This is a genomic window from Pseudomonas sp. FW507-12TSA, from assembly GCF_058781435.1.
On sequence record NZ_JBYSWT010000040.1, the window covers coordinates 1 to 56785 of the forward strand.

Annotated in this window: 50 protein-coding genes (1 of these 50 cut by a window edge); 22 read left to right on the top strand and 28 right to left on the bottom strand. The window is 63.7% G+C overall.

What is annotated here, in order from left to right; genetic code table 11:
* Nucleotides 1-814: 814 nt before the first annotated feature.
* From AC3WK8_RS28435 to yaaA, 14 genes are all read right to left on the bottom strand, one after another.
* The gene (locus AC3WK8_RS28435; RefSeq protein ID WP_085596250.1) at nucleotides 815-1090 is read right to left on the bottom strand and encodes a short-chain dehydrogenase; all 276 of its coding nucleotides are present in this window, start codon (nucleotides 1088-1090) and stop codon (nucleotides 815-817) included.
* Nucleotides 1091-1610: 520 nt separating this feature from the next.
* The gene (locus AC3WK8_RS28440) at nucleotides 1611-3062 is read right to left on the bottom strand and encodes a mannose-1-phosphate guanylyltransferase/mannose-6-phosphate isomerase (RefSeq protein WP_103326468.1); all 1452 of its coding nucleotides are present in this window, start codon (nucleotides 3060-3062) and stop codon (nucleotides 1611-1613) included.
* Nucleotides 3063-3164: 102 nt separating this feature from the next.
* Nucleotides 3165-3821, bottom strand: coding sequence for an alginate O-acetyltransferase AlgF (locus AC3WK8_RS28445; protein ID WP_103326467.1), 657 nt, complete (start codon nucleotides 3819-3821; stop codon nucleotides 3165-3167).
* Between the two features lie 17 nt (nucleotides 3822-3838).
* Complete coding sequence (locus AC3WK8_RS28450; protein ID WP_103326466.1) at nucleotides 3839-5011, bottom strand: alginate O-acetyltransferase; 1173 nt, start codon at nucleotides 5009-5011, stop codon at nucleotides 3839-3841.
* An 11-nt stretch (nucleotides 5012-5022) separates the two neighbouring features.
* A complete protein-coding gene (locus AC3WK8_RS28455; RefSeq protein ID WP_103326465.1) occupies nucleotides 5023-6600 on the bottom strand; it encodes an MBOAT family O-acyltransferase in 1578 nt (525 codons plus the stop codon).
* Nucleotides 6601-6811: 211 nt separating this feature from the next.
* Complete coding sequence (locus AC3WK8_RS28460; RefSeq protein WP_103326464.1) at nucleotides 6812-7936, bottom strand: mannuronate-specific alginate lyase; 1125 nt, start codon at nucleotides 7934-7936, stop codon at nucleotides 6812-6814.
* An 8-nt stretch (nucleotides 7937-7944) separates the two neighbouring features.
* Nucleotides 7945-9393, bottom strand: a complete 1449-nt coding sequence (locus AC3WK8_RS28465) for an alginate O-acetyltransferase (protein ID WP_085596244.1) — start codon at nucleotides 9391-9393, stop codon at nucleotides 7945-7947.
* A gap of 11 nt (nucleotides 9394-9404) precedes the next feature.
* The gene (gene algG, locus AC3WK8_RS28470; RefSeq protein ID WP_103326463.1) at nucleotides 9405-10991 is read right to left on the bottom strand and encodes a mannuronan 5-epimerase AlgG; all 1587 of its coding nucleotides are present in this window, start codon (nucleotides 10989-10991) and stop codon (nucleotides 9405-9407) included.
* A gap of 26 nt (nucleotides 10992-11017) precedes the next feature.
* Nucleotides 11018-12475 (bottom strand): alginate export family protein, encoded by a 1458-nt coding sequence (locus AC3WK8_RS28475; protein WP_256592420.1) that lies wholly within the window; start codon nucleotides 12473-12475, stop codon nucleotides 11018-11020.
* Between the two features lie 74 nt (nucleotides 12476-12549).
* Entirely contained in the window at nucleotides 12550-13944 is a 1395-nt protein-coding gene (gene algK / locus AC3WK8_RS28480; protein ID WP_103326462.1) for an alginate biosynthesis TPR repeat lipoprotein AlgK, read from the bottom strand.
* A 2-nt stretch (nucleotides 13945-13946) separates the two neighbouring features.
* A complete protein-coding gene (locus AC3WK8_RS28485) occupies nucleotides 13947-15116 on the bottom strand; it encodes an alginate biosynthesis protein Alg44 (RefSeq protein ID WP_022642438.1) in 1170 nt (389 codons plus the stop codon).
* Nucleotides 15117-15151: 35 nt separating this feature from the next.
* On the bottom strand, nucleotides 15152-16633 hold the full coding sequence (gene alg8, locus AC3WK8_RS28490; protein WP_085596241.1) for a mannuronan synthase: 1482 nt from the start codon (nucleotides 16631-16633) through the stop codon (nucleotides 15152-15154).
* A 95-nt stretch (nucleotides 16634-16728) separates the two neighbouring features.
* Complete coding sequence (locus tag AC3WK8_RS28495; RefSeq protein ID WP_022642440.1) at nucleotides 16729-18045, bottom strand: nucleotide sugar dehydrogenase; 1317 nt, start codon at nucleotides 18043-18045, stop codon at nucleotides 16729-16731.
* A gap of 812 nt (nucleotides 18046-18857) precedes the next feature.
* On the bottom strand, nucleotides 18858-19637 hold the full coding sequence (yaaA, locus tag AC3WK8_RS28500; protein ID WP_085596240.1) for a peroxide stress protein YaaA: 780 nt from the start codon (nucleotides 19635-19637) through the stop codon (nucleotides 18858-18860).
* 276 nt (nucleotides 19638-19913) lie between these two features.
* On the opposite strand from yaaA, the gene AC3WK8_RS28505 reads away from it, so the two are divergent.
* The 3 genes from AC3WK8_RS28505 (at nucleotide 19914) to AC3WK8_RS28515 (ending at nucleotide 23812) form a co-directional block, all read left to right on the top strand.
* On the top strand, nucleotides 19914-21038 hold the full coding sequence (locus AC3WK8_RS28505; RefSeq protein WP_103326461.1) for a polysaccharide deacetylase family protein: 1125 nt from the start codon (nucleotides 19914-19916) through the stop codon (nucleotides 21036-21038).
* A 357-nt stretch (nucleotides 21039-21395) separates the two neighbouring features.
* Nucleotides 21396-22790: a PhoH family protein gene (locus AC3WK8_RS28510; RefSeq protein ID WP_022642443.1), complete on the top strand. Its 1395-nt coding sequence runs from the start codon at nucleotides 21396-21398 to the stop codon at nucleotides 22788-22790.
* 104 nt (nucleotides 22791-22894) lie between these two features.
* Nucleotides 22895-23812 (top strand): LysR family transcriptional regulator, encoded by a 918-nt coding sequence (locus AC3WK8_RS28515; RefSeq protein ID WP_103326460.1) that lies wholly within the window; start codon nucleotides 22895-22897, stop codon nucleotides 23810-23812.
* Nucleotides 23813-23818: 6 nt separating this feature from the next.
* Here AC3WK8_RS28515 and AC3WK8_RS28520 read toward each other — a convergent pair whose 3' ends face one another.
* On the bottom strand, nucleotides 23819-24265 hold the full coding sequence (locus AC3WK8_RS28520; protein ID WP_085596238.1) for a DMT family transporter: 447 nt from the start codon (nucleotides 24263-24265) through the stop codon (nucleotides 23819-23821).
* A gap of 188 nt (nucleotides 24266-24453) precedes the next feature.
* Between AC3WK8_RS28520 and moaC the strand changes: the two genes are divergently transcribed.
* The 4 genes from moaC (at nucleotide 24454) to AC3WK8_RS28540 (ending at nucleotide 26610) form a co-directional block, all read left to right on the top strand.
* Nucleotides 24454-24927, top strand: coding sequence for a cyclic pyranopterin monophosphate synthase MoaC (moaC, locus tag AC3WK8_RS28525; protein ID WP_022642446.1), 474 nt, complete (start codon nucleotides 24454-24456; stop codon nucleotides 24925-24927).
* Nucleotides 24924-25166, top strand: coding sequence for a MoaD/ThiS family protein (locus AC3WK8_RS28530; protein ID WP_103326459.1), 243 nt, complete (start codon nucleotides 24924-24926; stop codon nucleotides 25164-25166). The genes moaC and AC3WK8_RS28530 overlap by 4 nt, the downstream gene beginning before the upstream one ends.
* A gap of 1 nt (nucleotide 25167) precedes the next feature.
* Nucleotides 25168-25620, top strand: coding sequence for a molybdopterin synthase catalytic subunit MoaE (gene moaE, locus AC3WK8_RS28535; RefSeq protein ID WP_022642448.1), 453 nt, complete (start codon nucleotides 25168-25170; stop codon nucleotides 25618-25620).
* Nucleotides 25621-25833: 213 nt separating this feature from the next.
* Nucleotides 25834-26610, top strand: coding sequence for an ABC transporter substrate-binding protein (locus AC3WK8_RS28540; protein ID WP_103326458.1), 777 nt, complete (start codon nucleotides 25834-25836; stop codon nucleotides 26608-26610).
* A 52-nt stretch (nucleotides 26611-26662) separates the two neighbouring features.
* Here the strand turns inward: AC3WK8_RS28540 and AC3WK8_RS28545 are convergent, their stop codons facing one another.
* From AC3WK8_RS28545 to AC3WK8_RS28565, 5 genes are all read right to left on the bottom strand, one after another.
* Nucleotides 26663-27292, bottom strand: coding sequence for a helix-turn-helix transcriptional regulator (locus tag AC3WK8_RS28545; protein WP_085596235.1), 630 nt, complete (start codon nucleotides 27290-27292; stop codon nucleotides 26663-26665).
* A gap of 85 nt (nucleotides 27293-27377) precedes the next feature.
* Nucleotides 27378-28505, bottom strand: a complete 1128-nt coding sequence (locus tag AC3WK8_RS28550) for an NAD(P)/FAD-dependent oxidoreductase (RefSeq protein ID WP_103326457.1) — start codon at nucleotides 28503-28505, stop codon at nucleotides 27378-27380.
* 34 nt (nucleotides 28506-28539) lie between these two features.
* Nucleotides 28540-29493 (bottom strand): ornithine cyclodeaminase family protein, encoded by a 954-nt coding sequence (locus AC3WK8_RS28555; RefSeq protein ID WP_085596233.1) that lies wholly within the window; start codon nucleotides 29491-29493, stop codon nucleotides 28540-28542.
* 124 nt (nucleotides 29494-29617) lie between these two features.
* The gene (gene rhlB / locus AC3WK8_RS28560) at nucleotides 29618-31096 is read right to left on the bottom strand and encodes an ATP-dependent RNA helicase RhlB (RefSeq protein WP_103326456.1); all 1479 of its coding nucleotides are present in this window, start codon (nucleotides 31094-31096) and stop codon (nucleotides 29618-29620) included.
* Between the two features lie 96 nt (nucleotides 31097-31192).
* Nucleotides 31193-31849 carry an alpha/beta hydrolase gene (locus AC3WK8_RS28565; protein ID WP_103326455.1) on the bottom strand — a complete coding sequence of 219 codons (657 nt, stop codon included), beginning with the start codon at nucleotides 31847-31849 and terminating at the stop codon, nucleotides 31193-31195.
* A 262-nt stretch (nucleotides 31850-32111) separates the two neighbouring features.
* Between AC3WK8_RS28565 and AC3WK8_RS28570 the strand changes: the two genes are divergently transcribed.
* The 5 genes from AC3WK8_RS28570 (at nucleotide 32112) to AC3WK8_RS28590 (ending at nucleotide 36019) form a co-directional block, all read left to right on the top strand.
* The gene (locus tag AC3WK8_RS28570; protein WP_085596230.1) at nucleotides 32112-32771 is read left to right on the top strand and encodes a FadR/GntR family transcriptional regulator; all 660 of its coding nucleotides are present in this window, start codon (nucleotides 32112-32114) and stop codon (nucleotides 32769-32771) included.
* A gap of 14 nt (nucleotides 32772-32785) precedes the next feature.
* Nucleotides 32786-34054: a CynX/NimT family MFS transporter gene (locus AC3WK8_RS28575; RefSeq protein WP_103326454.1), complete on the top strand. Its 1269-nt coding sequence runs from the start codon at nucleotides 32786-32788 to the stop codon at nucleotides 34052-34054.
* Between the two features lie 98 nt (nucleotides 34055-34152).
* Nucleotides 34153-34623 carry a nuclear transport factor 2 family protein gene (locus AC3WK8_RS28580; protein ID WP_103326453.1) on the top strand — a complete coding sequence of 157 codons (471 nt, stop codon included), beginning with the start codon at nucleotides 34153-34155 and terminating at the stop codon, nucleotides 34621-34623.
* 43 nt (nucleotides 34624-34666) lie between these two features.
* Nucleotides 34667-34996: a GIY-YIG nuclease family protein gene (locus AC3WK8_RS28585; RefSeq protein WP_219738200.1), complete on the top strand. Its 330-nt coding sequence runs from the start codon at nucleotides 34667-34669 to the stop codon at nucleotides 34994-34996.
* 87 nt (nucleotides 34997-35083) lie between these two features.
* Nucleotides 35084-36019 (top strand): glutathione S-transferase family protein, encoded by a 936-nt coding sequence (locus AC3WK8_RS28590; RefSeq protein WP_085596227.1) that lies wholly within the window; start codon nucleotides 35084-35086, stop codon nucleotides 36017-36019.
* A 16-nt stretch (nucleotides 36020-36035) separates the two neighbouring features.
* On the opposite strand, the gene AC3WK8_RS28595 is transcribed toward AC3WK8_RS28590, so the two are convergent.
* Nucleotides 36036-36389 carry a glutaredoxin family protein gene (locus AC3WK8_RS28595; protein WP_068583499.1) on the bottom strand — a complete coding sequence of 118 codons (354 nt, stop codon included), beginning with the start codon at nucleotides 36387-36389 and terminating at the stop codon, nucleotides 36036-36038.
* Nucleotides 36389-37393 (bottom strand): nucleoid-associated protein YejK, encoded by a 1005-nt coding sequence (gene yejK, locus AC3WK8_RS28600; RefSeq protein ID WP_103326452.1) that lies wholly within the window; start codon nucleotides 37391-37393, stop codon nucleotides 36389-36391. Before yejK ends, AC3WK8_RS28595 begins: the two co-directional genes overlap by 1 nt.
* Nucleotides 37394-37788: 395 nt before the next feature.
* Between yejK and AC3WK8_RS28605 the strand changes: the two genes are divergently transcribed.
* On the top strand, nucleotides 37789-38070 hold the full coding sequence (locus tag AC3WK8_RS28605) for an HU family DNA-binding protein (RefSeq protein WP_022642462.1): 282 nt from the start codon (nucleotides 37789-37791) through the stop codon (nucleotides 38068-38070).
* A gap of 93 nt (nucleotides 38071-38163) precedes the next feature.
* Here AC3WK8_RS28605 and rlmF read toward each other — a convergent pair whose 3' ends face one another.
* The 5 genes from rlmF to AC3WK8_RS28630 all read right to left on the bottom strand — a co-directional run bounded on the left by rlmF (nucleotide 38164) and on the right by AC3WK8_RS28630 (nucleotide 44754).
* A complete protein-coding gene (gene rlmF / locus AC3WK8_RS28610; protein WP_103326451.1) occupies nucleotides 38164-39189 on the bottom strand; it encodes a 23S rRNA (adenine(1618)-N(6))-methyltransferase RlmF in 1026 nt (341 codons plus the stop codon).
* Between the two features lie 154 nt (nucleotides 39190-39343).
* On the bottom strand, nucleotides 39344-42190 hold the full coding sequence (locus AC3WK8_RS28615) for a valine--tRNA ligase (RefSeq protein ID WP_103326450.1): 2847 nt from the start codon (nucleotides 42188-42190) through the stop codon (nucleotides 39344-39346).
* Between the two features lie 119 nt (nucleotides 42191-42309).
* Nucleotides 42310-42768 (bottom strand): DNA polymerase III subunit chi, encoded by a 459-nt coding sequence (locus AC3WK8_RS28620; RefSeq protein ID WP_103326449.1) that lies wholly within the window; start codon nucleotides 42766-42768, stop codon nucleotides 42310-42312.
* A gap of 7 nt (nucleotides 42769-42775) precedes the next feature.
* Nucleotides 42776-43204, bottom strand: coding sequence for a DNA polymerase III subunit chi (locus tag AC3WK8_RS28625; protein WP_103326448.1), 429 nt, complete (start codon nucleotides 43202-43204; stop codon nucleotides 42776-42778).
* Between the two features lie 59 nt (nucleotides 43205-43263).
* Nucleotides 43264-44754: a leucyl aminopeptidase gene (locus AC3WK8_RS28630; RefSeq protein ID WP_103326447.1), complete on the bottom strand. Its 1491-nt coding sequence runs from the start codon at nucleotides 44752-44754 to the stop codon at nucleotides 43264-43266.
* Between the two features lie 306 nt (nucleotides 44755-45060).
* Between AC3WK8_RS28630 and lptF the strand changes: the two genes are divergently transcribed.
* The 8 genes from lptF (at nucleotide 45061) to pdxJ (ending at nucleotide 53501) form a co-directional block, all read left to right on the top strand.
* Nucleotides 45061-46179, top strand: a complete 1119-nt coding sequence (gene lptF / locus AC3WK8_RS28635) for an LPS export ABC transporter permease LptF (protein WP_085596221.1) — start codon at nucleotides 45061-45063, stop codon at nucleotides 46177-46179.
* The gene (lptG, locus tag AC3WK8_RS28640; RefSeq protein ID WP_085596220.1) at nucleotides 46172-47233 is read left to right on the top strand and encodes an LPS export ABC transporter permease LptG; all 1062 of its coding nucleotides are present in this window, start codon (nucleotides 46172-46174) and stop codon (nucleotides 47231-47233) included. Before lptF ends, lptG begins: the two co-directional genes overlap by 8 nt.
* A 166-nt stretch (nucleotides 47234-47399) precedes the next feature.
* Complete coding sequence (lepA, locus tag AC3WK8_RS28645; RefSeq protein ID WP_053134309.1) at nucleotides 47400-49199, top strand: translation elongation factor 4; 1800 nt, start codon at nucleotides 47400-47402, stop codon at nucleotides 49197-49199.
* A 5-nt stretch (nucleotides 49200-49204) separates the two neighbouring features.
* On the top strand, nucleotides 49205-50059 hold the full coding sequence (lepB, locus tag AC3WK8_RS28650) for a signal peptidase I (RefSeq protein ID WP_016967828.1): 855 nt from the start codon (nucleotides 49205-49207) through the stop codon (nucleotides 50057-50059).
* 205 nt (nucleotides 50060-50264) lie between these two features.
* Nucleotides 50265-50954 carry a ribonuclease III gene (gene rnc / locus AC3WK8_RS28655; RefSeq protein WP_031320944.1) on the top strand — a complete coding sequence of 230 codons (690 nt, stop codon included), beginning with the start codon at nucleotides 50265-50267 and terminating at the stop codon, nucleotides 50952-50954.
* Entirely contained in the window at nucleotides 50947-51849 is a 903-nt protein-coding gene (gene era / locus AC3WK8_RS28660; RefSeq protein ID WP_022642471.1) for a GTPase Era, read from the top strand. Before rnc ends, era begins: the two co-directional genes overlap by 8 nt.
* Nucleotides 51850-51959: 110 nt before the next feature.
* Nucleotides 51960-52649 (top strand): DNA repair protein RecO, encoded by a 690-nt coding sequence (gene recO / locus AC3WK8_RS28665; protein WP_103326446.1) that lies wholly within the window; start codon nucleotides 51960-51962, stop codon nucleotides 52647-52649.
* A 108-nt stretch (nucleotides 52650-52757) separates the two neighbouring features.
* A complete protein-coding gene (gene pdxJ, locus AC3WK8_RS28670) occupies nucleotides 52758-53501 on the top strand; it encodes a pyridoxine 5'-phosphate synthase (RefSeq protein WP_085596218.1) in 744 nt (247 codons plus the stop codon).
* Nucleotides 53502-53584: 83 nt separating this feature from the next.
* On the opposite strand, the gene mltF is transcribed toward pdxJ, so the two are convergent.
* Nucleotides 53585-55045 (bottom strand): membrane-bound lytic murein transglycosylase MltF, encoded by a 1461-nt coding sequence (gene mltF, locus AC3WK8_RS28675; protein WP_103326445.1) that lies wholly within the window; start codon nucleotides 55043-55045, stop codon nucleotides 53585-53587.
* Between the two features lie 286 nt (nucleotides 55046-55331).
* Between mltF and purL the strand changes: the two genes are divergently transcribed.
* Nucleotides 55332-56785: the start of a phosphoribosylformylglycinamidine synthase gene (gene purL, locus AC3WK8_RS28680; RefSeq protein WP_103326444.1), read on the top strand. It continues 2443 nt past the right edge of the window; only the first 1454 of its 3897 coding nucleotides appear in the window; its start codon is at nucleotides 55332-55334; its stop codon lies off the right edge, out of view.

Consider the following 56785-nt stretch of genomic DNA (forward strand, 5'->3'; position numbering starts at 1 on the left):
TCCTCGACTGCGTCGAGGGGCGCTGCGCGCCATTCCCCTGATAAGCACCTGCACTCGGCCTCCCCAGGGGGCGGGTGAATCAAGATCACCAGCGTACGGCGCGCCCTACCGGGCGGCGCATCGCGGGGTGGGGGGCAACCCGCTTCGTGTAGCCGCTGCCGGAGGCTGCGTACGGGTGCTGGTTCTTGAATTCGCTGAAGGTCCTTCGGCCCTTGTCGCAGCCTCGCGGGCTCGGCAGCAGCTACATGAGGTGATGTGCTTTCCAGGTCAATAAACTGCGACGCCTTTGTCGTTGCTCCGTGTCGAACCCGGACTGGCCTTTGAGCGTCGCTGCCCATTCAGCGACTGGGCTTGGTAACCCATTTCGATACAGGCGCAACAGCGCCACATTTCACTATTGCAGGCGCTTTTTTGTATCTGCACATTCGTGCAATGGCAGCTGTGCGTGGGAGGGCTCGTCCCTGCCGGGTTCCTGTATCTCCGGTTTACCAACCTGCGCGCAGCTGCCCCCCCTTCGCTTGGCAGCCCGTTTTGATACAGCTGCCGCAGCGCCCCCTTTCGCTATTGCAAGCTCGTTGTGCGCCTGTGTATTCGTGCAATGGCGGCTGTGCGTGGAAGGGCTTCAGCCCTGCCGGGTTCCTGTATCTCCGGTCGACCAATCCGCGCACGGCTGCCACCCACAACAGGGCTATGCATTTTCTGATGCAGAGGGGGACGGCAGTGATCAATGAGGTGGGGTTGGAGATGAAGGAGAGGGGATAGGCCTGCAGATCGTTCCCCCCGCATTTGAAGGAGGGAACGATCACGGGGCGTTTTAGTTCAGGTACTGACTGCCACGAATCCGTCGACCCAACACATCCAGCAGATCACAACCATCGCGCAGCAGAATGGCGCTGGCGTGGGCGATCTGTGTCAGGTCGGTGGCATCGGCATGGCGGCTGTCCATGTGCACGATGCTTTCCATCAGTTGAGTCACCGCGAGGATGCGGTAGGCGGCGCTGGCATGCAGTTCGTCCAAGGGCGCGCGGGTGTCGATAAACAGGGAGGGAGTGGAGGATTCGTTGCTGGTTAGCGCGATACGGTCCGTCATGGTGTGTTGCTCCGTGAGTTATCAAGAGCTGCCATCGGCTCGCCGTCAAACGAGTTGGGTGGCAACTGTACGCAGGTTGACGGACCGGTCTCACGTAACCCGGCGCACCCAAAGGTGCCCCACGCACAGTTGCCATAACGCAATGCTGCAGGCACAGGTGTGCCCGAGCGTAGAGATGAGGCAATGCACGTCGTGAGAGATGTTGCGGGCCGTCAAACCCGATCACGAATGAGTCGTGACAGGCGCGAGGATAGGGAGCGAGAAGAGGGCGGTCAACCCGATATGTGTAGCCTTGAACGACCTTTTGCATCCACAGGTGGCTGTTGATCTGGCTTGCCGCTTGAGGCTTGGCACTTGGCACTGCTTCTGAAAAAAATCCCCCTGTCCAACCGCCTGCGGATAGGGGACGCAGGCGACCGGAAGGGGGTTGAAAGGACTCGCTGACAACGACTATCTGCTTCTACTTGCAGCTTGTCGCTTGAAGCTTACGGCTGCTCTTGCTTGCAGCTTGCCGCTGCTCTTACTGAGCGATAGTTTTCACCGAAACACCACGTTCCACCGGAGTAGAGCGGCCGTAGATATCCTCGAACCGCTCAATATCGTCTTCACCCAAATAGCTGCCCGATTGCACTTCGATGATCTCCAGGGGGATCTTGCCGGGGTTGCGCAGGCGATGCACCGAGGCGATGGGGATGTAGGTGGACTGGTTCTCGGTGAGCAGGAACACGTTCTCGTCACAGGTGACTTCGGCGGTGCCGCTGACCACGATCCAGTGTTCGGCGCGGTGGTGGTGCATCTGCAGGGACAGGCACGCGCCCGGCTTGACCGAGATGTGCTTGACCTGGAAGCGCCCGCCCATGTCCACCGAGTCGTAGGAGCCCCACGGACGGTAGACCTCGCAGTGGTTCTGGGTTTCGCTGCGGCCTTGTTCGTTGAGGGTGTTGACCATCTGCTTCACGCCTTGGACCTTGTCCTTGTGGGCGATCATCATGGCGTCCTTGGTCTCGACCACGACGATGTTCTCCAGGCCGATCACCGACACCAGCTTGCCGTTGCCGTGGATCATGCAGTTCCTGCTGTCCTGGATCACCACATCGCCCTTGCTGACGTTGCCGTCGGCGTCCTTTTCATGCACGTCCCACAGCGACGACCAGCAGCCCACGTCGCTCCAGCCGGCACTGAGCGGCACCACGCAGGCGCGCTGGGTCTTTTCCATCACCGCGTAGTCGATGGAGTTGTCCGGGCAGCAGGCGAAGGTGGCTTCGTCGATCATCACGGTGTCCGGGTCCTGCTGGCTGCGCTCCAGGGTCAGCAGGCAGGTGTCGTAGATGTCCGGATCATGTTTTTTCAGCTCTTCGAGGAAGCGGCTGGCGCGGAACAGGAACATGCCGCTGTTCCAGAAGTAGCCTCCGGCCTGGACGAACTCGGTGGCGCGTTTTTCATCGGGTTTCTCGACAAAGTGCGAGACCCGGCTGACGCCCTCCGGCAGCAGCGCATCGTGGGTCGACTTGATGTAGCCGTAGCCGGTTTCCGGCTTGGTCGCCGGTACGCCGAACAGCACCATCTCGCCGCGCTCGGCGGCCACGGTGGCCAGGGCCAGGGCCCGCTGCAGGGCTTTCTGGTCGTCCATCACGTGGTCGGCCGGCAGTACCAGCATCAGCTCGTCGCGACCTTCGTTGACCAGCATCATCGCGGTCAGGGCCACGGCCGGCGCGGTGTTGCGGCCGAAGGGCTCCATCAGGATGCGCTGGGATTCGAGGCTGCGGTTGCTCAATTGCTCGTTGACGATGAAGCGGTGGTCCTTGTTGCAGACCACGATGGGGGTGTCCATGCCTTCGAACACCAGGCGCTCCAGGGTCTGCTGGAACAGCGTGTGTTCGCCGGTCAGGGCGAGGAATTGCTTGGGGAATTGCTTGCGCGAAAGCGGCCAAAGACGTGAGCCGCTACCACCTGACAAGATCACCGGAATCATGTTGTTACTCCTAATAAATGCAGTTGGGAGCCGCAAGCTGCAAGCGACAAGTTAAAAGCTCTTCACTTGCCGCTTGAGGCTTGTGGCTGATAGCTCGCGCGGTTAGCGCGTTGAGACTGGGCGTTTCACCCACACCGGCGACAGGTTGCTGCCGTTGCCGGTGACGTAGAGCACCGCCGCTTCGCCGCGCTCCAGGGCCACGGGCTTGAGGTCGCTGACCTTTTTCTGGCCGTCGTACAGGGCGAAGCTGACCTTCACCGGGTTGATTTCGCGTTCGCCGCGGCCCTTGGCGGCCACGGCCTGGACCACGTCGGTCTTGCCGTCGGCGGTCTTGAGCGTCAGGGCCTGGTCGCTGAGGTTCTGCACTCGCACCAGGGATTTCTGCTTGTTCTTGAACGGCGGCTCCTCGATCAGTTGCGGTTGGCCGCTGGCGTTGTTGACCAGGGTGTAATAGTGATCGGCGGCCAGTTTCACCGGCACGCTCTGGCTGCCCAGCTTGGCGGTGTAGTCGCCGCCGGGCATGAAGCTGAAGTCGCTGCTGGCCAGGGGCGCGACGTCGTTGACGTTGGTGCTGCCGATGGTGGCGCTGACTTCGCTGTTGCTGGCGTTGTAGATACGCACGAAGGTCGAGCCCTTGGGCGCGGTGGGGCCGTACAGCGCGGCGTCGCCCCCGGCGAAGGCGGGCACGGACAGGACGCTCATGCCGGCAGCCAGGGTGATGGCCTTGGCGAGACGACGCGGATTGATAGTGAAAGTCATGGGTGTCACCTCTCTTTTCAGTTGTGTGCCCGGTCGGGCGTCTCGGATTTGTTCAGTGCCACAGTTTGTTGGCGGGCACCGGTTTGCTTGAGCTCTGCGACCCACTGCGGGTCGGCGTCGCCAATTTCGTTGTTCACCGGCAGGTAGCGCTCAGGGAATTCCCAGATCAGCACCTGGGGCGGGTGGTTCTTGAAGTCGTCGCTTTTGAGGTAGCTGAGCATCGGCAGGATCGGGCCGTGGCCGTCCTCGGCGTAGCTCAGCACATCGCTGTGCAGGGCCTGCTTGAGGGCGCCGACGAAGTTCCAGTTGGGGTTGGCGCTGTAGCTGGTGCCCACCAGGGTCACGGGTACTTCGTGGTCGGCGAACAGGTTGTCTGCGGCGCCTGCCTGTTCCCCAGCGGCGTGGGTCTCGCGTTTTTGCAGGGGCTCCGGGGCTGGCATCAGGTTCTCGAACAACGGGTCCAGGGGCAGGAAACGCCGCAGGTCGCCCTTGTGCTTGACGGTCTCCTGGGCCTGGGTGACGAAGCGTTGTGGCTGGCCACTGAGCGGGGTCTTGGCGGCGATGGCCTGGGCCAGTTGGTGGGCGACGACTTCGGCGCCGGCCGGCGTCCAGTGGGTGTCGGTGCGCAAGAACACTTGCTGGCCCTGTTGCTTGGCCTGTTGCAGGGGCCCCAGTAGGTCGGGGGCGAGGATCTTGTCGGCGGCCACCCGGGCATGGAAGTCCTGGTAGAGGTTGGCGTGGATGCGCGCCGGGCGCACGGTGTCCAGGTGTTCCGGATACAACCGCACCTTGGCCGGGACGATCGCCATCACCAGTTTCACCCCGTGCTGCTTCAAGGTCTGGCGCACACCCTCGACCAGGGCGTAGTTGCCCTGCAGGTTGAGTTCCTCGTTGACCACCGGATGGAATTCTTCATCGCTGTACAGCCACTGGTCGCGGCCGAGGATCACCCCCGGACGACCCTCGTTGAACAGCTTGAAGTCCAGCGCGGCCCAGAGGTTGGTACCCAGGCGCTTGATCGGGAACTGGTCGTCGTAGTGGGTTTCCACCGCCTTGGTCCAGCGCCCGTCGAGCACGGTGGCGTCACTGTTGGTGCTGAAGCCAAAGAAGCTGCGCGCCGACCACAGACCCAGGACCAGCAGGGTCACCAGGAACAGTGCGACGTAGAACAGGCGTAATGAGCGGGTCATGGGCGGCCTCCTCAGAACTGGAAGTACAGGAACGGCGAAAAGCTTTGCGCCGAGAGTTTGAGAATCGAGGCGATGAACAGCAGCAGCACCAGGGCGCGCATGGCATAGCGCGACCAGTCGGCGCTCCAGTAGGCCGGCTGCACCTGGGCCTCGCGGCCGACGATGTAGCCCGGCTGGTGGATGCTGCCGGGGTTGTCGCCGGGTGCTGCCTTGATCAGGCCAGGTTGGGCGGTGGCCGGGCCATCGGCCTGGGTGTCCAGGGCCGGGCCGGCTTCGGGCTTGCTTTTGGTCGGCGCCGGGTTGCGATACAGGTCGCGCAGGCCGAAGAACGCCAGGGTCAGGTAGGCCACGACCAGGGTCGCCACTTGCAGGCCGGTGAGGCTGGCGCGGTTGAGTTCCGACAGCGACCAGTCGCCGAAGCTGAACATGGCGCCGTACATGCGCCCGGCCACGTGCAGGTTCTCGGCGCGGAAGATCACCCAGCCCATCACCACCAGCAGGAAGGTCAGGGCCCAGCGGATCGGGTTGAGGCTGCGTGGGCTGGTGTTGATGCCCAGGGCCTTCTCGATGGCCAGCCACATGCCGTGCCAGGCGCCCCAGACGATGTAGGTGAAGTTGGCGCCGTGCCACAGGCCGCCCAGGAGCATGGTCAAGAACAGGTTGCGATAGGTGATCAGGGTGCCTTTGCGATTGCCGCCCAGGGTGATGTACAGGTAGTCGCGCAGCCAGGTGGACAGGCTGATGTGCCAGCGCCGCCAGAACTCGGTGATCGACTGGCTGATGTAGGGCTGCTTGAAGTTCTCCATGAAGCGAAAGCCCATCATCAACCCCAGGCCGATGGCCATGTCGCTGTAGCCGGAGAAGTCGAAGTACAGCTGCGCGGTGTAGGCCAGGGCGCCCAGCCAGGCATCACCCGTGGTGGGGTGTTGCAGGGCGAAGCAATGGTCGGCGACCACCGCCAGGGTGTCGGCGATGAACACCTTCTTGATGAAGCCCTGCATGAAGCGCGTGCAGCCTTCGGAGAACTTGTCCAGGGTGTGGGTGCGATGGTTGAACTGGTCCGCCAGGTCGCGAAAGCGCAACACCGGGCCGGCGATCAGGTGCGGGAAGATCGCCACGAACGCCGCGAAGTCGATCAGGTTGCGGGTCGCCGGGGTGTCGCCGCGGTAGACGTCGATGATGTAGCTGATGGACTCGAAGATGTAGAACGAGATACCGATCGGCAACAGCACGTGGGTCAGGATGAACGGCTCCAGGCCCATGGAGGTCATGATCGCGTTGAGGCTCTCGACGCCGAAGTTGGCGTACTTGAAGTAGCCGAGGATGCACAGGTCCACCGCCACTCCCAGGAGCAGCCAGCGCTGGGCGGGCTTGGTCCTGACGCCGGCGGCGCCGACCTTCAGGCCGATCCAGTAGTTCCACAGGGTGACGCCGGCGAACAGCGCGAGGAAGTCCACCCGCCACCAGGCGTAGAACACGTAGCTGGCGATCAGCAGCAACAGGTTGCGATAGCGTTGCCCGCTCAAGTAGTACAAGCCGAGGAACACCGGCAAGAACAGGAACAGGAACACATTGGATGAGAAAACCATCCCGAGCTCTCCATGTTTAACCAATAGTCAGGGGCCGCAGCCCCCCCAAACCCCCCCCGTGGAAAACCATGGGAGGCGTATTGCATTCATCTCGCCCTGTAGCCGCTGCCGGGGCGCCGCTCTTGAGGGCCCTGGAAGGCTCTTCGAGCCTTGGCGCAGCCTCGCTGGAGTTCGGCAGCGGCTACAGGTATTGCGTCTTGAGGTCCAGGTATCACGAGCCCTTCTTGCCCTTCTCGAAGGCCGGGTCGTAGACCTTGGTCAGGTCACCGCCCAGCCGGAAGGTCTTGAACGGCTGCATCTGGTGCTTGCGTTCCAGCACATCCGGGGCGCAGGTGTAGAGGCTGCAGAAGGGCTCGAGCCAGGCGAATTTCGCGTCGACCTTGAGGTCGGTCATGTCCTGCTGCTTGCCGTTCTTGCGCTCGAAGGTGTCCGGGTCCTTGACCCCGGCCAGCACCCGCTCGCCCAGGCGCTTGAGCGCGCTGTTGTTTTCCTGGCGCAGATCGACGCCGTTGACCTGGGCGAAGCTGGCGATCATCGCCAGCGGCGGCAGGGCGTAGTTGTGGTAGGCCAGGGCCCGTTGCTGGCGCTTGAGTTCGTTGGGCAGGTAGCCATCGGCGTCGACCTGGCCTGCGCCGACCTTGTATTCCTTGACGGCCCAGTCGAACAGGTCGCGGCGGTTGGTGGCCACGGCGGTGGCCATCACCGACCAGGCGGCCCAGTAGGAATGGTTGTTGGTCTTGTCCAGGGGCAGGTTGTCCCAGTCGCTGACCACCTGGTCGGCCATCTTGCCGAACCAGGCCTCGATCTTCTGCGCCTGCTCCTGGTGAGTGGCCAGGGGATGGGAGTCGGAGAACTTCAGCCGCAGGTAGGCCGAGGCCATGCTGCCCAGGGCCCATTTGCGCATGGACTTGCCGGTGTGGTTGAAGTCCCTGGACATCAGCGCGTCGGCCTGGGCCCAGGCACTGAGCCATTTCAGGGTGCAGTCCAGCTGTTGCGGACGACCGTCGCGCATGAACTGCATGACCTGCTTGCTGGTGCCGCGCTCGATCTTGGTGATGTCCGCGGTGCTGTCATGGAAGGCCTGCTGCGATTGCACGTTGAGGGTCGCCCGCGCCTTGTCCGAGCCTTCGTACTTGCTGCGAAACTGCAGGGCGCCGGTGTAGGGCGCCGGCATCGCATCGCAGCCGTCGCTGTTGTCGCTGGTCTTGAACTTGTCTACCGGGGCGTAGTAGCCCTGGGGCGGGCGCAGCGGCGCGGCGGCCTGGGCACTGCCGGCGACCATCGCCAGGCCCAGCAGGCCCGGTATCAGTAGTTGTGTCACGCGTGTGCTTTGCATGGATAACCTCACTGCCCGATCTGCGCGGTACGTTGCTCGGCGCTCGGGAACACATTGCGTTTGCAGATTTTCGCTTCGACCTTCTGCCCGGCGGTGCCGGCCTCGGGGCCCTGGATTTCCACCGCCAGCAGGTTTTGCGCGGCCCAGTCCTCGTCGGTACGCAGTTCGAAGGCGAAGCGCCCGTCGGTGTCGGATGTCTCCGGTTTTTCGATCTTGATGTCCTCGTGCCGGCCGTTCATGTACCAGAGGGTGGCCTGCAGGGTTTTCACCGAGGTGTCGGCGAAGCGGATGTCCACCTGGTGGGCGCTGTTGCGCAGGTCCTTGTTCTGGCTGTTGACCAGCAGCTCGTTCTTGCCGGGCTTCAAGGTGGTGCTGGCGCTCATCTGCGCCGGCTTGCCTTCGCAGCCGTTGTCCAGCAGCGCCATCATCTGCCGGTAGATGGTTTCCTGGTCCAGGCGGTACAGCGGCGAGAACTCCCAGATCAGGATCTTCGGCGGGTTCTTCTGGAACTCCTCGCTGCCCAGGTATTGCAGCATCGAACCTTCCAGGCCGCCGCCGGGGAAGGCGACGTTGAGGATGTCGGCACCGATGGCCTCTTCCAGGAAACCGGCGAAGTTGTAGTTCTTGCCGCTGTGGCTGGTGCCCACCAGGGTGATCTGCGGGTTGCCGGAGTCGCCGAACAGATCGCCATCGCCGGCTTCGCCCTTGGGCTCGGTGGTGAACTGGTCCATGTACTGGATCGCATAGCTGGTGCCGCACAGCTGCCCGGCCATGTTGTGCAGGGTGCCGGTCTTGCCCATGCGCCCGGACTTGTGGGTCTCGAACTCGCGCCGGGGAACGTCGGCGAACGCCGGCAGTTGCTTGACCTTGTCGGCGACGATCCGCGCCGTGCGCTGGGCGCCGTAGGGGGTCCAGTGCTGGTCGCCACGGAAGTAGAAGTCGTGGGCCGGCAGGGTCTCGGGCAATTGCTCGTCGGTCAGCGGCGACAGGTCCGGGACCACGTAGCCCATCTGCGCGAAACGCCCGAGCATGGCCTTGTAGTTGGCCAGGGCCTTGTCGTAGTCGAAGCGGGCCTTGTCCGCCGGGTTGAGCTTGTTGCGGTTCACCAGGCCGCGGGTCGGCTGGTAGACCACCACCAGCTCCACGCCCTTGCTCTTGAAGGCTTCGTGCAACTGCTTGAGGCGGCGATAGCCTTCGGGTGTGGTGTCGAACTCGGTACGCAAATCCTCCTGGGTACGGAACAGCCAGTCGCCCTGGGCCTGTACCAGGGTGGTGAAGTTCTGCTGGTAGCGGGTCACGTAGTTCTTCGCATCGTGGGCGGCCGGGCACAGGTTGCAGCACGGCTCGGCCTTGAACGACGGGGCGGCGACCTCATCGGCCCGGGCCGTGGCGCTGGCGGCGAGGATGCCCGCGGCGAGGGCCGACAAGCCCAGGAATTTGATCAAGTGTGGGTACATGCAAGTCATCCTCAATCGCGCATTTCGGTCTGGCGTTCGACGGGGTCGATCAATACGGCTTTGCGCTGGCGTACCAGCAGGTCGAGAATTTCGTCCTGGCGCTCGCCCAGCACGCCGGAGAAGCTGATGCCGCTGCTCTTGGTCGGTGCCAGCAGCGACACCCGGTACAGCTCCACGCTCAGGGGCGAGTCGATGGACATCGGTCCGCTGCCGTTGGCCGCCAGCTCGCCGCCGACCACGATCAGCGAGACCTGGGCATCGAACGGGTCGAGCTTGATGTCGCGGTCGGTGTTGGTCAGGTCCTTGATGTGGCCGTAGACCCCGGTCAGGCCGTTGGCCATGGCGACGTTCTCGTAGAGGCGGATGTTGACGCTGTTGCGGATGCGGATGCCGTGGCGGCGGTTGCTGACCACCTTGTTGCCGTAGATCAGGTTGTCGGCACTCTCGTAGAGGGTGATGCCGTCGGTGTGGTTGCGGTAGATCTCGTTGTAGGCGATCAGGTTGTTGATGCTGTTGCGGTCGATCACCAGCCCCGAGAGGTGGTTGTCGTAGCTGCGGTTGTTGAAGATGAAGCTGTCGTTCACCTCCCGGGAAATGATGATGCCGTGCTTCTTCCGGGTGCCGTAGACGGTGTTCTCGGCAATGATCAGGCCATGGGAACGGTCGTGGGGGTCGATGCCGTAGACGATGTTGTCGCGGTAGGTATTGCCCTTGAGCACGAAGCCTTCGGTCTCGTAGCAATAGAAGCCGTACCACATGTCCGAGAACGCAGAGTCGATGATCCAGCCAGTGGGCTCGGGACGCTTGAGCACCTTGGCCATGTTCGGCGTGTACTGGGAAATGCTCACCCCGTAGGACTTGGAATTGGCGTAGCCGAAGCTCGCCATCTTGCTGTTGGCGATGTAGGTCTGGGTGCCGCCCCAGGCCAGCAGGAAGGGGCGAAATTCCTTGGCCGAGCGGAAGGTCGCCGGGCCGTTGTCCTTCTCGCGCCAGCCGGTGACCTGGGTGTCGCGCACGAACAGCTGGCCATCGTTGACCAGGAACACGCCGGCTTCCTGGGACAGGCGCAGCTCGCGGGTCTGCTGGTCGATCTCCAGGATACCGTGGCGCCCGACCACGATCGGCAGGCGGGCCAGGTAGACCCCTGGGGCGGTTTCGCTGATGTACTGCTTGGGCAGCTTGCCTGCCAGGTCCTTGAGGTTGACGTAGCCATCGTCGACGAAGATCGCCTGGGGAATGCCGTGCTGGCGCACCACCCATTCGGCCATCTTGTTGTCGCCGCCGATGAAGTCCTTCAGGGCGTCTTCCTGCATCATCCGCCGCACGCTGATCTTGCCCGGCTTGCTGCGCACGATCTTCGCCGCCACGGCTTCGGCGGTGTAGCCGGAGAGGTCGGGCAGGGTTGGCTTGGCCAGGGCCAGCGGTTCGCTGGGGGCGCTGCTGACGGTATAGGTCTTGGCCTGTTGCAGCTCCTTGACGACGGTCGGCGCCTTGGCCGTCTCGACGTTGCCCAGGGCCGTGCCGCTGGCCAGCAGCAGGGCACCGGCCAGCAGGCCCAGGGAGCCTTTGTGCAGCGGGGTGTGGGGATGGCGATGCATCTGGGGGACTCCGTTCATGGCTGGCCTCAGAAGCGCCAGATCACGTCGATGAAGGCGCGGTGCATATAGGAGTCGACGTCCTTGCCGTAGGCGTCGCCGGGCTTGAACACGCCACCGCGAAAACGCACCAGGGCCGCGGGCTCGTCGATCGACTGGCTCAGGGCCGCCGGCAACAGGCCTTGCTTGAAGTACTTGGTGACCACCAGGTCCATCTCCTGGCCAAGGTCCTTCTTGCCGTCTTGCAGGGGGAGCGAGGTGCTGCCCAGCAGGGCGCCGGTGGTGTCGTCGTAGTCGTTGTGCACGGCATTGATGCCATTGCTGCCCACCGGCTTGTTGCCGTCCACGCGCCAGAACTTGTGGTAGACCAGGCTGGCGTCGTAGTCCTCGCGCAACTGCCAGGAGCCGAACAGGGTGGCGGTCTGGGTGTTGTTCATTTCGCCCCGGAAGGCTTCGCCGAAGCGGTGCACCCGCGAGCGGGTGCCGGTGAAATTGGAGCGGTTGCTTTGCAGGCCGTTCTGCTCGTACTCGGCGCTGGCCCGGGCATAGGCCGCGCCCACTTGCCAGTTCGGGTCCAGGCGCAGGCGCACGCCCAGGTCGGTGGCCCAGCCGTCGAGGTTTTCACCACGCTTGGCCTGGGTCGGGCGGCTGCCGTCGGCGTTCAGCGGGTTGACCGTGTCGCGGTCGCCGCGCATGCCGGTGAGGCTGGCCCAGTAGTTGACGGTATTGGTGTTGCGCCAGTTGTAGGCGTCGCTGTTGGCCTCCAGGCCGAGCCAGGTCAGGTCGCCGTTCTGCTTCTTGTCCAGCGGGTCGCTGGCGACTCCGGGCTCGGCATAGTCGAGCTTGCCGTCATCGTGGGTATGGTGGGCGCGAATGCCCACCCACTGGCCGGGTGTCCACTGGTAGGCGACGTCGGCGTAGGCGTGCAGGCGGTCCTTGTCCTTGGGCGCCAGTTCCTTGAGGTCGGTGCGGTATTCGCTGAAGCGCTCGGCCAGGCCCAGGTTGGCCCGCAGCAGGGTGGTGTCGAAGGTCCAGTTCAGCGCCTCGATGTTGGTGTCGCGCCATTGGCCATCGTCGTTACGCAGGCGCTGGCGGCCGAACTTCAGTTGCTCGCCGGGGTAGGCGGTGAAGCCGCTGTAGCCGACCCAGAATTCGCGCAGGGCCAGGTAGTTCTTCTTGGCCTTGCGGTCGTCGTTGGCCGACTGCTGGCTGGCATCGTCGCTGGACTGCTGCAGGGTGTCGGTCTCGATCACGTCGGTGGAGGTCACCGCCTGGCCCATGGCATAGGCGCTCCAGTTGCCGCTTTCGCCATAGACCCAGGGACGCAGGTCCAGGCCGATGCCGTTGACGTCGCCGCCACGCTGGGTACCCAGGTCGCGGTCGTCCTCGGATTGCGCGGTGATCTTCACTTCCAGGCCGAAGTTCTTGGTTTCGCTCAGTGCCGCGAAAGAGGGTGTCGACCAGGCCAGGGCGACGCCCAGGGCCATGCCCAGTTTCGACAGGCGCAAGGGGGCCTGGCGGTCGCAGCCTGCGGCAGCGGCTACAAGGTGAGTAGAGCGTTTCATAGGGATTCCTCGCCGTCTTCTTCCTGCAGGGCCTGCAGTTGCAGCGTGCTCTGGGCCAGGGTGCCGCGCACGGCCTGTTCCTGTTGCAGCAGGCGCTGGGCTTCGGCGCGTTGGCCGGGGGGCAGTTGTTCATCGAGTTGCTGGGCCAGTTCATTGGCCTGGGGGGTGTCCTGGACCTTGGCCAACTGGCTGAAGACGTAGGCATTGACCGGGTCGGGGCGGGTACCGCGGCCCTGGGAAAACAGCTGGGCAATGGCGAAGTCGGCGCTGTTCTGGCCGTTGCGGGCGGCGGTCAGCAGATGGTCCAGGGCCTTTTGCGGATACACCTGGCCCAGGTAGCCACGGCGGTAGATCTGGCCCAGGTAGTAGTCGGCGGCGACCTCGCGGCCCTGGGCTTGCTTGAAGTGTTGCTCGGCCACCTTGGCATCGGCCGGCACCCACTTGCCCTCGTAGTAGAGCTTGCCCAGCAGCAGTTCGGCGCGGGGCTGGTCGGCGGCGCGGCCGTTGTCCAGGTACTTCATCATCTGTTCGACGTCGCCCAGTTCGGGGAAGTCGTAGAGCAGTTGCGCCAGGCTGACCCAGGACGCCGGGTACACCGGGGCCACTTGCTCGAGCAGGGCCTGGGCGGTTTTCTCGTCGGGCTTGCCGAGGCTGGCGTCGCCCAGGACCCGGGCCACGCTGTCGACCCGCTGGGCGCTGACGGCGCCACGGCCATGGCTGGCTTGCAGTTGCTTGACCAGCTCGGCTTGCTGCTCGGCCTGGCCGCGCTTCTGGTAGACGGTGGCCAGCTCGACGTAGCAGATGTCGGTGCTGTTCAGGGACGCCTTGCAGATTTTCTCCACCTCGTCCAGGTGCTGGTCGTAGGTGCCCTGGGTGCGATACAGCAGGACCTGGGCCAGCCCGGCCTCGGGGTAGCCGGCAGCGCGCCATTGGCCGATCTGCCGCTGGGCGTCGACGTTGGGGAAGCTGTGGGGATATTGCAGGTAGAGCATCGCCAGGGGGATCAGGGTGTTGCCTTCGCCATTGGCGAAGGCCTTCTTCAGCAGGCCCTCGGCTTCGTGCTGTTCGGCTTCGCTGGCCCCGGGCTTGGTCGCCAGCAACCGGCCCAGGCGCGCCTGGGCCCGTGGCGAGGTATCCGCGGCGGCGCGGTAGGTAGCCTCGGCCTGCTTGATCTGCGCCGGGTCGCGGCTTTCCACCTGGATATCCGCCAGGCCCACTTGCGCCTCGCTATAACCCAGGTCCGCCAGCTGGCGATAGTTCTGCTGGGCCAGGGCGGTATCGCCGCGCTTGAGGGCTTCGTTGGCCAGGCGCTGGTCCGGCAGGCCGGCGCAACCGGCCAGGGCCAGGGCGGCCACCAACGGCAACACCGCGAGTTGAGTAGGCGTGTTCATGGTTACAGACCCGCGGCCATGGCTTTGTCGATCAGCCAGTTCATCGAAGGCCCGCGGTCGCTGCTGACCTCCACCGGGCGGCCGGCGAACTCGCTGCCCAGGGGCGCGTCGGGCTTGATCTGCACGCGAATATCCGAAGACAGGTCGTTGCCGTTGAGGCTGGTGCTGCTGACGATGGTGCCGGTGCGCACCTGGTCTTCCCCGGCGATCTGCAGGTTGACCTTGGTGCCCGGGCGCACGTCGCCGAACTGACGGTAGGAGAAGCGCGCCTCGACGGTGGCCAGGCTGCCCCGTGGCACCAGTTGGTAGATCACGTCGCCCTTGCTGGCGTACTGACCGTCGGCCACCAGCTGCTGGGCCACGGTGCAGTCGCAGGGCGAGGTCAGGGTGCCGGTCATCTGCTTGCCGAACAGCTCCTCGACCTTGGCCGGCTGTAGCTGGTTCTCGTCCAGGTGGCCCTTGAGCACATCCAGCATGCTGGTGCTGAAGCTGGCCAGGGGCGCGCCCTTGGCCACGTTGCCGTTGGCCTGCACCAGGCTTTGCACGGTGCCGTCGCGCGGCATGGTCACGTTCATCCCCGGCACGTTCACCAGGCCGGCCTCGGCGTGGCTGACGAAGTACATGCCATACACCGACTTGAGGATGAAGCCGAAGGCGGCCAGGCCGACGATGAAGATCCCGGCACTGAAGGTCACGGCCCGCAGGCGGCCCAGGGGGCTCATGCCGCTGCCGTTGTCCTTGGTCTTGCGCGCCTTGGTGAAGTTGTCGCGCTGCAGGGTGGCGAGCACGTCGCCCATGCTGACGATGTCGCCGGCCAGGTGCGAGGTGATCAGGTGGCGCAGGGTGGCGATGTCCTGGGGTTCCAGGTTCTGGAACTGGCAGCCGACGCGGCCGCTCTGGCGGTCGAAGGAGCGCACTTGCAGCTCCACGTCCATGGCCAGGCCGAGGTTGTCGATGACGAATTGCAGGCGGCCCTTGTGCACGCTGCCCACGGCCAGCAGTTGTTGCCCGGCGTTGAAGCTCAGGCCACCGGCGGAGAGGTCGTGGATCCGCACTTCCAGGGGCTTGGCCTCGGTGCCGAAGAAGCGCAGCTTGGCCGGGATCCTGACCCGGGCGTGCTGGCGCTGGGCTTCGGATTCATGCACTACGTTGACGTTGACTGCGGTGTTCATAGGGTCGATTTCCTAGTTCATTCAGGCAGGGCGGTTCAGACCATCAGCAGCAGTACGGCGACGAATACGCTGCCGGCCGAGAAGGTCATGGTCCGGGACGACCAGGTGTTGAACCAACGTTGAAAACTGGCGAGGTCGCGGGTCAGCTTGGTGTCCTGGCGGGTCCAGGATTGCTGGTCGAGGCGGAAGAACACGTAGATCTTCACCAGGGCCCCGACGATCTGGTTGTAATAGAGGATCAGCGGATAGGCCGGGCCGATCCGGTGTCCCGAGCAGGACAGCAGCAGGGTCAGGATCAACCGCGTGATGCCGATCCACAGCAGGTAGGCGAGGATGAACGCGGTGCCGTACTTGAAGCTGGCGATGATGGCCACCGTCAGGCCCAGCAGCGAGGTCCACATCGATACCCGCTGGTCGAACAGCACCACGCTGGTGAACAGGCCCAGGCGCTTGATCCCCAGGCCCAGGGCCCGGGAGTTCTGCCGCAGGTTGTTGCCGTACCAGCGGAACATCAGCTTGCGGCTGGCCTTGATGAAGCTCTTTTCCGGCGGGTGCTCCACGGTGTTGATCGCCGCGTCAGGCACGTAGAAGGTGTCGTAGCCCAGGCGCATCAGGCTGAACCAGCTGGACTTGTCGTCGCCGGTGAGGAACTTGAAGCGGCCCAGGCGCCAGTGCTGCAGGGAGTCGCTCTCGACGTCGGCGATGAAGTCCGGATCGGTGACCACGGTGGCGCGAAATACCGACATGCGCCCGGTCATGGTCAGCACCCGCTTGGACAGGGCCATGGAGCACATGTTGATGTGCCGCTGGGCGAAGCGCAGCTTGTGCCACTCGCTCATGATGTAGCCGCCGCGCACTTCGCAGAATTCGTTGGTGGTCAGGCCGCCGACATTGCCGAACAGCTGGAACCAGGGCACGGTCTTGCGGACCACGCCTTCGGCCAGCACGGTGTCGCCGTCGATCACCGCGACCACGGCACGTTCGTCCGGCAGGTGGCGGGAGATGGCGCGGAAGCCGAAGGCCAGGCCGTCGCGCTTGCCGGTGCCGGGAATGCGCACGAAGTCCAGCTTGACCTGCTCGGGCGGGTTCATCCGCGCCCACAGGCTCTTGATCAACAGCTCGTCGGACATCTCCACGATCGAGCAGACCACGGTGGTGGGAAAACCACAGTCGATGGCCTCGCGGATCACCGAGCCGTAGACCTGGGCGGTGGTCAGCGCGTCGATGCGAAAGCTGGTGACCATCAGGTACACATGGGACGGGTCCGCCGCCTTGCCGAGCTTGCGTACCTTGCGCCGCAGGTGTGGGTAGACCACGTAGAGGAACAGCATGCCGCGCACGAAATGCGTGGCGCCCATGGAGTAGCGCCAGATGCCCACGGCGCCGATCAGGAAGATGAAGTCCTTGGACTGCGAGTCGAAGGTCGAGGCGGGCAGCAGCAGGGCCATCCCCATCAACAGACTCAGGTAGAACAGCCAACCGGCGGCCTGGAGCAGGCAGTGTTTTAGCCTGTGCATAATCAACGTCCTAAAGTCAGTTGCAGGCTCCAAGCGGCAAGCTGCAAGTGCGGTGCTCCCACTTGCGGCTTGAAGCTCGGAGCTTGCCGCTGTCGTTACCAGCAAATGCCTTCGGTACGGCCCTGGGCGCAGGTCGACTTGGACATGAAGCCCACCAGGTCGATGACCTGCTTGCCGTGGGGGACGTCCTCGACCAGGGTGCGGAACTTCTCGTCACGGTTGCCCAGGATGATCACGTCGGAATGGTCGATCACCGCGTCGAAGTCCGAGTTGAGCAGGGACGAGACGTGGGGGATCTTCGATTCGATGTAGTCCTTGTTGGCGCCGTGAACCCTGGCGTACTCGACGTTGCTGTCGTAGATGCGCAGGTCGAAGCCCTTGCCGATGAGCATTTCCGCCAGTTCCACCAGCGGGCTTTCCCGCAGGTCGTCGGTGCCGGCCTTGAAGCTCAGGCCGAGCAGGGCAACCTTGCGCTTGTCGTGGCTGGAAACGATGTCGAAGGCGTTCTGCACCTGGGACTCGTTGCTGCGCATCAGCGAGTTGAGCAGTGGCGCCTGCACGTCCAGGGCGCCGGCGCGGTAGGTCAGGGCGCGCACGTCCTTGGGCAGGCACGAGCCGCCGAAGGCGAAGCCCGGGCGCATGTAGTACTGGGACAGGTTGAGGGTCTTGTCCTGGCAGACCACGTTCATCACTTCGCGGCCATCGACGCCCACCGCCTTGGCGATGTTGCCGATCTCGTTGGCGAAGGTGACCTTGGTCGCGTGCCAGACGTTGCAGGTGTACTTGATCATCTCGGCGACTTCGATGTCCTTGCGGATGATCGGCGCGTCGAGTTCTTCGTAGAGCGCTTGCAGCACATCGCCGGAGGCCTGGTCGAGTTGGCCGATGACGGTCATGGGCGGGAAGTCGTAGTCCTTGATCGCGGTGCTCTCGCGCAGGAACTCGGGGTTGACCGCGACGCCGAAGTCGACGCCGGCCTTCTTGCCCGAGCAGTCCTCGAGGATCGGGATCACCACGTTCTTCACCGTGCCCGGCAAGACGGTGCTGCGTACCACCACGGTATGGCGGGTGGTCTTGTCGCGCAGGACGAAACCGATTTCGCGGCATACCGATTCGATGTAGTCCAGTTCCAGGTCGCCGTTCTTCTTGCTCGGGGTACCGACGCAGATCATCGACAACTCGGTATCGCGGATGGCTTCGGCGAAGTTGGTGGTGCCGCGCAGGCGGGCCGTGCGGATTCCCTGTTCCAGAAGTTCACCCAGACCCGGTTCGACGATCGGCGACTTGCCGGCGTTGATCAGGTCGATCTTGTCTTTGGAGATATCTACGCCAACCACTTCATGGCCCCGAGCGGACAGGCAACCGGCACAGACTGCACCGACGTAACCCAAACCAAATATGCTGATGCGCATCGCATTTACCTCTGTGTTATTCACGCCATTAGATGGCCGGAGTTAATGTTTGCCAGCTGTAGTTGTGCACGGGGAAGTACGGCGAAAAATGCCGTAATATCCTGTGCAGGCAGACTAAGTTCCGAGTGACTTAATAAATGCACTCAAGTTGTGCGCAACCGGTCCTTGTTGTTTAGATTTGCCCTTTAATGTTGCCGGCGGCTCCTGCTGCAGGACTCCCGAAAAACCACCCGCGTTCCTGTGGGTGGCTGGATGTCACGTGGTTCGTGCTCTCCAATTGCTTGCTGGGAGGCCTTGAAGGCCAGCTATTCCTTGGCTTGTTAGGGGATAGTTGGGGCTGTTATCTCCTGTTGTTATTCCGTTAGTTCAAATTGTCGTTACGCCGCTGTCAGCGGTTTCGTAACTTTCTTAGTTTTCAGGGTGTCCGTGTAAGTCATCTCGTACAGCGTCGTTGAGAATCGTTACCGGTGGTATGAGCTGTCTCCGCAGGCATAGTTCCTGCCCGCTCATCCTGTTTTCAGAAATTTTTTGAAATATCGAGAAAGATGGCACTGCTCGCAATTTGATAGCACTAAGGGTTTGGCCCTTTAGTTCTGGGGAGTTAAAGCGGTGGGATATTTTTGTGCCACTACCGGATAAAAAAAGTGGTGCCACTACTGAAAAAAATCACTCTTGTCGAGTGAAAGAAAAGTCATGGAAATAGATGAAGGTTTTATGACGCCAAAAAAATGACTTGGCAGAATGAAAAGAATGTGCAGGTGCTCACATTCTGGCGCGCTCGCCATGAAAACGAGCGCGGCAGGGGGAACGCTTTATTCCGGTGCGTGGTCGCGCAGGAATACCAGGTTGTCGGCCTTGGATTGTTCGGCGCTGAAACGATAGCCATGGACGTCGAACTGCTTGAGCTGGGCCGGGTCGTTGATGCGCTCCTGGATCACGAAGCGGCTCATCAGGCCCCGGGCCTTCTTGGCGTAGAAGCTGATGATCTTGTACTGGCCGTTCTTCAGGTCCTTGAATTCGGTGTTGATGATCCGCGCCTTGAGAGCCGTACGCTTGACCGCCGAGAAGTACTCGTTGGATGCCAGGTTGAGCAGCAGGTCGTCGCCTTGCTCGGCCAGGGCCTCGTTGAGCCATTCGCTGATGCGAGTGCCCCAGAACGCATACAGGTCCTTGCCCCGGGCGTTGGCCAGCTTGGTGCCCATTTCCAGGCGATAGGGCTGCATCAGGTCCAGGGGGCGCAGCAGGCCATAGAGGCCGGAGAGCATGCGCAGGTGCTGCTGGGCGTAGTCGAAATCCGCCTCGCCAAGGGTCTGGGCATCGAGCCCGGTATAGACATCGCCCTTGAATGCCAGCAGGGCCTGCTTGGCGTTGGCGGGGGTGAAGGCCGGGGTCCAGCTGCCGAAGCGCGCGGCGTTGAGGCCGCCGATCTTGTCGGATACGTGCATCAGCTCGCTGATCTGCGCCGGGGTCAGTTCCCGCAGTTGCTGGATCAGCTCCTGGGAGTGGTCGAGGTACTGCGGCTGGGTAAAGCGCTGGGTTACCGGCGGGGTCTCGTAGTCGAGGGTCTTGGCGGGTGAAATCACCATCAGCATGGGGCGTCTCCTTTAAGCGTCGGGGGATTCTAGGGGCTCGGGCCGCCGGACTCCACCTATCGAGGCAATAGCTGACGCATGGTGGCTTCGGGGTTGTGGCGATGGCGGGTGGATGTGGCGAGCGAGGTGGCCCCACTACAGATCCGTCAGTAATACCGCGACTTGCCGGGAGCGCTGCGCACTCCAGCGGGAGCAAGCTCCCTCGCCACAGGGATGCCTTGGCAGCCCGGCAGATCGGCTATAGTGCCGCGCGGGTTTTGTTCTGGAGGTTTCCCCTTGCGTATCGCGTTGTTCTTCTCGGCCTGGTTATTCAGCCTCGGTGCCCTGGCGGCGCCCAATGATGTGGCGACCCTGGACCGCAGCACCTGGCCGGAAAAACTCGACAGCCCGACCCTGTTCGACGTTGCCTCGCGGGCCGAGATCCTTGGTTTCGCCCGGGCCTTGCTGGTCAGCGAAGCCTGGGACGAAGCGTCCCTGAAGCAACGCCTGGGCTTGCGGGTGATCAACATGGAAGCCATCGGCAGCCTGCGCGAGCAACTGTGGAAGCGCCTGCTGGAGAACTACGACTTCGCCCAGCAGAGCTGCGACCAGGATGCGTCCTTCTGTTTCCTGGTGGAAAACATGCAGCAACTGCGCAAGCAGGCCGGCAAGTTCCAACTGGGCGAGGACTCCTATTACGCCCGTTGGGGTGAGCCGAGCCGGACCTTCCATGAGCGCTACCTGGACGAGTTGTTGCGCAAGGCCGCCCTGACCCCGCAGACCAGCAGCGAGGTCTTGCGCCTGGGCGACTACGAGCGCAATGGCGACGAACTCCACGACCGGATGTTCCTCCTGACCTTCGATAGCGCCGCCAACCTGGCGCCGGACAACACCGCCTGGCTCACCGAATACCTGCGCAAGTCCAACCTCAACGGCACCTTCTTCGTCCTGGGCAACGATATCCAGGGCCGTCTCGACAAGGCTTCGGTCGCTAGCCTGCAAGCGCTGTACTCGCAGCAGTGCGTCGGGGTCCAGGGCTGGGAGTTCCGCTCCCATAGCCACTGGCAGGATTGGCAGTACTCGATCCAGCGCAGTGCCGACCTGGTCAAGGGCAAGCTGCCGGAAAACTACGTGCCGCTGTTCCGCCCGCCCATGGGCCAGCGCCGGGCCGACGCCCAGGGCTTCTTCAATGCCCAGGGCATGCAGGTCGCGTTGTGGGACATCGATGCCCAGGACGGCCCGGGCAAGCTCAAGGCCGAAGACAGCCGCCAGCGGGTACTGACCCTGATGCTGTTGTGGCGCCGTGGGGTGATTGCCTTCAATGCCAAGCAGGATGGGGTCAAGGCCAGCCTGCCCTGGTTGCTGGAGCAGACCGCGCAAAGCGGGATCGGCTGGGAAGACTGCCAGGATGCGTTTCGCTGAAAAACGCCAAATGCCCGTAAATACGGGACAAGGGCAGGAAAACCTGGGAAAAAGGGCAAATCCGCAAGGGATTTCGAGGCAGGCGGACTTCCGACTTTAGCGGCGCTCGGGCCGCTCGCCAAGGGCTATTCGTCACTCTGAAAAATAAACATCAAAAAAGCTTCAAAGTGCTTTTTCCTGTCACGCTTTTTGGAGTATTACGGATTCAGACCGCCGAAACCTGCAACACAGGTGGCGTCTCCCAAGACTCCTTGTGTGCGGCTCACCTCCAACCCGGATGGGTGGATTTCGGTGGTCCTTCGAGGCGCGATACCCGATGGTATGGCGTCGACTGGCTCCCACATAAGGTGACCGAGTATGGATGACCGCGGACGCAGCCCTTCCTCCAACCAGCCAATCCTTTACGTACTCGATACCAATGTATTGATTCACGATCCCAACGCCCTGCTGAATTTCGAAGAACACCATGTCGTGATCCCGATGACCGTCCTGGAGGAGCTGGACAAGCTCAAGAGCGGGCATCACAGCGTGGCCGCCGAGTGCCGCCAGGCGATTCGCCTGATCGACAAGACCCTGGGCGAGGCCTCGCCCGAGGATGTCGAGCTGGGAGTGCCGATCCAGCGTGGCAAGGGTGATCCAAAGGGCTTGCTGTCGATCCTCATGAGCAAGCGCAACGAGCCCAACAGCCTGCTGCCGGACAACCTCAACGACAACATCATCATCAACCAGTTGGTCGACCTGCACGCGCGCAACAAGGACTTGTCCGTGGTGCTCGTGACCAAGGACATCAACATGCGCCTCAAGGCGCGGGCCTGCGGGATCGCCGCCGAGGACTACAGCACCGACCAGCTGGTGGACGACGTGGAGCTGTTGCCCAACGGCTTCCACAACATGAGCGGTTCGTTCTGGGACCGGGTGAGCAAGGTCGAGACCCGCCAGGATCACGGCCGGACCTGGCACCAGGTGCCGTTGAACGACGAGCTGCCGGTGGTGCACATCAATGAGTTCATCATCGACGAGCAGGGCTTCGTCGGCTGGGTCAAGGAAATTCGCGATGGGGTGATGCTGATCCTCGACCTGCACCAGGAGCCCCTGCTGCACCAGGAGGCCTGGGGCCTGAAGCCACGTGATATCTACCAGGCCCTGGCCTTGTACGCGCTGCTCGATCCGGACATCCACCTGGTCAACCTGTCCGGCGCCGCCGGTTCCGGCAAGACCATCCTGGCCCTGGCTGCCGCCATCGAGCAGACCATGGTCAGCAAGCGCTACCGGCGCATCATCGCCACCCGCAGCGTGCAGGGACTGGACCAGGAAATCGGCTTCCTGCCGGGCACCGAGGCGGAGAAGATGGAGCCCTGGCTCGGGGCGATCACCGACAACCTCGAGGCCCTGCACATGGATGACGAGAGCACCCATGGCAGCGTCGACTACATCCTCAGCAAGGTGCCGTTGCAGTTCAAATCCCTGAACTACATTCGCGGTCGCAGTTTCCAGCAGAGCCTGATCCTGATCGACGAATGCCAGAACCTCACCCCGCACCAGATGAAGACCATCATCACCCGTGCCGGCGCCGGTTCCAAAGTGGTGTGCCTGGGCAACCTGGCGCAGATCGATACCCCTTACCTGTCGGCCACCAGCTCCGGGCTGACCTACCTCACCGAACGCTTCAAGGACTTCCCCAACGGCGTGCATATCACCCTGCAAGGGGTGCCGCGCTCGATCCTGGCCGAATACGCCGAAAGCCACCTGTAGTTCCCTCCCGCACCTGCCACGGGCGGCCTTCGGGCCGCCCGTTTTGCCTCCGCCCCCGGTCTCTGGAGTATCCTGCGTTCCCGCCGTGAACCTGGAACGCCCGGATGGCCACTGTTTCCCTGCGCAATATCGACCTGAACCTGTTGGTGGTGCTCGATGCGCTGCTGACGGAGAAGCACGTGACCCGCACCGGCGAGCGCCTGCACCTGAGCCAGCCGGCCATCAGCCACTCCCTGGGCAAGCTGCGCTCGCTCCTGGACGACCCGCTGCTGATCCGCCAGGGCAACGATGTGTTGCTCAGCCCACTGGCCCGCAGCCTGCAAGCGCCGCTCAAGGAAATCCTCAGCCAGATCGAGACCCTGCTGGGCAAGTCCATCGACTTCGACCCGGCCGCTTCCCAGCGCATCTTCCACCTGGCGATGTCCGACTACGGTGCGGCGATCGTGCTGCCGCGGTTACTGGTGCGCCTGCGCCAGGAGGCCCCGCTGATGCGGGTGGTGGTGACCCAGGGCAGCCGCCACGAGATGTTCGAGCAAGTGGTGCAGGGCAAGCTGGACCTGGCCCTGGGGGTGTTTCCCGACCTGTCGGAGGAGGTGGTCAAGGAGGTGCTGTTCGAGGAGACCTTCAGCTGCCTGCTGGATCGCACGACCCTGGGCCCCGATGGCACCCTGGACCTGGCGCAGTACCTGGCCCGGCCGCATTTGCAGGTGTCGATGGATGGCTGTTTCAACGGCGAAGTCGATCATCGCCTGCGGGATAAGGGCTTGCAGCGCCAGATCGTGGTCAGCGTGCCCCATTGGGGCACGGCGCCGGGGATGATCCGTGGCACCGACCTGATCCTCACGGTGGCCAGTCGTACCCTGGATGAGCTGGCGCTGGAGGATGGCCTGGTGCGCCTGGCGCCGCCGATGCAGGTGCCGGCGTTCAGTTTCGTCCAGGTCTGGCATGGGCGCTCCCGTGACGACCCGGCCCATGCCTGGCTGCGCGAGCAGATCCGCCTGGCCAGCGTGGCCGGCCCCTGAGGAGGCTCAGCCGCGGACGGTGATCACGAAACCGCCGATCACCACCAGCACGCCGAAGAGCTTCTGCAGGCTGATGTCCTTTTGCGGCAGGCCCACCAGGCCGAAGTAATCGATGATCAGCGAGATCAGTAGCTGGCCGATGATCACCGCCATGATGAAGTTGAGCGCTCCCAGGCGTGGCGCCATCAGCAACGCCACGGTGATGTAGAGCACTCCGGCCAGGCCCCCGAGCCAGATCCACCAGGGCCCCTGGGCGGCGGCCAGCAGGTTGGGCCGAGGCACCTTGATGAACAGCAGCAGCACGCCCAGGGCCAGCAGGCTCACCAGCAGCGAGAGGCCGGTGGCCCAGAGTGGATGCCCCAGCAGGCTGCCCAGCCGGGCGTTGGTTCCGGCCTGCAGGGGCACGGCGAAACCGGCGAGCAGGCTGAGCAGGATCGGGATGAGCAAGGCCATGAAGAAGTTCCTGTGAGTCGTTGCCTGACCTTGTACGCGGATGCCGGCAGCGGCTCCAATTCGCTGTTCTGATGCGGGCCATTCGTCGGGTCGATTCCGGGCCGCAGGGCCCTGGCGGCGGCAGATTGTCCCGTGCGGAAAACTGACCTGCGGGTTTACAATCGCCCCACCTGATCAGGAGTAACGCCGTGCTGACTCATCTCGATTCCCAAGGGCGCGCCAATATGGTCGACGTCACCGACAAGGCCGTGACGTTTCGCGAAGCGACGGCCGAAGCCCGGGTGCGCATGCTCCCGCAAACCTTGCAGATGATCGTCAGCGGCGGTCATCCCAAGGGCGATGTGTTCGCCGTGGCGCGGATCGCCGGGATCCAGGCGGCGAAAAAGACCAGCGACCTGATTCCCCTGTGCCATCCGTTGATGCTCACCAGCGTCAAGGTCGAGCTGCGCGCCGAAGGCGAGGACAGCGTGCACATCGTGGCGCGCTGCAAGTTGTCGGGGCAGACCGGGGTGGAGATGGAAGCGCTGACCGCCGCCAGCGTCGCCGCGCTGACGATCTACGACATGTGCAAGGCGGTGGACCGGGGCATGACCATCGAGGGCGTGCGGGTGCTGGAAAAACTCGGCGGCAAGAGCGGCCACTACCAGGCGGAGCCGGCATGAAGATCAAGGTGAAGTTTTTCGCCCGCTATCGCGAGGCCATCGGCCTGGATGAAACCCAGGTCGACGGCGAGTTCCGCACCGTCGAAGATGTGCGCCAGCACCTGCTGCAGGGCGTGGGCGCCCCGGTGCTGGGGGAGCAGAACCTGATGTGCGCGCGCAACGAGGAGTTGTGCCAGTTGACCGAACCCCTGGCCGACGGCGACGAAGTGGCGTTCTTCCCCACCGTGACCGGAGGCTGACATGGGCATTCGGGTACAGGACGCGGCATTCGATCCCGGCGCCGAACTCAATGCCATGCACGCGGCCAATGTCGGCGTCGGCGCGGTGGTGGGGTTCGTCGGCTACGTGCGTGATTTCAACGATGGCCAGGATGTCCACGGGATGTTCCTCGAGCACTATCCGGGCATGACCGAGAAGGCCCTGGCCAAGATCGCCGAGGAGGCCGGGCAGCGCTGGCCGTTGCTCAAGCTGGAGATCCTGCACCGCATCGGCGCCCTGGCCCCGGGTGAGCCGATCGTCTTCGTCGCCGCCGCCAGCGCCCATCGCCAGGCGGCCTTCGACGCGTGTGCCTTCGTGATGGATTACCTCAAGACCCGGGCGCCGTTCTGGAAGAAGGAGCAGACCGCCGACGGCCCGCGCTGGGTCGAAGGCCGGCACAGTGACCAGGCCGCCGCCGAGCGCTGGGAAGACTGATCCACCACAGGCTTTGGCGCATTCCTGCGCCTTGTGCAAAACCTGCCAAGCCGCGCGCCTGCACCTGGTGATCACCAGGTGCAGGCTTTGTCGTGCCCCGTTGACGATATATACATTAAAGTCCAGTATGGATTTAAAAGTACAAAACAGCTGCGCCGTTCCACCTCTTCTTTCTGTCTTGCCAAACCAACAACAATTCGCGAGAGAACGAACATGAAAAAACTCCCCCTTATCAGTGGCCTGGTCCTGGGCCTGTTGGCGTGCACCCAGCTCTCGGCCGCCGAGAAGACCCTGCGCTTCGGGATCGAGGCCGCTTATCCACCCTTTGCCTTCAAGACCGCCGAAGGCAAGATCGCTGGCTTCGACTACGACATCGGCAATGCCCTGTGCGCGCAGATGCAGGTCAAGTGCGAGTGGACCGAGGTCGAGTTCGATGGGCTGATTCCATCGCTGAAGGTGAAGAAGATCGATGCCGCGCTGTCATCCATGACCATCACCGCCGAGCGCCGCAAGTCGGTGGATTTCACCCACAGGTACTACTTCACCTCGTCGCGCCTGGTGATGAAGAAAGGCGCCGTGGTGGACGACCAGTACCAGAGCCTCAAGGGCAAGACCATCGGTGTGCAGCGTTCCACCACCACCGACCGCTACGCCACCGAGGTCCTGGAACCCCAAGGCATCAAGGTGACGCGCTACAGCAATAACGAAGAGATCTACATGGACCTGGCGGCGGGGCGCCTGGATGCGATCTTCGCCGACACCATCCCGCTGGAGGATTTCCTGTCGATGCCCCGCGGCGCCGACTATGCCTTCGTCGGCCCGGAGCTCAAGGATCCGAAGTACGTCGGCGAGGGCGCCGGGATCGCCGTGCGCAAGGGGAACGAGCAACTGGTGGGCGAACTGGACAAGGCCATCGCCGGCATCCGCGCCAACGGCGAGTATCAGAAGATCCAGGCCAAGTACTTCAAGTCGGATATCTACGGCGACTGATGCCGCAGGCGTTTGCGAGCGATCGCTCCCAGGGGCGCTCGCTCGCCGAGGATCACTGCTCCTTGAGTTCCTTGAGGTGCTTGTACACCGTCGCCCGGCCCATGTTCAGCACGTTGGCCACATAGTTGGCGGCACTCTTGCCCTTGAATGCGCCTTCGGCGTGCAGCGCCAGCACCAGTTCGCGCTTGTGGTCGCGGGTCAGCAGGTTCAGCCCCAGCTGCCGCTCGCGCAGCCAGTTGTGCAGGAAGGTGTTGATCCGCTCCTGCCAGTCATCGCGAAACAGTGAGTCTGGCTGTGGGATCAGCTTGCTGGGGGAGAGGAACAGGTCCAGCGCGGCCTTGGCATTCTCGAACAGCGAGATGTTCAGGTTGATGCACAGCACCGCCAGCGGCTGGTCCTTGGCGTCGCGCAGCACGGTGCTCAGGCTGCGGATCTTCTGGCCGTCCCAGTTGAGCTTTTCGTAGGGGCCGATGTTCCGTTCATCGCTGTCGCCGCTGAGCATGTCTTCCAGGGCCGCATCGTCACCCACTTCACGCTTGGACAGATTGTTGGCGATGTAGTCGACCTTCTGCGTGCGCAAGTCGTGGAGCACCACTTCGGCGTGGGGGAAGAACAGGGTGGCAATGGCGTCGGCGATCGCCCGGAAATTGTCCAGGGCAGGGTCCTTTGCGGGTGTGGTCATGGGTGTACTCCTGGCGGCTTCAGCGCCCGCCGCTGGCGGGCGCTGGGAGTGTGCCGCAATCGTCCGGGCGCGTCATCCCGAGGTATCAGCCCAGGCGGGCGGGGGACAGCATGGCGGCGTCCAGGCCGAAGGCCGCCAGTGCCTCCGGCAGGGCGGCGCCGCGTACCAGGGCGGCGCTGGCCTGGCCCATGGCCGGTGAGGTCTGGATGCCGTAGCCGCCTTGGCCGGCCACCCAGAACAGCCCGGGCACTTGCGGGTCGAACCCGGCCAGCAGGTCGCCATCGCTGACGAAGCTGCGCAGGCCGGCCCAGCTCCGGGTCGGGCGGCGGATGCTCAAGGTCGTGGCTTCCTCGATCCGGTGGATGCCCAGGGCGATGTCCAGTTCTTCCGGCTGCACATCTTGGGGCGGCACTGGATCGGCGTTGGCCGGGGAGCCGAGGAACATGCCGGCATCGGGTTTCATGTAGAAGGATTCGTCGAGGCTGACCAGCATCGGCCAGTGCTGGCAGTCCGGGTCTTGCGGGCCGGCGAAGATGAACGCGGCGCGGCGCTTGGGTTGCAGGCCCAGGGGCCGGGCGCCGGCGAGCACGCCGACCTGATCGGCCCAGGCGCCGGCGGCGTTGATCAGCACCGGGGCGCTGAACGTCTGGCCGCTGGTGCGTACCAGCCAGTGGCCCTGGGCATCGCGCTCCAGCCCCAGGACTTCGCAATCGGTATGCAATTGGCCCTGGTTGCGGCGGATGCCGCGCAGGTAGCCCTGGTGCAGGGCATCGGTGTCGATGTCGCTGGCAGTCGGGTCGTAGAGGGCGCCGTGGACCTTGTCGCGGCGCAGGATCGGCAGGCGGGCGCAAGCTTCGTCGGCGTCGAACAGTTGCATCTGCGGCACGCTGGCCTTGGCGCTCAGGTACTGGCGCTGCAACTCGTCGGGGTCGTTGTCGAAGTCCACGGTCATCTCGCCTCGCGGGCTCAGCAGCGGATGCTCGCAGAAGCCTTCGGGCGGCTGGTCGAAGAACGCCCGGCTGGCCAGGGTCAGTGCGCGGACCTGGGGCGTGCCGTAGGCGGCGGTGTAGAGGGCGGCGGAGCGGCCGGTGGAGTGGTAGCCCGGATGGGATTCGCGTTCCAGCACCAGCACCCGGCCATGGCGCGACAGCCAGTAACCGGTGGAAGCCCCGGCAATACCGCCGCCAATGATGATGAAATCTGCCTCGGTCATTCGAAACTCCGCAAAGGATTCAGGTAACTGGTGCTCATTGCTGGCGGCGCAAGTGGTACAGGGCGTTGGCCAGGGCGATATCCTCCAGGCCCAGGCCGATGGAGCGGAAGAACACGTGGCGTTCGCCGCTGGGCAGCCGGGCCTGGTCGCTGAGCAACTCCGGCAGGTCGCCGAGAATTGCCCCGCTGTCCCAGCCGTGCTGTTGGCTGGCGATCAGCATGTCGCCGGCCGCGCCGGGGGTGGTGCGCCGGTAGTCACAGTACACCTGCATGTCCTGCAGGGCAGCGGGCGGCACCTCATGGGCTTGTGGCGCATTGGTGCTGATGGAGGTGATCAGCGCGGGCCGCTTTAGCTGGCGCGGATCGATCACTGGCCCGGCGGACGAGGTGCAGAGCAGGATCACGTCGGCTTGCTCCAGGGCCGCCTCGCGCTGGTCGACGAGCACCAGGCGCGGGTCGAGGGCCTGCAGGCGCGCGCGCTCCGCTGCGGACCGCCGGGCCAGGCTCGGGGAGTACAGGCGGATGTCCTGCCAGGGGCGCAGGTCCTTGATGTAGTGCAGGTGGGCCTGGGCCACCGGGCCACTGCCGATGATCGTCAGGCGCTGGACGCCAGGGCCGGCCAGGGCATCGACGGCGACGGCGGTGGTGGCGGCGGTGCGAGCGGTGGTCAGTTCCCCGGCATCGCACAGCAACAGCGGTTGGCCGTGGTCCATGGACATCAGCAGCGTCCAGGCGGTGACCAGCGGGCCTTGGGTACGCACGATGTAGGGGGAAGTCTTGACCCCGTAGACCCGATCTTCGGCCAGCACGCCCTGGAAGTTGATGAAGTCCCCGGCGCCCCGGGGGAACTCCACCAGCTGTTGCGGTGGTTGCACGGCCAGCCCGGCGGCCAGGTCACGGAACAGCTTGCGCAGGATCCGGGGCACGTCGAGTTGCTCGAGCAACTGGCGGGCCTGGGGCTGGGCAATCACGAATGGCGTGCTGGACATGGAGGTACTCCGTTTTTATAAACTTATTTGTCCATTATGGACTTTTAGTTTATCCGGGCAATATCCAGGCGAAAAAAAACGCAGCCCCAGGGCTGCGTCTTTGCTTGGCCGGGTCCGTTTGGACTCAGGCTTGCGGGCGCTTGCGCTCCACGGCGCGCAGCAGCTCGGTGGGCGGCATTTCGCAGCTGATCTTGTGTCCCAGCAGTTCCTCGATCGCCGGCAACTGGTAGGAGTCGTCCTCGCCGGCGAAGCTGATGGATACGCCGTCGGCGCCGGCCCGGCCCGTCCGGCCGATGCGGTGCACGTAGTCGTCGGGGACTTCCGGCAGGGTGAAGTTGATCACGTGGCTGATGCCGTCGATGTGGATGCCGCGGCCGGCGACGTCAGTGGCCACCAGGACCCGGATCTTGCCTTCGCGGAAGCCTTCCAGGGTCTTGATCCTTTTGTGCTGCGGTACATCGCCGGAGAGCTGGGCGGCATTGACGCCGTCACGCACCAGGCGTTCCTCGATGCGCCGCACTTCATCCTTGCGGTTGGCGAAGACCATCACCCGCTCCCAGCCGTTGTCGTTGACCAGGTTGTACAACAGCTTGTACTTGTCGGCACCGGCCACGGCGTAGATGTGCTGCTCGACGTTGGCGTTGGCGACGTTCTCGGCTTCGATCTCGACGATCGCCGGATCGGTGGTCCATTGCTTGGCCAGGTTCATCACGTCTTCGGTGAAGGTGGCCGAGAACAGCAGGGTCTGGCGTTCGCTCTTGGGCGGGGTCTGGCGGATGATCTGCCGCACCTGGGGGATGAAGCCCATGTCGAGCATGCGGTCGGCTTCGTCCAGCACCATCACCTCGACCATGTCCAGGTGCACGTCGCCGCGCTGGTTGAAGTCCAGCAGGCGGCCGGGGGTGGCCACCAGGATGTCGCAGTGGCGGGCTTCGAGCTGCTTGAGCTGCTTGTCGAAGTCCATGCCGCCGACGAAGGTCATCACGTTCAGGCCGGTGTACTTGGTCAGCGCCGCGGCGTCCTTGGCGATCTGCACCACCAGTTCCCGGGTCGGGGCGATGACCAGCGCCCGCGGCTCGCCCATGTAGCGTTCCTTGGGCGGCGGGGTTTGCAGCAGCTGGGTGATGATCGAGATCAGGAACGCGGCGGTCTTGCCGGTGCCGGTCTGGGCGCGGCCGATGGCGTCCTTGCCCGCCAGGGTGAAGCCCAGTACCTGGGCCTGGATCGGCGTGCAGTAGGGGAAACCCAGGTCGTGGATGGCATGCATCAGTTCCGGGGCGAGCTTGAAATCATGGAAACGGGTCTTGCCTTCCTGGGGCTCGACCACGAAGTCCTCGAGCTTCCAGGTACTGACCGGCGGTTTCGGGGCGCGTGGGCGACGCTGCTCGGCCTTGGGTTTTTCCGCGCGCGGCGCCTTGGGAGTGGAAGGGGCGGCCGGTGTGGTCACCGGTTCTTTTTTAGTGGCGGTAGCGGGCGCGCTCCGTTCCGGCTGGTGGCCGTCATTGCGGCTGCTGGAAGGGGGGATGGGAGCACTGGGGCTTGGCGCTATCGGCTCTGCCTCGCTTTTACCGAAGATTTTCTTGAGTGCTTTGAGCACGGTCATCTCATCAATTGGTTAAGGAATGTACGCCGGCCAGTGTAATGCAAGAAACGGGCGCGGCGTAGTCTGTTGCTCGCCCTGTGGTCCCTGGGCGGAGGGTTAGCGCAGGCGCGCGGCCAGCCAGGTGCCGATATCGCGAATTTCCTCGGGCAGCACCTCGTGTTCCATCGGGTATTCCTGCCAGCTCACGTCGACCCCGCGTTGCTTGAGGTGTTCGTAGGCGGTGCGGCCCATGGCGTTCTGCACCACTTCATCGTACTGACCGTGCAGCGCCAGCACCGGGATCCGCTGCTGGCTGGCCGACAGTTGCAGTTCGTCGCTGAAAGTCGGGGCATAGGTGGACAGCGCCAGCACGCCGCCCAAGGGGCCCTGCCACCTGAGGAAGGCGGTGTGCAACACCACCGCGCCGCCCTGGGAGAAGCCGGCGAGGAAGATCCGCGAAGCGTCGATGCCGCTGGCCCGTTGCTCCTCGATCAGGCGGATGACCTGGTCGGCCGATTCCTCCAGTTGCTCGCGGCTGATGGCCCGGGCCGGGTTCATGGCCAGGATGTCGTACCAGCTGGGCATGGCGTAGCCGCCATTGATGGTCACCGCTCGGGTCGGCGCCTGGGGCAGGACGAAGCGGGTGCTCAGCAGCGTCTCTTGCAGGGCCTCGGCCACCGGCAGGAAATCGTAGCGATCCGCACCCAGGCCGTGAAGCCAGATCACGCAGGCATCGGCAGGCTTGCTGGGCTGAAGGGTCAGGGGCTGGGTCATGGTTGCTCCAATTGTGTACGTGTGCGCCGGCCCGGGCATGGCCCAGGGGCGCGGCAAATTGATCGGTGAGGATGGCGCCAGGGCCAGCGGTTGCTGGCGTAACACTAACAGGCTGGCGCCGGCCTGGGGATAGCCAGCTATGTCCTTCAATTTGCAGGATCAGGTACAGGAGGAATTGCGAGACAGAACATTGAACTACGAGAAAAGCCTGAATACCATGTCGGTAAATTCATCCAATGATTGGATGACAAGAGCGCATGCCATGAGTGAAATGTCTCCTTTGATCAAACGCTCCCTGGTCGACCAGGCCCTGGAGCAGTTGCGCCTGCGGATCACCCGGGGCGCCTGGGTCGTTGGCCAGCGCCTGCCTACCGAGCCGGAACTGGCGGCCGAGCTGGGCATCAGCCGCAACACGGTGCGCGAGGCGATGCGGGTCCTGGCGTTTTCCGGGTTGATCGAGATCCGCCAGGGCGACGGTAGTTACCTGCGGGCGGTGGCCGATCCCCTGGACATGCTCCAGGCCCTGTCCCAATGCTCCGTGGAGCAGGCCCGGGAAACCCGGCAGATCCTCGAAGTGGAGGCCGTGGGCCTGGCGGCCTTGCGTCGCACCGAGCAGGACCTGCACGAGTTGCAGGTGGCCCTGCATGACAGCAGTGGGCACTTCCATGGCGACCTGGAACGCTACATCGCCTGCGACCTGGTGTTCCACCAACGGCTGGTGGACGCTGCGCACAACCCGACCCTCAGCCAGCTGTACCGCTACTTCTCCAGCGTGGTGGGGGCCCAGTTGCGCCAGAGCCTGAACATCACTCCGCGCCGCCAGGACGTCTTCGACCTGCACCAGCACTTGCTCGATGCCATCGAACAAGGCGACCCCGAGCGCGCCAAGGGTATTTCCCGCCAACTGATCAACGAATCCTGAAGCCGAGACCGACCATGTCCAACCACCAGGCATCCCCCCATACCCCACCGCCGGAACTGCTGATCGACGCCGAGGCCGACGACGAAGAAGTGCAGCAGGCTCCGCCAGTGCTGCGTCGCCCCTGGCTGTTGCTGCTGGGGTTGATCCTGGTGGCGCTGAACCTGCGGCCGGCGCTGTCGAGCATGGCACCGCTGCTCAGTGATGTATCGCAGCACCTGGGGCTGTCGGCAGCCAAGGCCGGTTTGCTGACCACCCTGCCAGTGTTGTGCCTGGGGCTGTTCGCGCCCCTGGCACCGGTGCTGGCCCGGCGTTTCGGCGCCGAGCGGGTGGTGCTGGGGATCTTGCTGACCCTGGCCCTGGGCATCGTCGTGCGCAGCTCGTTCGGTGAGATCGGGGTGTTTGCCGGGAGCATCCTGGCGGGCGCCAGCATCGGGGTGATCGGCGTGTTGCTGCCGGGTATCGTCAAGCGTGATTTCGCGCGCCAGGCCGGGACCATGACCGGGGTCTACACCATGGCCCTGTGCCTGGGCGCCGCCATGGCGGCCGGAGCCAGCGTGCCCTTGAGCCATGCCTTTGGCGACAGCTGGGCCATGGGCCTGGGCTTCTGGGTGGTGCCGGCGCTGGTGGCGGGGTTGTTCTGGCTGCCCCAGGTCGGGCAGAAGCACGGCGCCCATCATGTGGCCTATCGCGTGCGGGGGCTGTTGCGTGACCGCCTGGCCTGGCAGGTGACCCTGTACATGGGCCTGCAATCTTCCCTCGCTTACATCGTGTTCGGCTGGTTGCCGTCGATCCTCATCGGTCGTGGCCTGAGCCCGACCCAGGCGGGACTTGTGCTGTCGGGCTCGGTAATCGTGCAGTTGATCAGCTCCCTGGCCGCTCCCTGGCTGGCGACCCGGGGCAAGGACCAGCGCCTGGCCATCGTGATCGTCATGCTGATGACCCTGGGCGGCCTGTTCGGTTGCCTTTACGCGCCGCTCGATGGCCTGTGGGGCTGGGCGATCCTCCTGGGCCTGGGCCAGGGCGGCACCTTCAGCCTGGCCCTGACCCTGATCGTGCTGCGCTCGCGCGATACCCACGTGGCGGCCAACCTGTCGAGCATGGCCCAGGGCATCGGCTATACGCTGGCATCCATGGGCCCGTTCGCGGTGGGCCTGGTGCACGACTGGACCGGTGGCTGGAATGCCCTGGGCTGGATCTTCGCGGTGCTGGGCGGTGGCGCCATCATCGCCGGGCTGGGCGCCGGCCGTGCGCTTTATGTGCAGGTGCAAAGCGAAAGGATCTGAGCGGCCTCACCGACGGTATTTACCCGGCAAATGTCGGTAGTGTTCCGTCGGTTTGCGGATTATCGTGCAGGTATTCCACGTCCCTTCGGAGTCTGTCCATGAGCGATGCCCATCGTGCGCTGATCAGCGAGTTCTACCAGGCTTTCCAACGCCTGGATGCCGAGGCCATGAGCGCCTGCTACACCGAGGATGTGCTCTTCAGCGACCCGGCGTTCGGTGAGCTGCGCGGGCGTGACGCCGGCGACATGTGGCGCATGCTGGCCTCGCGGGCCAAGGATTTCTCGTTGACCTTCGACAGTGTGCGCGCCGATGAGCGCAGCGGTGGCGCGCACTGGGTGGCGACCTACCTGTTCAGCCAGACCGGGCGCACCGTGGTCAACGATATCCAGGCGCGTTTCGTGTTCCGCGACGGCAAGATCTGCGAGCACCACGATCATTTCGGCATGTGGCGCTGGGCTCGCCAGGCCCTGGGAGCCAAGGGCTTGCTGCTGGGCTGGACGCCACTGCTGAAGAATGCCGTGCGTGCCCAGGCGCGCAAGGGTTTGAGGGCCTTCCAGGGCGGTCGCTGAATCCATCCTCTGTTAAGATCGCGGCTTGTTATCCACAAGCCCGATGCCTTTCGTGACCAACCCCGATCCGTCCCCCGTCGCCTGCGCCGTACCACCGGTAGCGTCCAGCAAACCCTGGTTCGTCTACCTCGTGCGGGCGGCCAATGGCGCCTTGTATTGCGGTATCAGCGACGATCCGCAGCGGCGTTTCGCCAAGCACCAAAGCGGCAAGGGCGCGCGTTTCTTTCTCTCCAGTCCGGCGGTCGCGCTGGTCTATACCGAGGCTTGTCGCGACAAGAGCGAAGCCCTGCGCCAGGAGCGGCTGATCAAGAAACTCAAGAAGAGTGCCAAGGAGTGCCTGGTGGCGGGGGCGGCAGGGCAGTCATCAATCTGACTGATGGTTTCCCATCAGTCGAATTCGTAGGTCATCCGTCGATTGCGCGCTAAGCTCAAGCCTCTTTTTCTCATGGCGGAGCCTGGTATGTCTGAGTTGATCCTTCATCATTACTCGACCTCACCCTTTGCGGAGAAAGCCCGCTTGCTGCTGGGTTTCAAGGGGCTTTCCTGGCGTTCGGTGAAGATCGCCCCGGTGATGCCCAAGCCCGACCTGACCGCGCTGACCGGTGGTTATCGCAAGACCCCGGTCCTGCAGGTCGGGGCCGACATCTATTGCGACACGGCAATGATCGCCCGGCGCCTGGAGCAGGAAAAAGCCAGCCCGGCGCTGTTTCCCGAAGGCCAGGAGCTGACCAGCGCGACCTTCGCTGCCTGGGCCGACTCGACGGTGTTCCAGCATGCGGTGACCCTGGTGTTCCAGCCTGAATCGGCTGCGGTGCGCTTTGGCAAGCTGCCGCCGGAGGCCGTCAAGGCATTCATGGCCGACCGGGCCGGGCTGTTCAGTGGCGGTAGTGCTCGCCGGGTGCCGTTGGAGCAGGCCAGGCACCAATGGCCGACTTTCATGGCGCGCCTGGAGCAGCAGTTGCAACGTGAGCCGGGAGACTTCCTGTTTGGCCAGCCGTCGATCGCCGACATCGCCATGGCCCATCCCCTGTGGTTCCTCAAGGGCACCCCGGTGACCGCGCCGCTGGTGGATGAATACCCTGCGGTCGCCGCCTGGCTGGCCCGGGTGCTGGATTTCGGCCACGGCGCCTCCAGCGAGATGAGCGCCGAAGAGGCCCTGGCGGTGGCGCATGCTGCGACGCCGGCCCCGCTGCCCCAGGAAGCTTTCGTCGATGCCAATGGTTTCAAGGCCGGCCAGCAGGTGGTGATTGCCGCGACCGACTATGGGGTCGATCCGGTGGCCGGGGAGTTGCTGTTCGCCGGGAGCGAAGAGCTGATCCTGCGTCGCGAGGACCCGCGCGCCGGTGTGGTGCATGTGCACTTCCCGCGCCTGGGGTTTGGCATCCAGGCCCAGTGACCTGCTGCCATGGCCGCTACTTGGGCAGGGCGGCCATGATGGCGTCGGGATCGTAGGTGCGGATCAGGGTGCCGTTCACGTCCAGGATCGGGATCCCGGCGCCACCCAGGTCGATGTAGGCCTGGCGCGCGCTGGGGTCTTTCTCTATATCGAACTCCCGATAGGGAATGCCCTTCTGGTCGAGAAAGCGCCGGGTGGCCTTGCAGTAGCCGCACCAGTCGGTGGCGTACAGCACCACCCTGGCCTGGCTACGGGTGGTCTCGGAAACCGCCGCGCCAGGATCGAACAGGCGCTCGATCTTGCCCCAGTGCTGGTAGAGCACCACTACCAGCAGGATCAGCAGGAACTTCTTCAAGACCCCCTGGAGCATCAGTTGCGACGCTTGAGCTGGTCGGTCAGCTGGGTCGGCAGGCCCTTGATGATCAAGGTCCCGGCTTCTTCGTCGTACTCGATCTTCGAGCCCAGCAGGTGGGCCTCGAAGCTGATGGACAGGCCCTCGGCGCGGCCGGTGAAGCGGCGGAACTGGTTGAGGGTGCGCTTGTCTGCCGGGATTTCCGGCGACAGGCCGTAGTCCTTGTTGCGGATATGGTCGTAGAACGCCTTCGGCCGGTCTTCGTCGATCAACTCCGAGAGCTCTTCCAGGCCTACGGGTTCGCCGAGCTTGGCCTGGCTGCTGGCGTAGTCCACCAGGGCCTTGGTCTTCTCCCGCGCCGAGTCCTCGGGCAGGTCTTCGCTTTCGACGAAGTCGCTGAAGGCCTTGAGCAGGGTGCGGGTCTCGCCAGGGCCGTCGACGCCTTCCTGGCAACCGATGAAGTCGCGGAAGTATTCCGAGACCTTCTTGCCGTTCTTGCCCTTGATGAATGAAATGTACTGCTTGGACTGCTTGTTGTTCTGCCACTCGGAGACGTTGATCCGCGCCGCCAGGTGCAGTTGGCCCAGATCCAGGTGACGGGAGGGCGTCACGTCCAGCTGGTCGGTCACCGCCACGCCTTCGCTGTGGTGCAGCAGGGCGATGGCCAGGTAGTCGGTCATGCCCTGCTGGTAGTGAGCGAACAGCACGTGACCGCCCACCGACAGGTTGGATTCTTCCATCAGCTTCTGCAGGTGTTCCACCGCCACTCGGCTGAAGGCGGTGAAGTCCTGGCCACCGTCGAGGTATTCCTTCAGCCAGCCGCTGAAGGGAAAGGCGCCGGACTCCGGATGGAACAGGCCCCAGGCCTTGCCCTGCTTGGCGTTATAGCTTTCGTTGAGGTCGGCGAGCATGTTCTCGATGGCCGCGGACTCTGCCAGCTCCGAGTTGCGGGCGTGCAGCACGGCAGGGCTGCCGTCGGGTTTCTTGTCGATCAGGTGGACGATGCAATGACGGATCGGCATGGGCTTCTCGGCTGGTTGAAGGGGGGAGGGCGGGCTCCCTGAAAAAGTGCCCAGTGTACCGCACCCGCTGGTTTTGGCGCGGTTGGCCGGGTGATGAACGGCTCGTAGGTGCAGCTTATGCAGTTTTTTACCGATTTAGAGCAATAAAGCTGACCAAATGGCTAGGTAGAGGCGGATATTTCGCCGTCTGTGTGCTAGTTTTGCCCCGTCTTACGCGGTGTCTCTGCGTTAAGCGTGCAGTCAGCATTTGTCGGGTCGAACCAAACCCAGAATTCGGTATCTATAACCCCGATCCGTCGTGGTTGTAACCGGGGTGCCAGATCCACAAGATCTGGCTCGATGGCTGACACTGCACTCTGCAATCCAAATGAATTTGATAGGGAAGGAACACCATAATGGCTATTACTAAAGACCAACTGATCGCCGATATCGCTGAAGCTATCGACGCGCCGAAAACCACCGCGCGTAACGCCCTGGATCAACTGGCCCAGATCGTTGCTGATCAATTGGAAAATGGCGGCGAAATCACTCTGCCAGGCATCGGCAAACTGAAAGTGACCGAGCGTCCTGCCCGTACTGGCCGTAACCCATCGACTGGCGCTGCCATCGAAATCGCTGCCAAGAAAGTGATCAAGCTGGTTGTGGCCAAAGGCCTGACCGACGCTATCAACAAGTAATACCTGCAGTGAAACCGTGCTCAGAGTCTTCCGGGCACGGTTTGGGTGATAACGGTTCACGCAAGGTGAATCGTCGCTGAATCCCCCGCCTACTCAGTTCTTCCCTGCCCAGCGCTCCTGACTCCAGGCCTGTTGCTGTGCCTTGTCCTTGAAGGTCCAGGCCACGAAGCGGCTCTGTTTCTGCCCCTGGGACATTTCCACTACCCGGCTTTCCAGGACCCCGGCCTTGTGCAGTGCGCTGTCGATCGCCGGCAGGTTCGATGCCTTCGACACCAGGGTGCTGAACCACAGCACTTGCTGGCCGAGCGCGGCGCTTTCGCTGATCAGCTGGCTGACGAAACCGATCTCGCCACCTTCGCACCACAGCTCCCGGGCCTGGCCGCCAAAGTTCAGCACGGGCAGCTTGCGCTTGGGGTCGGCCTTGCCCAGGGCGCGCCATTTACGCTGGCTGCCCCGGGTGGCCTCTTCGAGGGAGGAGTGGAAGGGCGGGTTGCACAGGGTCAGGTCGAAGCGCTCGTTGCTGTCGAGCAAGCCGTCGAGGATCTGCTTCGGGTTGCCTTGCTGGCGCAGGCTGATGGCCTTGCTCAAGCCATTGGCCTGGACGATGGTCTTGGCCGCCGCCAGTGCGGTGCTGTCGATGTCCGAGCCGAGGAAGTGCCAGCGGTAGTCGCTGTAGCCGATCAGTGGATAGATGCAGTTGGCGCCGACGCCGATATCCAGCGCCCGTACGGCGGCGCCCCGGGGAATCTCGCCCTGGTTGTGGCTGGCCAGCAGGTCGGCGAGAAAGTGCACGTAGTCGGCGCGGCCGGGCACCGGCGGGCAAAGGAAGTCCGCTGGAATGTCCCAATGGGCGATGCCATAGAAGGCCTTGAGCAGGGCGCGGTTGAACACGCGCACGGCGGCGGGGTCGGCGAAGTCGATGCTTTCCTTGCCGTAGGGGTTGAGGATCACGAACTGGCCCAGTTCCGGGGTGCCCTTGATCAGTTGTGGGAAGTCGTAGCGCCCCTGGTGGCGGTTGCGCGGGTGCAGGCTGGCTTTTTCCCGGGGGGCGGCGACCTTGGTTGCAGTGGCGGGCTTGGGCTTCTTGCGCGGCGGCTTGGGGGTGTTGGGGGCGGTCATGGCGGAATGAATTCGGGGCTGGCTCAAATTGGCGGGCATTGTCCCACAACAGCAGCGGCAAGTTTCAAGCGGTGAGCGACAAGAGAGGACCGGACAAGCGCCATAAAAAAGGGAGGCCCTGTGGGCCTCCCTGTTTGTCTTGCGCTGATCGCCGTTACAGGCTGGAGATCCGTGCGTGCTGCTCGGCCAGCTTGCCCAGGGCCTGCTCGGCCTCGGCCAGCTTGGCGCGTTCCTTCTCGATCACCTCGGCAGGGGCCTTGTCGACGAAGGAGGCGTTGGATAGCTTGCCGCCCACACGCTGCACTTCGCCTTGCAGGCGCTGGATTTCCTTGTCCAGGCGAGCCAGTTCCGCACCTTTGTCGATCAGGCCGGCCATCGGCACCAGCACTTCCATCTCGCCGACCAGGGCGGTGGCCGACAGCGGTGCTTCGTCGCCGGCGCCCAGCACGGTGATGGACTCGAGCTTGGCCAGCTTCTTCAGCAGGGCCTCGTTCTCGGCCAGGCGGCGCTGGTCTTCGGCGCTGGCGTTCTTCAGGAACAGTGCCAGGGGCTTGCCCGGGCCGATGTTCATCTCGGCACGGATGTTACGGGTGCCGAGCATCAGGCCCTTGAGCCATTCGATGTCGTCCTCGGCCGCCTGGTCGATGCGTGCCTCGACGGCCACCGGCCATGGTTGCAGCATGATGGTCTTGCCAGTGCTGCCTGCCAGCGGCGCCAGGCGCTGCCAGATTTCCTCGGTGATGAACGGCATGAACGGATGGGCCAGGCGCAGGGCCACTTCCAGCACGCGCACCAGGGTCCGACGGGTGCCGCGCTGGCGCTCGACCGGAGCGTTCTCGTCCCACAGTACAGGCTTGGACAGTTCCAGGTACCAGTCGCAGTACTGGTTCCAGATGAACTCGTACAGCGCCTGGGCGGCCAGGTCGAAGCGGAACTGGTCGAGTTGGCGAGTGACTTCGGCTTCGGTGCGCTGCAGCTGCGAGATGATCCAGCGATCGGCCAGGGACAGCTCGTAAGCCTCGCCGTTCTGGCCGCAGTCTTCGCCTTTGTCCAGCACGTAGCGCGCGGCGTTCCAGATCTTGTTGCAGAAGTTGCGGTAACCCTCGACGCGACCCATGTCGAACTTGATGTCGCGACCGGTGGTGGCCAGGGAGCAGAAGGTGAAGCGCAGGGCGTCGGTGCCGTAGCTGGCGATGCCGTCGGCGAACTCGGCGCGGGTCTGCTTCTCGATGGCTTTCTGCAGCTTGGGCTGCATCAGGCCGGTGGTGCGTTTTTGCACCAGGGTCTCGAGGTCGATGCCGTCGATGATATCCAGCGGGTCAAGGACGTTGCCCTTGGACTTGGACATCTTCTGGCCCTGGCCGTCGCGGACCAGGCCGTGCACGTAGACGGTCTTGAACGGAACCTGCGGTGTACCGTCCTCGTTCTTCACCAGGTGCATGGTGAGCATGATCATCCGGGCGACCCAGAAGAAAATGATGTCGAAACCGGTCACCAGCACATCGGTGGGGTGGAAGGTCTTGAGAAATTCGGTCTGCTCCGGCCAGCCCAGGGTGGAGAAGGTCCACAGGCCCGAACTGAACCAGGTGTCGAGGACGTCGTTGTCCTGCTGCAGGGCGATGTCCGCGCCGAGGTTGTGCTTGGCCCGTACTTCGGCCTCGCTGCGGCCGACGTAGACCTTGCCCGACTCGTCGTACCAGGCCGGGATGCGATGGCCCCACCACAGCTGGCGGCTGATGCACCAGTCCTGGATATCGCGCATCCAGGAGAAGTACATGTTTTCGTACTGCTTGGGCACGAACTGGATGCGGCCATCTTCCACGGCAGCGATGGCAGGTTCTGCCAGCGGCTTGGTGGAGACGTACCACTGGTCGGTCAGCCAGGGCTCGATGACGGTGCCGGAGCGGTCGCCCTTCGGCACTTTCAGGGCGTGGTCGTCGACGCTGACCAGCAGGCCGGCGGCGTCGAAGGCGGCGACGATCTGCTTGCGCGCCTCGAAGCGGTCCAGGCCCACGTATTCGGCCGGGATCTTGCCGTCGATGCTGTCGTTCAGGCTGCCGTCCAGGTTGAATACCTGGCAGGCCGGCAGGACGCTGGCGTTCTTGTCGAAGATGTTCAGCAGCGGCAGGTTGTGGCGCTTGCCGACTTCGTAGTCGTTGAAGTCGTGGGCCGGGGTGATCTTCACGCAACCGGTGCCGAATTCAGGGTCGCAATAATCGTCGGCGATGATCGGGATGCGCCGGCCAACCAGCGGCAGCTCGACGAACTTGCCGATCAGGGCCTGGTAGCGCTCGTCGGTCGGGTTCACCGCGACGGCGGCGTCGCCCAGCATGGTTTCCGGGCGGGTGGTGGCGACGATCAGGTAGTCGTTGCCTTCAGCGGTCTTGGCGCCGTCGGCCAGCGGGTACTTCAGGTTCCACAGGAAACCCTTCTCGTCGTGGTTTTCCACTTCGAGGTCGGAGATCGCGGTGTGCAGCTTGGTATCCCAGTTGACCAGGCGCTTGCCGCGGTAGATCAGGCCGTCTTCATGCAGGCGCACGAAGGCTTCCTTCACGGCTTCCGAGAGGCCGTCGTCCATGGTGAAGCGCTCGCGGCTCCAGTCCACGGAAGAACCCAGGCGGCGGATCTGGCGGCTGATGTTGCCACCGGATTGATCCTTCCATTCCCAGACCTTCTCCAGGAACTTCTCCCGGCCCAGGTCGTGGCGATTCTGGCCCTGGGCTTCGATCTGGCGCTCCACCAGCATCTGGGTGGCGATACCGGCGTGGTCGGTACCGGGCTGCCACAGGGTATTGCGACCCTGCATGCGGCGGAAACGGATCAGGGCGTCCATGATCGCGTTGTTGAAGCCGTGGCCCATGTGCAGGCTGCCGGTGACGTTCGGCGGCGGGATCATGATGGTGTAGGAGTCGCCCGCGCCTTGCGGGGCGAAGTAGTTCTCGGACTCCCAGGTCTGGTACCAGGAAGTTTCAATGGCGTGCGGCTGGTAGGTCTTATCCATGCGCGGCGGGACCCTATTGGCATTTATTCAGGAAAAGCCGGGAAGTATAGCGGAGGGGGGCAGCTGCAAGCCACAAGCGGCAAGCGACAAGATGGCCAGGCCCGGCTTTGATTCGTGGCTTACGGCTTGCCGCTGGTGGCTGCCGCGAGCAGGCGCTCCAGGCGGGCATCGAGGCGGCGCTTGATCTCGGTCTCGATGTGCGGGGCGAAGTCGTCGATCACGTCTTGCATGATCAGCTGGGCGGCAGCGCGCAGTTCGCTGTCCAGGTGCAGCAGGGCATCGGCATTGCTGTCGGCGGGGGCTGGCTTGGCGCTGGCGGTCGGTTTTGGGGCCGGGGCTGGAGCCGGTTCGGAGCTGGCGGCCTGTACCTGGGGCTTGGTTGGTGCTGCGGGTTCCACTGGCGTCGCTGCGGGCTGCTGGTTGCCCACCATATCGAACAGCAGTGGGATCTGGCCTTCGCCGGTGACGGTTTCGGTCAGCAGCGGCGGTTGCAGGTTCTCGTCACCGAGCAGTTGTCTGATCGACTCGAGGTCGTCCAGCAGGTGTGCGGACTTGGGGCGTGGGTTGGGAGTGTCCATCGGATGCTCAGAGTCGTTGTAAGCGGTGATCTTGCAGAGAATAGCCCTGTTCGCGATAGAAACGGAAACTCTCGCGGGCGGCCTGACGAATAGTGGGTTCTTCCACCACTACCTCGGCTATCCGGGCAAAACGCGGGGCGAAGGGCGGGACCTTGAGGTCCAGGTTCACCAGCAGGTCGGCATGCTCGCCGGGCTCCTGGCCCAGGCCCAGGACGATCTGGCCTTCGGGCTCGCTCTCCGCGGGGCCGTGGGGGACGAAGGTCTCGCCCTTGAAGCTCCATAGCCGGGCATCGAGTTCGTCGCGCTGGGCAGCATCGCTGCAATGCAGGTAGATGCGGTGGCCCATGCGCCAGGCCTTGTCGGTGAGCTTGCAGGCGAAGTCCAGGCGGGCCGCCGGGTCCGCGCTGGGGAGAATATAGAAGTCGACTTTGGTCATCGGGGTTCCTGAGCCGAGGGGGCGCGGCGCTCATGTCTGGCCCCCCACGGTCATGGTTTTCAGGCCTTGGCGCGGTCCAGCAGGTATTGGGTCAGCAGGGGCACCGGGCGACCGGTGGCGCCTTTGTCCTTGCCGCCGCTGGTCCAGGCGGTACCGGCGATGTCCAGGTGGGCCCAGTTCATGTTCTTGGTGAAGCGCGACAGGAAGCAGGCCGCGGTGATGGTGCCGGCCTTCGGACCGCCGATGTTGGCGATGTCGGCGAACGGGCTGTCCAGTTGCTCCTGGTACTCGTCGAACAGCGGCAGTTGCCAGGCACGGTCGTCGGCTTGCTGGCCGGCGCTGAGCAGTTGGCCGATCAGTTCGTCGTTGTTGCCCAGCAGGCCCGAGGTGTGGGCGCCCAGGGCCACCACGCAAGCACCGGTCAGGGTGGCGATGTCGATCACCGCCTGGGGCTTGAAGCGTTCGGCGTAGGTCAGGGCATCGCACAGCACCAGGCGGCCTTCGGCGTCGGTGTTGAGGATCTCCACGGTCTGGCCGCTCATGGTAGTGACGATGTCGCCAGGACGCGAGGCGCCGCCGCTAGGCATGTTCTCGGCGCAGGCCAGGATGCACACCAGGTTGATCGGCAGCTTGAGTTCGAGCACTGCACGCAGGGTGCCGAAGACGCTGGCGGCGCCGCCCATGTCGTACTTCATCTCGTCCATGCCGGCACCCGGCTTGAGGCTGATGCCGCCGGTATCGAAAGTGATGCCCTTGCCCACCAGGGCGAACGGCTTGTCGGACTTCTTGCCGCCGTTGTACTGCATGACGATCAGCCGTGGCGGCTGCTCGCTGCCCTGGCCCACGGCATAGAACGAGCCCATGCCCAGTTCCTTGATCTTCTTCTCGTCAAGGACCTCGACCTTCAGCCCCTTGAACTCCTTGCCCAGGGCCTTGGCTTGTTCGCCGAGGAAGCTTGGGTGGCAGATGTTCGGCGGCAGGTTGCCCAGGTCGCGGGTGAATGCCATGCCACTGGCGATGGCCTGGGCGTGGGTCGCAGCGCGTTCCACTTCAGCCTGGGCGGCCTTGATGGTCAGCAGGGTGATCTTCTTCAGTGGACGGGCTTCGGCCTTCTGGCTCTTGTAGCGATCGAAGACGTAGCCGCCGTCCAGCAGGGTCTCGGCCAGCAGGCGGGTCTTGCCGTAGCTGTCGCGGCCCTTGACCGCCACCTCGTCCAGGGCCAGCACCGCATCGGCGCCACCCAGGCCCTTGAGGGTGCTCAGCACGCCGCTGATGATCTTGCGGAATGGACGGTCGCCCAGTTCGTCATCCTTGCCGATGCCCACCAGCAGCAGGCGCTCGGCCTTGAGCTTGGCCATGCCGTGCAGCAGCAGGCTCTGGCCGATCTTGCCGGCCAGGTCGCCGCGCTTGAGTACGGCGCTGATGGCGCCGCCGCTGAGTTCGTCGAGTTGCTTGGCGACGTTGCCGAGTTTGCGGCCTTCGCCGACGGCGACCACCAGGGTGGCGGTCTTCAACGTTTCCGGGCTAACGCTTTTTACAACCAGTTCCATGTCCGGGTCCCTGAATGAATGGTCAAAGCGCGCGGGAAAGACTCCAGCGCGGGGCTTAGCCATATAGAAGAAGGCGTCGCGTGCTGCCGACGACAAAGCCGCCAGTTTGAACCTCGGCGCTTGCGGCTGACAACCCTCGTTTGGCCCAAGTTCGCCGCTTTGCCGCGTCGGGTGAGCATCCGCCGTGACAGGCGCATGCATTCACAGGATAATGCGCCATCCTTTTTCGGCGGCCCTGCATCCTGGGGCCGGCTCGATCGTTTGCTTGTTCGGCCGCCTTAGCCTGACAACCCTGGAGTGTCTGGTTTGATCGTCTTTCGTTATCTTTCCCGCGAAGTCCTGCTGACCCTCAGTGCCGTGAGCGCGGTGCTGCTGGTCATCATCATGAGCGGGCGCTTCGTCAAGTTCCTCGCACAGGCTGCCTCGGGCGCCCTGGATCCGGGCTCGCTGTTCCTGATCATGGGCTTTCGCCTGCCGGGTTTCCTGCAACTGATCCTGCCCCTGGGATTGTTCCTGGGCATTCTCCTGGCCTATGGCCGGCTCTATCTCGAAAGCGAGATGACCGTGCTCTCGGCTACCGGCATGAGCCAGCAGCGCCTGCTGGGCCTGACCATGATCCCGGCGGCCCTGGTGGCCTTGCTGGTGGCCTGGTTGAGCCTGAGCCTGGCTCCGCAGGGGGCCAACCAGTTCCAGTTGCTGCTGAACAAGCAGGATGCCCTGACCGAGTTCGACACCCTGGTGGCCGGGCGTTTCCAGGCCCTCAACGACGGTAGCCGGGTGACCTATACCGAGCAGTTGTCGGACGACCGCACCCAGTTGGGCGGCGTGTTCATTTCCGAGAAGCGCCTGAACCAGGAAAAGAAGGACCAGGGCATTTCCGTGCTGGTGGCCGAGAAGGGGCACCAGGACATCCGGCCCGACGGCAACCGCTACCTGATCCTGGAGAACGGCTATCGCTATGACGGCAACCCGGGCGAGGCCAACTACCGGGTGATCAAGTACGACACCTATGGCGTACTGCTGCAGCGCCCGGATATCAGCGAGGAGGTCACTGATCGTGACGCCATGCCGACTTCCGAGTTGATCGGCAAGGACGACCTGCGGGCCCGCGCCGAGCTGCAGTGGCGCCTGTCCCTGCCGCTGCTGGTGTTCATCGTGACCCTGATGGCGGTGCCGCTGTCCCGGGTCAACCCGCGCCAGGGCCGCTTCCTCAAGCTGATCCCGGCGATCCTCTTGTACATGGCGTACCTGACCATCCTGATTTCCGTGCGCGGCGCCCTGGAGAAAGGCAAGATCTCGCCGGCCCTGGGCTTGTGGTGGGTTCATGTACTGTTCCTGGTGATCGGCCTGGGACTGATGTATTGGGAACCGTTGCGTTTGAAAATGGCGAGTCGTCGCAGCATGAAGGAGATGGCTCGTGGTTAAGCTCGATCGCTACATCGGTAGCAGTGTGTTCATGGCGATTCTCGCGGTCCTGGGGATCATCCTCGGGCTGGCCTCGCTGTTCGCCTTCATCGATGAGACGGGCAGCATCAGCGATACCTACACCGTGATGGACGTGATGAGCTACGTGGTGCTCACCGCCCCGCGCCGGGTCTATGAAATGCTGCCGATGGCCGCGCTGATCGGCTGCCTGATCGGTCTCGGCGCCCTGGCCAGCAACAGTGAGCTGACCATCATGCGTGCCGCGGGCGTATCCGTCGGTCGGATCGTCTGGGCGGTGATGAAGCCGATGCTGCTACTGATGCTGGCTGGCCTGCTGGTGGGCGAGTACGTGGCGCCTGCCACCGAAACCCAGGCCCAGGCCGCTCGTGCCCTGGCCCAGGGTTCCGGGGATGCCCAGAGCTCCAAGCATGGCCTGTGGCACCGCCAGGGCGACGAGTTCATCCATATCAACGCTGTGCAACCCAACGGCCTGTTGTATGGGGTGACTCGCTATCATTTCGACGATCAGCGCCACATGCTGTCCTCGAGCTTCGCTCGCCAGGCCCGTTTCCACGAGAACTACTGGCAGCTGACCGAGGTCACCACCACCTATTTCCGTGAGGGGCATACCGAGGTCATCAATGTTCCCGAGGAGCGCTGGGATGTGGCCTTGAGCCCGCAGCTGCTGAGTACCGTGGTGATGGCGCCGGAATCCCTGTCCATCAGCGGCCTGTGGGGCTACATCCACTACCTGGCTGACCAGGGGCTGAACAATGGTCGCTACTGGCTGGCGTTCTGGGTCAAGATCCTGCAGCCGCTGGTGACTGCAGCCCTGGTGCTGATGGCGATTTCCTTCATCTTCGGTCCGCTGCGCTCGGTGACCCTGGGGCAGCGCGTGTTCACCGGCGTGCTGGTGGGCTTCGTGTTCCGCATCGCCCAGGACCTGCTGGGGCCTTCGAGCCTGGTGTTCGGGTTCTCGCCGCTGTTCGCGGTGCTGGTTCCGGCCGGGATCTGCGCGGTCGCCGGGTTCTGGATGCTGCGCCGGGCCGGTTGACGCGGCTTTTTGCCTCGTTTTGGTGCGACGCCCCGGCCTGCAAGCCGGGGCGTTTTTGCATTTGCCGGACGCTGACCGGTGAGCGTGACGCTTGTGTCGAGTATCAGGTACAATTCCCGGCTATTTTTCGGCGGGCCCTGCCTGCAGCCTTTTTGAGTGTTCATCCGTGAGTGATTTGAGTCATATCCGCAATTTCTCCATCATCGCCCACATTGACCATGGCAAGTCGACCCTGGCCGATCGCTTCATCCAGATGTGCGGCGGCCTGGCCGATCGCGAAATGGAAGCCCAGGTCCTGGACTCCATGGACCTCGAGCGTGAGCGCGGGATCACCATCAAGGCCCACAGCGTCACCCTCTACTACAAGGCACGCGATGGCGTGACCTACCAGCTGAACTTCATCGACACCCCGGGCCACGTGGACTTCACCTATGAAGTCAGCCGTTCCCTGGCGGCCTGCGAAGGCGCGCTGCTGGTGGTGGATGCCGGCCAGGGCGTCGAGGCCCAGTCGGTCGCCAACTGCTACACCGCCATCGAGCAGGGCCTGGAGGTCATGCCGGTTCTGAACAAGATCGATCTGCCCCAGGCCGAGCCGGAGCGGGTCAAGGAAGAAATCGAGAAGATCATCGGCATCGATGCCGCCGACGCCGTGACCTGCAGCGCCAAGACCGGCCTGGGCGTGGACGAAGTGCTCGAGCGCCTGGTGACCACCATCCCGGCACCGACCGGCAATATCGAAGACCCGCTGCAAGCGCTGATCATCGACTCCTGGTTCGACAACTACCTGGGCGTCGTGTCCCTGGTGCGCGTGCGCCATGGCCGGGTGAAGAAGGGCGACAAGATCCTGGTCAAGTCCACCGGCAAGATCCACCTGGTGGACAGCGTCGGTGTCTTCAACCCGAAACACACCGCTACCGCGGACCTCAAGGCCGGTGAAGTGGGTTTCATCATCGCCGGCATCAAGGACATCCATGGTGCGCCGGTGGGCGATACCCTGACCCTGAGCTCCACGCCCGACGTGGAAGTGCTGCCAGGCTTCAAGCGTATCCAGCCGCAGGTCTATGCCGGCCTGTTCCCGGTCAGCTCCGACGATTTCGAGGACTTCCGTGAAGCCCTGCAGAAGCTCACCCTGAACGACTCCTCGCTGCAGTACACCCCGGAAAGCTCCGACGCCCTGGGCTTCGGCTTCCGTTGCGGGTTCCTCGGCATGCTGCACATGGAGATCATCCAGGAGCGCCTGGAGCGCGAATACGACCTGGACCTGATCACCACCGCGCCGACGGTAATCTTCGAGCTGCTGCTCAAGACCGGTGAAACCATCTACGTCGATAACCCGTCCAAGCTTCCGGACCTGTCCTCCATCGAGGACATGCGCGAGCCGATCGTGCGGGCCAATATCCTTGTGCCCCAGGAACACCTGGGCAACGTCATAACCCTGTGCATCGAAAAGCGCGGCGTACAGCGCGACATGCTGTTCCTCGGTTCGCAGGTCCAGGTGACCTACGACCTGCCGATGAACGAGGTGGTACTGGACTTCTTCGACCGCTTGAAATCCACCAGCCGTGGCTACGCCTCGCTGGATTACCACTTCGACCGCTACCAGTCGGCTAATCTGGTGAAGCTGGACGTGCTGATCAACGGTGACCGGGTCGATGCCCTGGCCCTGATCGTGCACCGCGACAATGCCCACTACAAAGGGCGTGCGTTGACCGAGAAGATGAAAGAACTGATTCCTCGGCAGATGTTCGACGTGGCAATCCAGGCCGCCATCGGCGGTCAGATCATCGCGCGGACAACCGTCAAGGCCCTCAGAAAGAACGTACTGGCCAAATGCTACGGCGGTGACGTAAGCCGTAAGCGCAAGCTGTTGGAAAAGCAGAAGGCCGGTAAGAAACGCATGAAGCAAGTGGGTAACGTGGAGATTCCACAGGATGCCTTCCTTGCTGTGCTCAGGTTGGATAGTTAGGTCCTATGTCACTAAATTTCCCGCTGTTGCTGGTCATCGCTGTCTTCGTATGCGGTTTCCTGGCGTTGCTCGACCTGGTGTTCCTGGCTCCGCGTCGCCGCGCTGCCATCGCCAACTATCAGGGCAGCGTCAGCCAGCCGGATGGCCTGGTGGTCGAGAAGCTGAACAAGGAACCGCTGCTGGTTGAATACGGCAAGTCGTTCTTCCCGGTGCTGTTCATCGTCCTGGTGCTGCGTTCGTTCCTGGTGGAACCGTTCCAGATTCCATCGGGCTCGATGAAGCCGACCCTGGATGTGGGCGACTTCATCCTGGTGAACAAGTTCTCCTACGGCATTCGCCTGCCGGTGATCGACAAGAAGGTCATCGAGGTCGGTGACCCGCAGCGCGGCGATGTGATGGTGTTCCGCTACCCGAGCGATCCGAACGTCAACTACATCAAGCGTGTGGTCGGCCTGCCGGGCGACGAGGTGCGCTACACCAGCGACAAGCACCTGTTCGTCAACGGCCAGCCGGTGGCGGAGCAACTGGTAGGGGCCGAGCCAGGAACCCTGGGCAGCGCGGAACTGTACAAGGAAAAACTCGGCGCCGCCGAGCACCTGATCCGCAAGGAAATGAGTCGTTATCGGGCTACCCCGGACGGTCGTTGGGTAGTTCCCGCCGGGCACTACTTCATGATGGGCGACAACCGCGACAACTCCAACGACAGTCGCTACTGGGATGACCCGAGCATTCCCAAGGACCTGCTGGGCATGGTTCCCGACAAGAATATCGTCGGCAAGGCCTTTGCAGTCTGGATGAGCTGGCCCGAACCGAAACTCAGCCACCTGCCGAATTTCTCGCGGGTTGGCCTGATCAAGTAATCACCCACGGCGCTGTTGAATACAGCGCCGAATGCTTTTCTGGCTCTTGTATAAAACCACCCGTCCCCCGGGTGGTGCGTGGCCAGGGGCATGCAATCAACGATATTCAGGATGTGGATTTGAACACAGCGTTAATTGCCACCCGCACCTCGTGCGCGGCCCATAGGATGGCGAGTTTCGGTGACGAAACCAGTGTGGGTAGATCGTGAGCGTTTCTTTGAGTCGTCTCGAGCGCCAGCTCGGTTATTCCTTCAAGGACCAGGAGCTGATGCTCCTGGCCCTCACTCACCGCAGCTTTGCCGGACGCAACAACGAGCGCCTGGAGTTCCTGGGTGATGCGATCCTCAACTTCGTGGCTGGCGAGGCGCTGTTCGAGCGTTTTCCCCAGGCTCGTGAAGGCCAGCTGTCGCGCCTGCGCGCACGCCTGGTCAAGGGCGAGACCCTGGCGGTGCTGGCCCGCGGCTTCGACCTGGGTGAGTACCTGCGCTTGGGCTCCGGCGAACTGAAGAGCGGTGGTTTCCGTCGCGAGTCGATCCTCGCCGACGCCCTGGAAGCCCTGATCGGCGCGATCTACCTGGACGCCGGCATGGAGACCGCCCGTGACCGCGTGCTGTCCTGGCTGGCCTCGGAATTCGACAGCCTGACCCTGGTGGACACCAACAAGGATCCCAAGACAAGGCTGCAGGAGTTCCTCCAGTCCCGGGCCTGTGAACTGCCACGCTACGAAGTGGTGGATATCCAGGGCGAACCCCATTGCCGGACCTTCTTCGTGGAATGCGAAGTCACCCTCTTGAATGAAAAAAGCCGGGGCCAGGGCGTGAGCCGTCGCATTGCCGAACAGGTAGCGGCCGCCGCAGCACTGATTGCCCTGGGCGTGGAGAATGGCCATGACTGATTCAACTGCAACACGCTGTGGCTATGTCGCCATCGTCGGCCGCCCCAACGTGGGCAAGTCGACGCTGCTCAACCACATCCTCGGCCAGAAGCTGGCGATCACCTCGCGCAAGCCGCAGACCACCCGCCACAACATGCTCGGGATCAAGACCGAGGGCGACGTGCAGGCGATCTACGTCGACACCCCCGGCATGCACAAGAGCAACGAGAAGGCGCTGAACCGCTACATGAACAAGACTGCCTCGGCAGCCTTGAAAGACGTGGACGTGGTGATCTTCGTGGTCGACCGCACCAAGTGGACCGACGAGGACCAACTGGTCCTGGAACGCGTCCAGTTCGTGCAGGGCCCGGTGATCCTGGCGATCAACAAGACCGATCGCATCGAGGACAAGGCCGAGCTGATGCCGCACCTGACCTGGTTGCAGGAGCAGTTGCCCAATGCCGAGATCGTCCCGGTATCGGCCCAGCAGGGGCATAACCTGGATGCCCTGGAAGGCTTGATCGCCAAGCACTTGCCGGAGAACGAGCACTTCTTCCCGGAAGACCAGATCACCGATCGCAGCAGCCGTTTCCTTGCCGCCGAACTGGTACGCGAGAAGATCATGCGCCAGTTGGGCGCCGAGCTGCCGTACCAGATCACCGTGGAAATCGAAGAGTTCAAGCAGCAGGGCAAGACCCTGCACATCCATGCCCTGATCCTCGTCGAGCGTGACGGCCAGAAGAAAATCATCATTGGCGACAAGGGTGAGCGGATCAAGCGCATCGGCATGGAAGCGCGCAAGGACATGGAGCTGCTGTTCGACTCCAAGGTCATGCTCAACCTCTGGGTCAAGGTCAAGGGCGGCTGGTCCGACGACGAGCGCGCCCTGCGCTCGCTGGGCTACGGCGACCTTTAAAGCCTCGTGCCGGCGAGTCGGCTCCGGGCAGGAGTCGACTCGCCAACGAACAGTTTCGATACTCCTTTCGGACCCGGTTCCCTCTCTATTTCCTGAGACTCCTCGCAACCATGTCCAGCAACGCCCCTGTCGGCCAACTCGCCTATGTCCTGCATAGCCGTGCCTATCGCGAGAGCAGCGCCCTGGTGGACTTCCTCACGCCCCAGGGGCGCTTGCGGGCGGTGTTGCGCAATGCTCGGGGCAAGGCCGGTACGCTCGCGCGCCCCTTCGTGCCCCTGGAAGTTGAGTTTCGTGGTAGGGGCGAGCTGAAGAATGTCGGGCGCATGGAAAGCGCCGGCGTCGCTGCCTGGCTCAATGGCGAGGCGCTGTTCAGCGGGCTTTACCTGAACGAGCTGCTGATCCGCCTGTTGCCGGCGGAAGATCCCCATCCGGCGGTGTTCGATCACTACGCCGCGACCTTGCTGGCCCTGGCCGCCGGCCGTCCCCTGGAGCCTTTGCTGCGAGCCTTCGAATGGCGCTTGCTGGACGACCTGGGTTACGGCTTCGCCCTTGACCAGGATATCCATGGCGCTCCCATCGCCACCGATGGCCTGTATCGCCTGCAGGTGGACGCCGGCCTGGAGCAGGTGTTCCTGCTGCAGCCGGGCTTGTTCAATGGCGCCGAGCTCCTGGCCATGGCCGAAGCCGACTGGAGCGCGCCCGGCGCCTTGTCGGCGGCCAAGCGCCTGATGCGCCAGGCCCTGGCTGTTCACCTGGGTGGCCGGCCACTGGTCAGTCGCGAGCTGTTTCGCAAGCCTTGAGTCCGCCGCGCTTGCCGGGTCGATGCCAAGGTGCATCGGTAAATGGCAACCAACCCCGTTCTGCCCGTATGCTGTGCGCCGAATCTTCATTTATTCAGGAGCGCTTTCGTGACCACCAGCAATCGCATTCTTCTTGGCGTGAACATCGACCATGTTGCCACCCTGCGCCAGGCCCGGGGCACACGTTATCCCGACCCGGTCAAGGCTGCGCTGGATGCGGAAGAGGCGGGCGCCGACGGCATTACCGTGCACCTGCGTGAAGATCGCCGGCATATCCAGGAGCGCGATGTGCTGCTGCTCAAGGACGTGCTGCAGACCCGCATGAACTTCGAAATGGGCGTCACCGAGGAAATGATGGCCTTCGCCGAGCGCATCCGTCCGGCGCATATCTGCCTGGTCCCGGAAACCCGCCAGGAGCTGACCACCGAGGGCGGCCTGGATGTCGCGGGGCAAGAGGAGCGGATCAAGGCTGCAGTGCAGCGCCTGTCGAAAATCGGCTCCGAGGTCTCGCTGTTCATCGACGCCGACGAGCGCCAGATCGAGGCCGCCAAGCGGGTCGGCGCGCCGGCCATCGAACTGCACACCGGGCGCTACGCCGATGCCCAGACCCCGGCCGAAGTGGCGCAAGAGCTGCAACGCATCGTCGACGGCGTGGCGGTGGGCCTGGCCCAGGGCCTGATCGTCAATGCCGGCCATGGCCTGCATTACCACAACGTCGAGGCCGTGGCGGCAATCAAGGGGATCAACGAGCTGAACATCGGCCATGCCCTGGTGGCCCATGCGCTGTTCGTCGGTTTCAAGGGGGCTGTCGCGGAAATGAAGGCGCTGATCCTGGCGGCGGCCAAGGGCTGACCAGGCGCTGCGGCAAGGTCTCAAGACCTGGCGTGATCAAGCGATCGCCGCAGCCTGGCTTCTCCGCTCCGAGGCTCGCGGCTTCAGAGCGGCGGGTTTTCCTCGGCCGGCTTGGCCTTGTTGACGCCCGGGACGTGCAGGTTGCCTTCGGCGACCTGGTCGCCCTCCAGCTGCGGCTGGGTCACCCAGGTGAGGATGTCGTAGTAGCGACGGATGTTGGCCACAAAATGCACCGGCTCGCCGCCCCGGGCATAGCCATAGCGGGTCTTGCTGTACCACTGCTTCTGCGACAGGCGCGGCAGCATTTTCTTCACGTCCAGCCATTTGTTCGGATTCAGGCCTTCGCGCTTGGCCAGGGTGCGCGCGTCATCCAGGTGGCCGGTGCCGACGTTGTAGGCGGCAAGGGCGAACCAGGTGCGGTCCGGCTCCTCGATCTTGTCGTCCAGCTGATCCCTGATGTAGGCCAGGTACTTGGTCCCGCCGCTGATGCTTTGCTTGGGGTCCAGGCGGTTGGAGACGCCCATGGCCTGGGCGGTGTTCTGGGTCAGCATCATCAGGCCGCGCACGCCGGTCTTGGAGGTCACCTCGGCCTGCCACATGGATTCCTGGTAGCCGACGGCGGCCAGCAGGCGCCAGTCGAGCTTTTGCTGCTTGGCCGAGGCCTTGAAGTGCTTCTCGTACTTGGGCAGGCGTTGCTGCAAGTGCTGGGCGAAGGTGTAGGCGCCCACATAACCGAGCACGTCCACATGGCCGTAGTAGCGGTCCTTGAGGCGTTGCAGGGTGCCGTTCTTCTCCACTTTGTCGAGGAAGGCGTTGATCTCGTTGAGCAGGCTGTTGTCGTCGCCGGCGGCCACTGCCCAGCTCTGGCTGCGGGCGTCGCCGAGGTCGAAGGCTACCCGCACGTTGGGGAAATACACCTGGTTCATCGCCAGTTCGTTGGAATCCACCAGGGTCAGGTCGATCTGCCCCTCGTCGACCATGCGCAGCAGGTCCACCACTTCCACGGCGTCCGATTCTTCGTAGGCGATAGCGGGATACTTGAGCTTGAGTTCGGCCAGTTGTTCGGCATGGCTGCTGCCCTTGAGCACCATGATGTGCTTGCCCACCAGGTCCTGGGCGGTGGTGGGGCGGGATTGGCCGTTGCGATAGATGATCTGCGGGGTGACCTCCAGGTACGGGTGGGAGAAGCGCACCTGCTGCTTGCGCTGCTCGCTGCCCACCAGGCCGGCGGCGGCCAGCACCGGGCCTTTGGGTTGGCCCAGCTGACCGAACAGGTCGTCGAGGTTGTCGGCGGTCTCGATCTTCAGCTCGACCCCCAGATCGTCGGCGAAGCGTTTCACCAGCTCGTATTCGAAGCCGGTTTCACCATTGCGATCCTGGAAGTAGGTGGCGGGACTGTTCCGGGTGATCACCCGCAGCACGCCATCCTCCTTTACACGCTCCAGGGTGCTGGGTTTTTCAACGCAGGCACCGAGCATCAGGAAGAGTCCGGTAACGATGAGCCACTTGGCGCAGCGCGGACGTAAAGCCATAGGGGAAAACATTGGCGCAGTATACGCAAAGCACAACGGCCGCCATATCTCGACAGCGAAGGGCTTGTCTGCTAGCGATTGGCGGCCTGGGCTGGAGGCCACGGGATTGGGCCTTCGGCGGCCAATGTGACGATTCAAATAACCCTTGGCGATAACCTCGATAAGCCTTTGTTATAGGGCGCCATGACCGGGCCGACGCCCGGAGGCGTGGGTGGATAGCGTTTCGAGTGCCGATGCTGGCGGTTTACGTTAGAATGCACGGCCTCAAAGCACACCCCTTCCCGAGGCTGTCCCGAAGATGTTGATCCTGCGCGGCGCTCCTGCCCTTTCTGCCTTTCGCCACAGCAAACTCCTTGAGCAACTGAGCCAGAAAGTACCGGCTGTCAGTGGCCTGTATGCTGAATTCGCTCACTTCGCCGAAGTCACCGGCGTCCTGACCGGCGACGAACAGCAGGTGCTTGCGCGCCTTCTGAAGTACGGCCCAAGCGTTCCGGTACAAGAGCCGAGCGGCCGACTGTTCCTGGTCCTGCCGCGGTTCGGCACCATCTCGCCCTGGTCGAGCAAGGCCAGCGACATCGCCCGCAACTGCGGCCTGGCGAAAGTCCAGCGCCTGGAACGGGGTATTGCCTTCTATGTGGCCGGCGAGTTCAGCGAGGCCGATGCCCAGCTGATCGGCGATGCGTTGCACGACCGCATGACCCAGGTGGTGATGGCCAACCTGGAGCAGGCAGGCGGCCTGTTCAGCCACGCCGAACCCAAGCCGTTGACCGCAGTGGACATCCTCGGCGGTGGTCGCGCCGCCCTGGAAAAGGCCAACAGCGAGCTGGGCCTGGCCCTGGCCGAAGATGAAATCGACTACCTGATGACGGCCTTCCAGGGCCTGGCACGCAACCCCCACGACATCGAACTGATGATGTTCGCCCAGGCCAACTCCGAGCACTGCCGCCACAAGATCTTCAACGCCAGTTGGGACATCGACGGCCAGGCCCAGGAAAAAAGCCTGTTCGGCATGATCAAGAACACCTACCAGATGCACAACGAAGGTGTGCTCTCGGCCTACAAGGACAACGCCGCGGTAATCGTCGGTTCCGTCGCCGGGCGCTTCTTCCCGAATCCCGAGACCCGCCAGTACGGCGCGGTGCAGGAGCCGGTGCATATCCTGATGAAGGTCGAGACCCACAACCACCCGACCGCCATCGCCCCGTTCCCTGGCGCTTCCACCGGTTCGGGCGGCGAGATCCGCGACGAGGGTGCCACCGGTCGTGGCGCCAAGCCCAAGGCCGGCCTCACCGGTTTCACCGTTTCCAACCTGCAGATCCCCGGCTTCGAACAGCCTTGGGAAGTGCCGTACGGCAAGCCCGAGCGCATCGTCGACGCCCTGGACATCATGATCGAAGGCCCGCTGGGTGGCGCAGCGTTCAACAACGAATTCGGCCGTCCGGCCCTGACCGGCTACTTCCGGACATTCGAACAGTCCATCACCACCCCCCGTGGTGAAGAAGTGCGTGGCTACCACAAGCCGATCATGCTGGCTGGCGGCATGGGCAACATCCGCGACGAACACGTGCAGAAGGGCGAGATCACCGTCGGCTCCAAGCTGATCGTCCTAGGTGGCCCGGCGATGCTCATCGGCCTGGGCGGCGGCGCCGCTTCCTCCATGGCTACCGGCACCAGCTCGGCGGACCTGGATTTTGCCTCGGTACAGCGCGAGAACCCGGAAATGGAACGCCGTTGCCAGGAGGTCATCGACCG

Bases quoted from the DNA above. Each gene is read 5' to 3' on its own strand.
- recO (WP_103326446.1), top strand. From the start codon at position 51,960: ATGTCCAGCAACGCCCCTGTCGGCCAACTCGCCTATGTCCTGCATAGC.
- AC3WK8_RS28445 (WP_103326467.1), bottom strand. From the start codon at position 3,821: ATGACTTTCACTATCAATCCGCGTCGTCTCGCCAAGGCCATCACCCTG.
- AC3WK8_RS28565 (WP_103326455.1), bottom strand. From the start codon at position 31,849: ATGACCCAGCCCCTGACCCTTCAGCCCAGCAAGCCTGCCGATGCCTGC.
- AC3WK8_RS28460 (WP_103326464.1), bottom strand. From the start codon at position 7,936: ATGCAAAGCACACGCGTGACACAACTACTGATACCGGGCCTGCTGGGC.
- AC3WK8_RS28555 (WP_085596233.1), bottom strand. From the start codon at position 29,493: ATGTCCAGCACGCCATTCGTGATTGCCCAGCCCCAGGCCCGCCAGTTG.
- AC3WK8_RS28435 (WP_085596250.1), bottom strand. From the start codon at position 1,090: ATGACGGACCGTATCGCGCTAACCAGCAACGAATCCTCCACTCCCTCC.
- era (WP_022642471.1), top strand. From the start codon at position 50,947: ATGACTGATTCAACTGCAACACGCTGTGGCTATGTCGCCATCGTCGGC.
- AC3WK8_RS28450 (WP_103326466.1), bottom strand. From the start codon at position 5,011: ATGACCCGCTCATTACGCCTGTTCTACGTCGCACTGTTCCTGGTGACC.
- AC3WK8_RS28615 (WP_103326450.1), bottom strand. From the start codon at position 42,190: ATGGATAAGACCTACCAGCCGCACGCCATTGAAACTTCCTGGTACCAG.
- lepB (WP_016967828.1), top strand. From the start codon at position 49,205: ATGTCACTAAATTTCCCGCTGTTGCTGGTCATCGCTGTCTTCGTATGC.
- AC3WK8_RS28540 (WP_103326458.1), top strand. From the start codon at position 25,834: ATGAAAAAACTCCCCCTTATCAGTGGCCTGGTCCTGGGCCTGTTGGCG.
- AC3WK8_RS28585 (WP_219738200.1), top strand. From the start codon at position 34,667: ATGCCTTTCGTGACCAACCCCGATCCGTCCCCCGTCGCCTGCGCCGTA.
- AC3WK8_RS28455 (WP_103326465.1), bottom strand. From the start codon at position 6,600: ATGGTTTTCTCATCCAATGTGTTCCTGTTCCTGTTCTTGCCGGTGTTC.
- rhlB (WP_103326456.1), bottom strand. From the start codon at position 31,096: ATGACCGTGCTCAAAGCACTCAAGAAAATCTTCGGTAAAAGCGAGGCA.
- AC3WK8_RS28515 (WP_103326460.1), top strand. From the start codon at position 22,895: ATGGCCACTGTTTCCCTGCGCAATATCGACCTGAACCTGTTGGTGGTG.
- algG (WP_103326463.1), bottom strand. From the start codon at position 10,991: ATGCATCGCCATCCCCACACCCCGCTGCACAAAGGCTCCCTGGGCCTG.
- yejK (WP_103326452.1), bottom strand. From the start codon at position 37,393: ATGCCGATCCGTCATTGCATCGTCCACCTGATCGACAAGAAACCCGAC.
- moaE (WP_022642448.1), top strand. From the start codon at position 25,168: ATGGGCATTCGGGTACAGGACGCGGCATTCGATCCCGGCGCCGAACTC.
- AC3WK8_RS28605 (WP_022642462.1), top strand. From the start codon at position 37,789: ATGGCTATTACTAAAGACCAACTGATCGCCGATATCGCTGAAGCTATC.
- rlmF (WP_103326451.1), bottom strand. From the start codon at position 39,189: ATGACCGCCCCCAACACCCCCAAGCCGCCGCGCAAGAAGCCCAAGCCC.
- mltF (WP_103326445.1), bottom strand. From the start codon at position 55,045: ATGTTTTCCCCTATGGCTTTACGTCCGCGCTGCGCCAAGTGGCTCATC.
- AC3WK8_RS28520 (WP_085596238.1), bottom strand. From the start codon at position 24,265: ATGGCCTTGCTCATCCCGATCCTGCTCAGCCTGCTCGCCGGTTTCGCC.
- AC3WK8_RS28620 (WP_103326449.1), bottom strand. From the start codon at position 42,768: ATGGACACTCCCAACCCACGCCCCAAGTCCGCACACCTGCTGGACGAC.
- yaaA (WP_085596240.1), bottom strand. From the start codon at position 19,637: ATGCTGATGGTGATTTCACCCGCCAAGACCCTCGACTACGAGACCCCG.
- AC3WK8_RS28530 (WP_103326459.1), top strand. From the start codon at position 24,924: ATGAAGATCAAGGTGAAGTTTTTCGCCCGCTATCGCGAGGCCATCGGC.
- AC3WK8_RS28495 (WP_022642440.1), bottom strand. From the start codon at position 18,045: ATGCGCATCAGCATATTTGGTTTGGGTTACGTCGGTGCAGTCTGTGCC.
- AC3WK8_RS28440 (WP_103326468.1), bottom strand. From the start codon at position 3,062: ATGATTCCGGTGATCTTGTCAGGTGGTAGCGGCTCACGTCTTTGGCCG.
- AC3WK8_RS28485 (WP_022642438.1), bottom strand. From the start codon at position 15,116: ATGAACACCGCAGTCAACGTCAACGTAGTGCATGAATCCGAAGCCCAG.
- AC3WK8_RS28595 (WP_068583499.1), bottom strand. From the start codon at position 36,389: ATGCTCCAGGGGGTCTTGAAGAAGTTCCTGCTGATCCTGCTGGTAGTG.
- AC3WK8_RS28590 (WP_085596227.1), top strand. From the start codon at position 35,084: ATGTCTGAGTTGATCCTTCATCATTACTCGACCTCACCCTTTGCGGAG.
- AC3WK8_RS28465 (WP_085596244.1), bottom strand. From the start codon at position 9,393: ATGTACCCACACTTGATCAAATTCCTGGGCTTGTCGGCCCTCGCCGCG.
- algK (WP_103326462.1), bottom strand. From the start codon at position 13,944: ATGAACACGCCTACTCAACTCGCGGTGTTGCCGTTGGTGGCCGCCCTG.
- AC3WK8_RS28580 (WP_103326453.1), top strand. From the start codon at position 34,153: ATGAGCGATGCCCATCGTGCGCTGATCAGCGAGTTCTACCAGGCTTTC.
- AC3WK8_RS28475 (WP_256592420.1), bottom strand. From the start codon at position 12,475: ATGGCCCTGGGCGTCGCCCTGGCCTGGTCGACACCCTCTTTCGCGGCA.
- AC3WK8_RS28575 (WP_103326454.1), top strand. From the start codon at position 32,786: ATGTCCAACCACCAGGCATCCCCCCATACCCCACCGCCGGAACTGCTG.
- AC3WK8_RS28625 (WP_103326448.1), bottom strand. From the start codon at position 43,204: ATGACCAAAGTCGACTTCTATATTCTCCCCAGCGCGGACCCGGCGGCC.
- AC3WK8_RS28510 (WP_022642443.1), top strand. From the start codon at position 21,396: ATGGATGACCGCGGACGCAGCCCTTCCTCCAACCAGCCAATCCTTTAC.
- alg8 (WP_085596241.1), bottom strand. From the start codon at position 16,633: ATGCACAGGCTAAAACACTGCCTGCTCCAGGCCGCCGGTTGGCTGTTC.
- AC3WK8_RS28570 (WP_085596230.1), top strand. From the start codon at position 32,112: ATGAGTGAAATGTCTCCTTTGATCAAACGCTCCCTGGTCGACCAGGCC.
- AC3WK8_RS28630 (WP_103326447.1), bottom strand. From the start codon at position 44,754: ATGGAACTGGTTGTAAAAAGCGTTAGCCCGGAAACGTTGAAGACCGCC.
- AC3WK8_RS28545 (WP_085596235.1), bottom strand. From the start codon at position 27,292: ATGACCACACCCGCAAAGGACCCTGCCCTGGACAATTTCCGGGCGATC.
- AC3WK8_RS28550 (WP_103326457.1), bottom strand. From the start codon at position 28,505: ATGACCGAGGCAGATTTCATCATCATTGGCGGCGGTATTGCCGGGGCT.